A 55,129-nucleotide genomic window follows, 5' to 3' on the forward strand; every position below is an offset into this window, starting at 1 on the left:
GGACGTCGGCCTGGAAGTAGCGGTCCTTGGAGTATGAGGTCTGCTTGCCGCGGGTCTGCATCGCACCGAGCGAGCCCATGCCCCGGTACTGCTTGAACTGCTTGCCGGACTGGAAGACGATCTCACCGGGCGACTCGTCGGTACCGGCCAGGAGCGAGCCGAGCATCACGGCGTCGGCACCGGCGACCAGCGCCTTGGCGATGTCGCCCGAGTACTGCAGACCGCCGTCGGCGATGACCGGGACCCCGGCGGGACGTGCGGCGAGGGAGGCCTCGTAGACCGCGGTGACCTGGGGCACACCGACACCGGCCACGACACGCGTGGTGCAGATGGATCCGGGACCGACACCGACCTTGACCGCGTCGACGCCGGCATCGATCAGCGCCTGAGCGCCTTCACGGGTCGCGACGTTGCCGCCGATGATGTCGATGTGCTCGAACGACGAGTCGGCCTTCAGCCGGCGGACGATGTCGATGACACCCTGGGACTGGCCGTTCGCGGTGTCGACGACGAGCACGTCGACCCCTGCGTCGCGCAAGGCCTCTGCACGCTCCCAGGCGTCGCCGAAGAAGCCGATCGCCGCGCCGACGCGCAGTCGACCCTGATCGTCCTTGGTGGCGAGCGGATACTTCTCGCTCTTGTCGAAGTCCTTGATGGTGATGAGACCGGCGAGCTTGCCCTCGTCGTCGATCAGCGGCAGCTTCTCGACGCGGTGCTTCGCGAACAGCGCGATGACCTCGCCTGCAGCGACGCCGACCCGAGCCGTGACGAGGTTCTCGCTCGTCATGACGTCTTTGACGAACGTCGTCTGGCGCTCGAAGCCCGAGACGAAGCGCATGTCGCGGTTCGTGATGATGCCGACCAGCTTGCCCTCGTCATCGACGACGGGAAGACCCGAGATGCGGTACTTCGCGCAGAGGTTGTCGACCTCTTCGACCGTCGCGTCCTGCGTCGTCGTGATCGGGTCGGTGATCATGCCGGACTCGCTGCGCTTCACGCGGTCGACGTGCGCGGCCTGGTCGGCGATGGCCAGGTTGCGGTGCAGGATGCCGATGCCGCCCTCACGAGCCATCGCGATCGCCATGCGCGACTCGGTGACGGTGTCCATCGCACTCGAGAGCAGCGGAGTGGCGACCGAGATACGCCGGGTGATGCGAGAAGACGTGTCTGCTTCGCTGGGGATGACGTCGGTGTGCCCTGGGAGCAACAGCACGTCATCGTACGTCAGTCCGACGAAGCCGAAGGGATCGTGCTGTTCCATGGATTCTCCTTCTGCGCGAGTCGCGCATGTCCGAGTGCGAGGGGGTGGTCGACGTCGGCCGGTGCGGGGCCGCGGCCCGTATGAAGATTCTAAGCGAGACACGCCCGAGAACATTCCCAGAAGCCCGTCGTTACCGGACTGTTGACACGGACCGTAGGTGAATCGCCGATCGCGCATTACGCTCAAATGCGTCGTCCATCCCTGCGGTCGAACCCGACACCGCAGAGACACAGCACTCATAGTGGAGGTTGCGTGGGACCCACAACAATCGTCGTGCAGCGAAAGCGCCCCTGGGTGGTCGCGCTGCTCGCTATCCTCATGGCGCTCACCGCGTTCGTGTTCCTGCCCCCCTCATCGGCTTCGGCCGAGACGACGGACGACGGGCAGGAGGTCACAGAGTTCTACCTCGCCGGTGTCGTCACCTTCGATGATCAACCCGTCGAAGGCGTGGTCATGTCCATCGATGGCAAGGGCTTCAAGGGCGAGACCGAGACGGACGCCGAAGGTAAATGGCGTCTCTACGTGCCCGAGAAGGCGAAGTACACACTGACGGTCGACGAGTCGACCCTTCCCGACGGCGTCATCGTCGACGCGTCACTCCTGCCACCGGGGACGCAGCCGATCTCGGGCACGACGGCCTCCTTCGAGGTCGAGTTCGGTCTCACCGGAACCAAGATCATGAATCTGTTCCTCGGCGAGGGTGAGCGGGTCACCGTCTCCTTCATCGATCAGCTGCTCTCGCGGCTGGTCGGCGGGCTGAACTTCGGCCTGCTGCTGGCACTCGCCTCGATGGGTGCAGCATTGATCTACGGCACCACGCGGCTGTCGAACTTCGCGCACGCCGAGATGGTGACGTGGGGCGGATTGGTCGCCCTCGTCACGACCACCTTCTGGCACCTCCCGCTCTGGGTCGGCATCGCTGCGGCCGTGATCGGCGGCGGGCTGTTCGGCTGGGCGCTCGATGCGGGCCTCTGGCGTCCGCTGCGAAGGCGCGGCCTCGGAGTGGTGCAGCTGATGATCGTCAGCATCGGGCTCTCGCTCGCGCTGCGGTACGTGTTCCAATTCATGATCGGCGGCGGCACCTACCAGCTGCCCGGCGCCAGTCCGACGCCCATCCAGTTCGGACCGATCTCGCTGTCCTACATCGACATCATCGCCATGAGCGTGAGCATCGTCGTCATCATCGCCGTCGCCTTCTTCCTCACGCGGACCCGCATCGGTAAGGCGACCCGCGCGATCTCCGACAACCCGCAGCTCGCTGCAGCATCCGGTATCGACGTCGACAAGGTCATCCGGTACGTCTGGATCCTCGCCGGCACTCTCGCCGCGATCTCCGGTGTGCTCTGGGGCTACTTCCGCCCGGGCGTGAAGTGGGACATGGGCATGCAGATGCTGCTGCTGATCTTCGCCGCCATCACGCTCGGCGGCCTCGGCACGGCCTTCGGCGCTCTCGTCGGTTCTCTCATCGTCGGTATCGCGGTCGAGGTCTCGACGCTGTGGATCCCGTCGGACCTGAAGTACGCGAGCGCGCTCGTCGTGCTCATCGTCATCCTCCTCGTGAGACCGCAGGGTCTGCTCGGACGCAGGGAAAGGTTGGGCTGATCGCCATGGACTTCGGAAGCATCTTCTCCAACACGGCCGTCTACCTCTTCAGCCCGGTCACCATCGCCTACGCGCTCGCAGCGACCGGTCTCGCCGTGCACTTCGGATACGCCGGCCTGCTCAACTTCGGCATGGCGGCGTTCATGGCGATCGGCGGCTACGGCTACGCCATCTCGGTGCTGAGCTTCGGCCTGCCCTGGTGGATCGGCATGCTCATCGGATTGCTGGGAGGCGCGTTCTTCGCCGTCCTCCTCGGCATCCCGACGCTGCGCCTGCGCGCCGACTATCTCGCCATTGCGACGATCGCCGCCGGCGAGATCGTGAGACTGCTGTTCACGACGCAGCTCTTCGACGAGTTCACGAACTCGGCCGACGGCTTGGCGCAGTACAACGGCGGATTCCGCGACGCGAACCCCATCCCCCCGGGCACATACGGGTTCGGGCCATGGATGTACAGCGCGAACGACCTGTGGAACCGCGTGTTCGGCGTGATCGTCCTCGCTGTCGCCATCCTGCTGGTGTGGGCGCTGATGCGCAGCCCGTGGGGGCGAGTCCTCAAAGGCATCCGCGAAGACGAGGACGCCGTGCGCTCGCTCGGCAAGAACGTCTTCGCCTACAAGATGCAGGCACTCGTCGTCGGTGGTGTGATCGGCGCGGCCGGCGGGATCATCTTCGTCCTCCCCTCGGCGGTCGTCCCCGGCAGCTATTCGACGTCGCTGACGTTCTTCCTGTGGACGATCCTCCTTCTCGGTGGCGCCGCCACGGTGTTCGGGCCCACGCTCGGTGCCGTGCTCTTCTGGGTCGTGTTCGCTTTCATGGCCAACCTGCTCCCATCCCTGGCGAAAGCGGGCCTCCTGCCTATGTCCGACAGCCAGGCGTCGACGCTCGTCTTCGTCTTCGTCGGCGTCGCCCTGATGCTGCTCGTGATCTTCCGCCCGCAGGGAATCCTCGGAGACAAGAGGGAGATGACCTTTGTCAAGTGAACTGACCCCAGAATCGGTCCCCGCGTCCGACGACGCGACGGTGACCGCCGCACCCGCAACGGGAAGCATCCGACGCCCGAAGACGACCGGCCTCACGAAAGGCGAGGTGAAGCCGGGCGTCGCCAAGGTCGATCCGATCCTCATCGTCGATGCCGTCCAGCGCCGCTTCGGCGGTCTGACCGCCGTCGACGTCGACCATGTCGAAGTGCCTCGGGGTGCGATCACCGCGCTGATCGGTCCGAACGGAGCGGGAAAGACCACTCTCTTCAATCTGCTCTGCGGATTCGACAAGCCCAACAGCGGAACCTGGTCGTTCGACGGCCACAGCCTCTCCGGCGTCCCTTCCTTCAAGGTGGCCAGGATGGGGCAGGTCCGCACTTTCCAGCTGACCAAGTCGCTCTCGCTGCTCACGGTCCTCGAGAACATGAAGCTCGGCGCTCCTCACCAGCGTGGCGAAGGCTTCTGGGCCAGCCTGTTCCCGTTCCTGTGGCGGGCGCAGGACACCGAGATCGAGGGCAAGGCGCGAGAACTGCTCGCACGCTTCAAGCTCGACGCGAAGGAGAAGGACTTCGCCGCATCGCTGTCCGGCGGTCAGCGCAAACTCCTCGAGATGGCGCGAGCGCTGATGAGCGATCCGACGCTGGTGATGCTCGACGAGCCCATGGCCGGCGTCAACCCCGCCCTCACGCAGTCGCTGCTCGACCACATCCTCGACCTCAAGGAGCAGGGGATGACCGTGCTGTTCGTCGAGCACGACATGCACATGGTCCGCCACATCGCCGACTGGGTGATCGTGATGGCCGAAGGACGCGTCGTCGCGGAGGGGCCTCCCGACGAGGTCATGGAGAACCCCGCGGTCGTGGACGCCTACCTGGGCGCGCACCAGGATCTCGACCTGGGAGCCGTCACCGGGCGCATCCCGGTGCTCGAGGATGCCACCGCGATCCGCCTCCGCGAGAAGATCGAAGCAGAAGCCGAGGCCGAGCTCGAAGCGAGCGATACGGCCCCCGGCACCGACGGGAAGGGCGCCGTATGAGCGCGGAAACGCCGACGAACGCACCACAGGCCGCAACACCCGACGACATCGTGGTCGAGCTGAAGGACGTGCACGCCGGATACCTCCCGGGCGTGAACATCCTCAACGGCGCGAACCTCGTCGCCCGCCAGGGTGAGCTGATCGGCATCATCGGTCCGAACGGCGCCGGCAAGTCGACTCTGCTCAAGGCGATCTTCGGACTGGTCAACGTGCGAAGCGGCGACATCACGGTGAAAGGCGAGAGCATCGTCGGCCTGAAGGCCGACAAGCTCGTCCGGCGCGGGGTGGCCTTCGTGCCGCAGACGAACAACGTGTTCCCATCGCTCTCGATCGAGGAGAACCTGCAGATGGGGCTCTATCAGAACCCCAAGATCTACCCGGAGCGGCTCGAGTTCGTCACCGGCATCTTCGCCGAGCTGGGCAAGCGCCTCAAACAGCGCGCCGGGTCTCTCTCCGGCGGCGAGCGTCAGATGGTCGCCATGTCGCGCGCGCTGATGATGGACCCGTCGGTGCTGCTCCTCGACGAGCCGTCAGCAGGCCTCTCCCCCGTGCGTCAGGACGATGCGTTCATCCGGGTCTCCGACATCAACAAGGCCGGCGTCACGACGATCATGGTGGAGCAGAACGCCCGCCGCTGTCTGCAGATCTGCGACCGCGGCTATGTGCTCGATCAGGGCAAGGACGCCCACGAAGGCACCGGTCGGGATCTGCTGAACGACCCGAAGGTGATCGGTCTCTACCTCGGAACCCTCGGCACCGACGCGGCCTGAGCCGCGCAGCCCGCACCCACGACAAAGGCCCCGGATCAGATCCGGGGCCTTCGTCATGTGATCCTGAGATCAGTTGGTGCGGGTGATCATGTTGTCGGCACCGTACTTGTAGATACCGATCGAGGCACCCTGGGGGTCGCCTGCCTCATCGAACGTGATGTCGCCGGAGTACCCGTTGTAGTCGGCCACACCGCCGTCGTTGATGATCTTGGCGCACTCGGCGAAGGTGGTGCACTCCTTGCCGTCACCGGAGCCGCCCGACACTTCCTGCATCTTGCCTGCGATGTCCGTGCCGGTGGTGGAACCGGCCGCGAGCGAGGCGAGCGCCACGAGGATGACGGCGTCGTAGGCCTCAGCCGCGTAGGTGAAGTCCTTGACCTCGGGGTTGCCCTCACCGGTCCAGTAGGCCTGGAGCCGGTCGGTGAAGTCATCTGCGAGTGCCGGACCGGCCTTGGTTCCCTGCGCGCCTTCGAGCGAGACCGGGATCTCCGTGCCGTAGTCGGACAGGTTGCCGTCGACCATGTAGAACTTGTCGGCCGAGATGCCGGCGTTCACCAGCAGCGGCGCGATGGTCTTGAACTGGTCGAACGACACGATCGCGACAGCGTCGGGGTTCTGAGCCTTGATGGACTCGACCTGTGCGTCGAACTGCGCATCACCGACGTTGAACGAGACCGACTCGACGACCTCGCCACCGGTGCCCTCGAACGTCGACGTGATGGCGTCGTTCAGGCCGGTGCCGTAAGCGTCGTTCTGGTAGATGATCCCGAGCGTCTTGGCTCCGTCCTCGGCGATCAGGTTGCCGAGCACCTCACCCTGGAGCAGGTCGCTGGGGGCGGTACGGAAGTACAGGCCGTTGTCGTCCCACGTGGTGAAGTCGGGCGACGTGTTCGAGGCCGAGATCTGCAGGATCCCCGCACTCACGTTGCCGTCGAGGATGAGCTTGGAGACACCGGAAGCGGCGGCTCCGACGATGGCGGAGACGCCGGCACCCTGCAGCTTGGTGATCGAGGTCTCGTAGGCCTTGGTGTCTGTGTCGCCCTCGTCTTCGGCCGTCAGGTCGATGGTGACTCCGGCGGCAGCGTCGTTGACCTCCTGGACCGCGAGTCCGACACCGGACTCCATGGGCGGGCCGAGGAACGCCAGCGAACCCGTCTGCGGAAGCAGCGATCCGAGCTTGAGCGTCAGGTCGGCAGCTGGCTTGTCGCTGCCGCCGTTCTCCGAGCTCGGCGTGCTGCTGCAGCCGGCGATGACGATGGCGGATGCACTGATCAGTGCGATCCCGGCGAAGACCTTCGCTGTGCGCGAGCCCTTCAATGCGTTCATGATGCTCCCTTGCGTAACTGAACGTGGATTGTGACCACAATCGGGTGCTCTAACACTAGGCCGTGAGGTCTGCGCGCAGGGGTCGCAAGTATCTCGGTGCGTTAACGATCCGACACCGGGTTTCCGCGCTGATGAGCCTCGGGATCAGACCGCGGCGACCTGCGGGATCCTGCGCCCGCGACGCGCATTGAGCAGCAGATCGACGACGAAGACCGCGATCGCGATCCACACGATGATGAAGCCCGCCCAGCGCTCGGCCGGCATCGGCTCGTTCAAGACCAGGAGGCCGATGAGGAACTGCATCACCGGGGTGATGAACTGGATCATCCCGATCACGGTGAGGTTGATCCGGCGGGTGCCGGCTGCGAAGAGAAGAAGGGGCACGGCGGTCGCGACCCCGGCGAAGGCGAGCAGCAGGGCGTGCGTCCACCCGTTCGTTCCCATCGTGATTCCGGTGGTCTGTGCGACGACGATCAGTTGAACCACCGCGATCGGGATCAGCCAGAACGATTCGAGGGTCAGGCCGCTGACCGCGTCGACCGCGGGGCCGATCTTCTTCTTGATGAGCCCGTACACCCCGAAGGAGGCGGTCAGCGACAAGGCGATCCACGGGACGTCGCCGTACGCGACGACGATCACGACGACCGCGATCGCCGCGATCGCGATGGCCGCCCACTGCAGTCTGCGGATGCGTTCCTTCAGTACGAAGACTCCGAGCAGCACGGTCGTGATCGGGTTGATGAAGTAGCCCAGGCTCGTCTCGATCACGTTGCCGCTGAGTGTCCCGATCAGGAACACCTGCCAGTTGACGTAGATCAGGAGGCCTGCGAGCGCCGTCCACCCCAGCAGTCTCGGTTGGCGGAGGATCACCCCCAGCGCCGCCCAACCACGCATCACCGTGAGCAGCAGAAGACAGAAGACGAACGACAGCAGCACCCGCCACGCCACGACCTCCCAGGGCCCGGTCGGCAGCAGGAGGAGGAAGTAGAGGGGAAGCACACCCCAGAGGAGATAGGCGGCTCCGGCGTACGCGACTCCGGCTGTCTGGGTCGCACGGGTCGTCTCGGGAGTCACCGCACAACCCTATGCCCGCCCCGAGTGCTCGAACTTCCCGTGCGGTGGGCCCGGCGGAGTTTGGCAGAAAACGGATGGCCGCTGGCGGACGCAGAAGGGGGCTCGGATGCGATACGCATCCGAGCCCCCTTCGAGGACCATGGCCCTGACCCTTCGAGAAGGGCCGGAAGCCGGGTTCAGCAGATCAGCGGACGACGACCGCGAGGACGTCGCGAGCGGACAGGACGAGGTACTCGTCTGCGCCGAACTTCACCTCGGTGCCGCCGTACTTGCTGTACAGGACACGGTCGCCGACGGCGACGTCGATCGGAACGCGGTTGCCGTTGTCGTCGATGCGGCCGGGGCCGACAGCCACGACCTCGCCCTCCTGGGGCTTCTCCTTGGCAGTGTCGGGGATGACCAGGCCACTCGCGGTGGTCTGCTCGGCCTCGACCTGCTGGATGACGATGCGGTCCTCGAGCGGCTTGATGGAAACCGACACGGTCTACCTCTTCTTTCTTGACGCTGACACGAAAGACTTGTTCGCACTCTCAACCCGAGAGTGCTAATCCAGTCTAGGCGCTCCGCTGGCACTCATGCAATGCGAGTGCCAGTGCGCGCCTCGGTTCGACTCACCGAGCGGGGAATTAGGCTGAGGGCGTGGAGATGTCCGAGCTGCGTGCCCTGCTGACCCCCGCCGGTCTCGAGCTGCTCGATGCGGTCGGACCGATCGGATCGACCGCCGACGTCGCCAGGGCCGTCTCGCGGCTGCGCGCCGAGGGGCACTCCCCCGAACTGGTCTCCGCCGTCGTCGGGCAGGCTCATCTGCGTTCCAAAGCGGCGGCGAAGTTCGGACCGTTCGCGGCGCGGATGCTGTTCACCCGCGCGGGCCTCGAGCAGGCGACCAGGCTCGGCGTCGCCGCCCGGCATGCGCAGCGGATCCGCAGCGCGGGCCTCACCCGGGTCGCCGATCTGGGCTGCGGCATCGGGGGCGACTCCCTCGCCTTCACCGGAGCAGGACTCGACGTGCTGGCCGTCGACGCCGACGAGGTCACCGCAGCGATCGCCGCCTACAACCTGGCTCCGTTCGGGGACAGCGCGGTGGTGCGTCACGGTACCGCAGAAGACGCCCTGCCCGCATCGGAGAGCCCGAGCACCCGCGCGATCTGGATGGATCCGGCCCGACGCACATCCGGACACAGCGAGACCCGGCGCGTCTCCGCCGACGACTACTCGCCCTCGCTGGATTGGGCATTCGACGTCGCGGCCCGCCATCCGACCGGCATCAAGCTCGGACCAGCCCACGACCGCGACACGCTCCCCTCCGACGCCGAGGCACAGTGGGTCAGCGCCGACGGCAGCGTCGTCGAACTCGTCGTCTGGAGCGGTGTCCTCGCCAGAGAAGGAGTGCGCCGCTCGGCCCTCGTGATCCGCGACGACCGTTCGCACGAACTGACCGCGCCCGCAGACGCCACCGACGAACCGGTGCGCGAGCTCGGAGCCTTCCTGCACGAGCCGGACGGGGCCGTCATCCGCGCACGCCTGATCGGCGACGTGGCCAGGAGCCTCGACGCCGGGATGCTCGACGAGCACATCGCCTACCTGACATCGGACACGGCACTGACGAGCCCGTTCGTGCAGTCTTTCCGCGTGCGGGAGACCCTTCCGGCAAGCCCCAAGGCGATCAGTGCCGCACTGAAGGCGCACGGCATCGGACGCCTCGAGATCAAGAAGCGCGGGGTCGATGTGGACCCTGCGACGTTCCGCAAGAAGCTCGTGCTGCGCGGCGATGAGGAGGCGACGCTGATCCTCGCACGAGTGGGCGACAAGCGTCTGGCGATCCTCTCCGACCGGGTGCCGGCCGCAGGCTGATCAGCGCTCAGCCGCCCGTACCGCGCCCCGGTGGCTCGACCTCGATCGGATCACCGGGAGGGGCCTCCACGAGAACGGAATCCCCCGGAGTGACGCTGAGTTGCGCAGGCGCTGCGGTGACGACCAGGTACGGGGTCTGCCACCTCGTGAACCTCGCCTCGAGCATCGACGAACCGACCACCGCACCGTCGGCTACGCCGACGTCGTCGACCCGGGTCCCGATCCCGGACTCCAACGCCGCGGCGAGGGGCATGCACGTCGTCTGGTCACGGGCATCGACGATGAGGCACTTCTCGATATCGCCCTGCTCCGAGAACCGGTCGCCGATCCATACGGGCGCCGAACGGAAGTAGCCGAGGATCGCGATCGAGAAGGCGAATCCCTGGTCGGCAAGCTCTTCTGCACGAGCACGCTCCTCGCCAGCGAACTGTGAGGACGACGTGGGTGACATCGTCCATCGCTGCAGAGCGACCATGGGCTCACCCGCCGTCGAGACGAGCATCGTGGCACCCACACCCTCCATGCCGGAAGGGTCATCGTCCGAGTCGTCGCGTGCAATGGGGAACGACACGCTCAGTCCCCGCCCGACGTCACCGCCTCTGAGGCAGCTCGACTGCGATTGTTCGCCGACATCGAGGATCAGACACACGAAGGTGGCATCGTCTTTGGTGGCGTACCAGGCCAGGGCGTTCTCGTCGCGTGCGACTGCACGGAGCGAGCCGGGATCGAAGTCGGCCGCGGCGAGCACGTCACGGCGCTCCTGCTGCGCGGCCGTCAGCACGATACCGTCGGCGCGTGGCGCGAACAGCGCCCATCCGGTGATGACGCCGGTGGCGAGAAGCAGTACGGCGAGCACGGAGACGCCCACCCGATACTGCCGCAGGGCACGACGGATGGTGCTCCGTGCGTTCGACGTCGCCGGCATGGGATCAGCCGCCTGTGCGAACGCTTGCTCGTCATCCTCCCCCTGATCCGGGGCATCATCGTGCGGGGACTCCGGCCGCTCGTCTGCGGAATCCTCGCTCGACGATGGGGACTCCGCGGGCGTCGACAGCGATCGGCGCCGCTCTTCGAGTTCGCGCAGCCGCTTCATCTCGTGGTCCGCCATGAGGCCATCACGGCTGTAGGCCTTGCGCTGGAGCGCCCGCAGCTCGTCGGCGTCACTCTCTGCCAGCACCGTCGGCACCTCCCACACGCGTGACCATCAGAGAGGAGCTCCCGTTGCTCGCGGTCGGAAGCTCGAGGCGGGTGACGTCGCCGCTCTCCTCGTCGACCACGTTCAGCACCAGCGTGGCGCTCTGCTCCTGCATCGTGAGCGCGTCGGCGCAGACCCGCGGGAACTGCTCATCGGAGCCGTCGTAGATGAGGCAGGTCTGGAAGCCCTTGACCTCCATACCCGTCCACACCGGCACCTCACCGTCGTAGCCGATGACCCAGAGCGAGTTGATCTCGAACCCCTGCGCCGCGATCCGCTTCGCCTTCTCCGCCTCTTCGGCGTTCGCATACATCACACCGTTGGTGGTGCCGGGGCCGTATTCTTCCGTGCGGGCGGAGACGGCAGGTTCGCCGGATGCGGTGAACATCATCTGCACGTTGAGCTCACGTCTGACCTCGTCGCTCGATTCCAGAGTGACTGCTCCGAACAGACCCGTCTTCTCGACCGTCTCGGTGAGCTCGCAGTTGGGCAGCGCCGACGCGGATTTCGCCACGAGCAGGCACGTCCTCTCGCCGTCGTCTTTGGTCGCCGTCCAGATCACCGCTCCCTGCTCGACCGCGAGGGCGCGCAGGGATCCCTGGTCGTAGAGGTCTCCGGCAAGCAGAGCGCCCTGCCACTCCTGCTGTTGTGCGGACAGAGCGACCGGAGCAGGACCAGACCTGCCGAAGAGCATCCATCCGACCCCTGCACCGACCACCACCAACGCCGCGGCGACGAGCACGGCCGGGCGCCAGTGCGCGCGCAGCAGAGAGCGAACGGTCTCCACGGAATCGAGTGTGTCTCCCCCGGCTGTCGACGAACCGGCATCCGCGGCGGCGAACGACTCAGCGGCATCGTCCTGCCGATGCTCTGACTCAACGCCGCGGAGTTCGCCGGTCCCTTCGCCGCGCAGCCGTGCAGTGGTCGGCGACGACGCGACATCGAGCGGTGTCGCCGAGTCGAGCGGTGTCGTCGTGTCGGCGGACGCAGCGGTAGGCACGAACCGACGCCCCTCGAGGTCGTTCAGCCTGAGTGCTTCTGCCTCGGTGAGCGCCGCGTCCCGGCCATAGGCCCGCGCCTGCAGGGAGCGCAGTTCCTCGACCTCGTCGGCGCCCAGCATTCGCGTCAGCCGAGCCTCTCGAACTGCATGCCTGCCCAGACCAGCCACCCCAGGCTGTACACGGTCGCGCAGAGCCCGAGCACGAGGGCCCAGCGCGCGATCGCCCGGCTCTCGACGGGGCGACGCAGCGACATGATCGCGGCGATGACCGCGACGACGGCGACCGGGATCCCCCAGCCGACGAAGAACGAAGCTCCGAGTGCCACGATCGCGGCGAGCAGAGCCCACGGCGCGAGCCTGGTGTCATCGATCTGGGCGGCTCCCGTCGACGGCTCCCACTCGGTCTCGTCCGGAGCATCGATGTCGGGGCCGCTCGCCACCACCGGTTCGATGCCGACGGGGCCGGTCGGCAGCCTGGTGTAACCGTCGCGGCGGGCGCCGGGGAGTCGCGCCGCCCCTGCCGGGTGCTCGACCTCGCCGCTGGGGCGTTCGATGCGCGCCGACGGCGTCGTCGAGTCCTTGGCGTCGGCGAAACCTGGGGCGTCGCTCATGCCGGCACCGCCTCGGCGATCTGGATCTCGGTCACCGGGAGGGTCGAGTCCGCACCGAACGCCAGCGTCGATGGACGGCGGCCCGACGAGATCAACTCAGATGCGAGTGCCGCGATCATCGCGCCGTTGTCGGTGCACAACGACAACGGCGGGATGCGCACCGTGACACCCGCTGCTTCGGCTCGTTCGAGAGCGACCTCGCGCAGACGCCGGTTCGCGATCACTCCTCCGCCCAGCAGCAGTCGCGGGACACCGAGGTCGGCGCAGGCGGCGAGCGCCTTCGTGACGAGCACGTCGACGACGGCCTCACGGAAGCTCGCGGCGACATCCGCGACCGGGACGTCGATGCCGTCGGCCTCGCATCGCTCGACCCACCGGGCCACAGCCGTCTTCAACCCGGAGAACGAGAAGTCGTAGCGGTGCTTCGCCAGGTCTGACGCGCGGGAGAGTCCCCGCGGGAACCGGATCGCGTTCGGGTCGCCGTCAAGAGCCGCACGGTCGATCTCCGGACCCCCCGGATACGGCAGCGACAGGAGGCGGGCGACCTTGTCGAAGGCCTCTCCCGCCGCATCGTCCATCGTCTCGCCCAGCAGCTCGACGTCGGTGGTGAGGTCGCGCACGTGCAGCAGCGAAGTGTGCCCGCCCGACACGAGCAGCGCGATGGTCGGGTATTCGAGAGGAGCGGAGTCGGCGGTGAGGATGTCGGCAGCGATGTGCCCGACGAGGTGATTCACCGCGTAGAGCGGCTTGTCGATCGAGACGGCCAGTCCCTTCGCCGCTCCGACTCCGACCATCAGAGCGCCCGCGAGTCCTGGACCACTCGTGACGGCGACCGCGTCGAGGTCGTCGAGGCGCACACCGGCCTCGGCGAGCGCGGCGTCGATCGAGGGCTGCAGCGCCTCGAGATGCGCCCGAGCGGCGACCTCCGGCACGACACCGCCGTACCTTGCGTGCTCGTCCATGCTCGACGCGATGGTGTTCGAGAGCAGGGTGCGTCCGCGGACGATGCCGATGCCCGTCTCGTCGCAGCTCGTCTCGATGCCGAGGACCAGTGGTTCGCTCATGCGGTCGTCTCCTCGGCGGTTGTGGCGGATGCCGGGTGACGGCGCAGCTCCAGACGCATCACGATCGCATCGACGTCGTCCGGCTGATAGTAGTGCGGACGACGCGCGAGCTCCTCGAACCCCTCGGCGAGGTAGAGCCCCTCGGCGGAGGGATTGTCGGCTCGGACCTCGAGGAACACCTCACGCGCGCCACGCTCCACGGCTGCCGAGAGCAACGCGCGAAGAAGCGCCCTGCCCCTCCCCTGCCCCCGGTGCTCGGCGAGGAGGGCGATGGTCTGGATGTCGGCATCGGCGCTGCCGCGAAGGGCGCGCACCCCGCCGTATCCGATCACGACGCCGTCGTGCTCGTCCACGAGATATCGACCGTGCGGGCTCTGCAGCTCGGCCGACATGGTCTCGGAGCTCCAGGCATCGGTGGGGAACGACCGGGTCTCGATGGCCATGATCGCGTCGAGGTCTTCGGGCGTCGCGTCGCGGAGAGTCATGTCCCCACCTTCTTCGGCGCACCGGGAAGGGTCACATCGGGGTGGCGCATGTAGAGGGGTTCATCGCCCGTGAGCGTGCGGCCCGCAGCGAGCGCCCGTGCTCCCACCCGCGCCAGATCCGATGCGGACAGCGTCGTCACGTCGATGCGGCGGACACCGTCGAGATGCGCGTCGGCATCCACAGCCCGCACCAGGACGGTCTCGGCGACGACAACCGGGATCCCGTCCGCATCGACACCGTCGAAGACCGTGATCGCGACTTCACGGCGGCGCGCGTCGGTGACGATCGCGAACGGCGTCGTCTCGGTCTCGAGCATCGTGAGTGCTGCCGCGAAGTGGCTGGGGACGGGGACGACCGGGAGGCCGCGTCCGAGCGCGAAGGCGCGTGCCGTGGCGATGCCGATGCGCAGCCCGGTGAACGGACCGGGGCCCATGCCTGCTACCACGTGTGTGACGTCGCCGTCGCCCGCCTCCTGGAGCGCATCGACGAGCAGGTCGCCGATCACCTCGGCGTGGCCGAGGGGGTCGGCGGCGCCGACTTCGGCCCGTCGCGCCCCGTCGGCATCGATGAGGGCGACAGCCGTGCCCAGAGAAGTGTCGACGGCAAGGATCACGACTCCAGATTAGCCGTCGTCACGCTGGGAACGCGGTCAGCACCAGCCCGGGCCGCGTATCAGCCGAGCGGAGCGCGCAGGGGGTAGTCCTGGTCCTCGAGGATCACCTGCGAGGCGGCTCCCGTCGTGCGGTTGACGATCACGGGAGCCAGCAGGTTCACGCTCACACCATCGGCTCCGGGGTGGGCGACCACGAGGATCAGCGCGTCTTCGGCCGATCCGAGCGCCAATCCGCCGGCCTGCTCGTCGGTGAGGATCGGCGCGTACTCGCTCAGCACCGAGCTCGGGTCGATGAGGTACAGGCGCAGGTCGGCGTCGTCGACGGCCCGCATCGCGAACAGGCCGTCCGCACCGTCGATCGGCGCGAGGGCGAAGTCGACATGCGGCGCGAAGCCGGGCGGAGGGGCGAGGAAGGTCAGCGCGACGGTCATCGCAGGAAGTCCATGAGCGAGGGCTGGAGCACGCGCGCGTTCACGGCGAGCGCCGAGCGGTACACGAGCTCCTGCGCCTGCAGGCGCACGAGCACCTCGATCGAATCGACGTCCTCGACCGCGACTCTGCGGGATTCGAGGGACACGGAATTCTGCACTGCCGCCTCCTTGGCGCGTTCGATCTGAGATTGCCGGGTGCCGACCGAACCCTGCACTCCCAGCATGGCAGTTCGACGGCTGTCGATCTCTGCCAGCCGGGGACCGACGTTCGTGCCGGAGCGAAGATCGGCGACGATCTTGTCGACGAGGGCGAACACCGAATCGTCTCCGGTGCCATAGACGGCGGCGCCGTCGGTGTCGACACGCACCGATGCCGCGTCGGACACCCGCCGGGAGACTTCCGCCCCCGGCACACCACTGTGGCTGTAGTCGGCCGCGAACGCGGCCGTGTCAGAGGTCCCGGCGAACACCGAGCGGCCGAGCAGCCGGGTGTTGGCCTGGGAGAGCAGCTCTTTGCGGATGCCCTCGAGTTCGACGGCCAGGGCCTCTTTCGCCGTGGCATCGAGAGCGCCGTCGTTCGCGCCCTGAGCCGTCAGGTCGCGCACCCTCCCCAGCAGAGCAGTGCTCGCGGTGATGGCGCTGTCGGCCGCAGTGACCCAGGCCAGTCCGTCGTCGATGTTGCGCGCATACTGCTCGGTGCGGCGCTGCTCCGAATGCAGAGCCATGGCGGTGGCCGCGGCCGCCGGATCCTCGGAAGGGGTGGCGAAAGCACGCTGAGACGTCGCCTGCTCCTGCAGACGCGCCAGCTCGGTGAGGTTGGACTGCAGCTGGCGCATCGCCGTCTGCGTCATGGACGATGACGTCACTCGAGAGATCACGGTGCTCCTTCGATCAGCGTCCGACGAGACCCGTGCGGTTGATGAGCACGTCGAGCGCCTCATCCACCGCGGTCATCACGCGGGCTGCGGCCTGATAGGCGGTCTGGTAGGTGAGCAGGCTGATGGTCTCCTCGTCGCCGTCGACGGCGGCGACCGACTGCTGCGCCCCGACCGCGGCGACCGCGGCGGAGTCTGAGAGCTTGGCGCGCTGCACATCGGCGGCCGTAGCGACCCCGAACCTGGTGACCTGATCTGACCACAGCGCATCCGGAGAACCGGCACGACGGCCGATCTGGGAGATCAAGTCGGCGTTCGTCGCATCCAGCGCACCCGACCCGGGCGCTGCGAGTGCCAGCTCGGAGGCCGACCCGACGGCGACCGTCAAGCCGAGCGCTGCGGATCCGGTGGTGGGGAGGGTGAAGAAGTCGCCGCCGGCCTGGCCGGTGGAGGTGACGCCCGCCCGGTGCTGCGTGTTCATCGCGTCGGCCAGGGCCGTCGCCACCTTGTCGTAGGTCGCCGCGAGGCCGGCGAGCATGCCGCCATCGGCTGCGGGGGCGAGGACCGAGAGTGAAGCGCCGAGCTCGCCGCCGTCGATCGAGACGGGGAGGTCGGGTGCGGAGGCCCAGGAGAGGCTGAAGCGCTGACCGGAGTCGATCGAGGCCGGCCCCGTCAGCACGAGGTGGCGGGAATCGGAACCGGCGACCAGCGCGTTGCCGCCGAGCCGGACGGTCATCGTGCCGTCGCTCTCGATCGTCGCCGCGGCCCCGGACATCCTGGCCACGTTCTGCGCGAGGAGACTCCGCTGGTCCATCAGCTCGTTCGCCGAGCGGCCGGACGCGAGGGCATCGCGGATCTCGCCGTTGAGCACGGCGATCTGATCGGCGGTCGCATTCACCTGTGAGACGGTGCGATCGGCGGAGTCACGCGCGTTGCTCCACTGGGTGGCGACGTTGCGGTACCCGCCGGCGATGTGGGAGGCGAGCTCCTTGGCTGATTCCAGGATGCTGGACGCCGCGGCCCCCGAGTCCGGAGTGTTCGCGAGGTCCTGCCATCCGGACCAGAACTTCGACAGCCTGGCGGCCAGTCCGTTCGCGGTGGGCTCGGCGATTGAGGCCTCGATCGTGGTCGCGGCCACCGCCCGCGTGGACCAGTAGCCCGACGCACCGAGTGCGTCGCGGACCCTGGCGTCGAGCAGAGCGTCACCGAGGCGGGCCACGCCGTCGATCGAGACGCCGTGCCCCGGCAGGGCTCCGACGCTGAACCGACCGGTCTGCGCGACGGCTGAGACGGCTGAGGTCATCACGCGCTGGCGGGTGTATCCCTCGGTCTTCTGGTTGGCGATGTTCTGCCCCACCACGTCCATGCCGCGGCGAGCGGCTGCCAGTCCGCTGGCCGCCGTGTTCAATCCACTGAAGGTCGACATGATCCCCTCTCGGTCACATCTCGGTATCGATGATGCGCGCTGCGTCGTCGCGGGCGCGGTCGCCCTTGGTCGTGTATTCGCCGGTGTCGTGTCCGAGCGCGGCGATCGTCTCCTGGGTGGCGCGGAGCACTCCGCTGAGCTGCTCTGCGTTGGCGTCGCGCATCTGCTCGACCTCGGCGGCGAGCCTCGTGAGCGCGCGCATGTGGTCTGCGAACACGTCCTGCCACGCGCCTTCCGGCGCATGCTCGATCAGCTCGCGGATCGTCGCCGTCTCGGGAGCTCCCCACTCCTCGGCGACGGTCGCGACCTCGACGGTGCGGGCGAGTCCCGCGCCACGCAGCCGGTCGAGCACCTGGTCGATCTCACGCGCGGCAAACTGGATCCACTGGGATCGTCCGGCTGCGAGAAGCAGCTGCTGTTCGTCGAGCTTGAAGAGCAGCATCTCGAGCAGTTCGCGCTCGCGCCACAGCTGTATCGATAGTTCGTTGGCTCCCATGATCCCCTTTTCCCCAGTGATCGCCCCGCCTGACAACGCGGCCAAAGGTCACTATCGGCCATCGCTTGGCTAACGTTACTATGTGGAACGGCGATGGATAGTTCTCCCCATGTACAAATTACGACCTATGTGATATGTGCATCTATTCATCTCCTTGGAACTCCCGGAGTGCATCCAGAGAGGTGGATCATCCCCCATGTCGTCGCGCGCTGAGCGCAATCTGCTCGTCGAGAGCAACCTCCCCCTGGTCGGATACCTCGCCGCCGAAACCCACGCCCGTGCAACCCACATCCCCCGCGACGAGCTCGCCGCCGTCGGAGCGCTCGCGCTCGTGACGGCCGCCGATGCCTTCGACCCCGCACTGGGCGTCCCTTTCGGCGCCTACGCACGCCGCCGCATCCTCGGTGCGTTCGCCGATGAGATGCGCTCGATGGACTGGGCATCCCGCGGCATCCGCAAGCGCATCAAAGAGACGGTGGCGGTTCGCGAGACCCTCACCGCCGGACTCGGCAGAACGGCGACGGCCACCGAGGTCGCCACCGCGATGGGAGTACCCAAAGAAGTCGTCCTCGAGGCGTTCGGGGATGCCGCGCGAACCGTGACCACACTCGAGGATCCCGGCGCACGCGATGTGGCGGCCGAGATCCCGCTTCCCGAGGAGTCGGCGCTCGTGGGTGAGCGGCGCGAAGTGCTCGAGCAGGCCGTCGGCGCACTCCCCGAACGCATGCGCCGGATCGTGCAGGCGGTGTACTTCGACGAGCGACCGGTCAAGGAGATCGCCGAGGAGCTCGGTGTGACGCACTCCGCGGTGTCGCAACAGCGCTCGGAGGCTATCCGATTGCTGCGCGATGCTCTGGATCGATACTTCGCGGAAGGCGCAGCCCCCGTCACCACGACGCGCGTCTCCCCCGCAGCCCGCGATGCGTACTTCTCCCGGATCGCGGATGCGAGCAGCTCCCGGATCGCAGATGTCTTCCGGGAATCGACGCCCGCCTGACCGCTATCACCGCCCGCTCTGCTAACGGGCGCGCTCCCTCCGCCGATAGGTGTGGACGGGAGACCACGGATGGTCTCCCGCACAACAACATTCACGGAGGAGAACCCTTATGGGTATGCAGATCAGCACGAACGTGTCGGCACTCAACGCCTACCGCAACCTGTCCAACACGCAGAACGACCTGTCGAAGTCGCTCGAGAAGCTGTCCAGCGGATTCCGCATCAACCGCGCAGCCGACGACGCTGCAGGCCTCGCGATCTCCGAGGGCCTGCGTTCGCAGGTCAACGGCCTGAACGTCGCGGCCCGCAACGCCCAGGACGGCATCTCGGTCATCCAGACCGCGGAAGGCGCCCTGACCGAGGTCCACTCGATCCTGCAGCGCGTTCGCGACCTGACCGCTCAGGGTGCGAACGACTCGAACAACGCGAAGTCGCGCGACGCGATCCAGAAGGAGATCAACACCCTCGGTGATGAGCTCACCCGGATCGCCGGCAGCACGAACTTCAACGGCATCAAGCTGCTCTCGGGCGGCGACACGCTGACGTTCCAGGTCGGTGCGGGCTCCGTCGCCGCTGAGGACCAGATCTCGGTCGCCCTGACCGACTTCGCCACCCTCGGCGCCGACATCAAGACGCTCGCGGCGACCATGACGGACGCTGCGACGTACGGAACCGCGCTCGCGGGCATCGACACGCAGATCCAGGCGGTCTCGACCGCACGCGCCGGCTACGGTGCGCTGCAGAACCGCTTCGAGTCGACCATCAACAGCCTCAACGTGTCGGCGGAGAACCTCGCCGCTGCCGAGAGCCGTATCCGCGACACCGACATGGCGTCCGAGATGGTCAAGTTCACGTCGAAGAACATCCTGTCCCAGGCAGGTACGGCGATGCTGGCCCAGGCCAACCAGGCCAACCAGGGCGTGCTCCAGCTCCTGCGCTGAACCACGTCATAGGGTCCGGGCGCCCACCGGCGCCCGGACCCTGTCCGCTCCCGACTCGGAAAGGCGACCATGTCTCTCTCGCTCGACGGCCTCGTGTCCGGCCTGAAGACCACAGAGGTCATCAAGGCCCTGATGGAGGTGCACGCCATCCCCCGTTCGCTCCTCAAGGCGAAGATGGATGACAAGAACGGCATCGTCTCCCAGCTGCAGACCCTCAACACCGCGGTCCAGAACCTCGCCACCGCTGCCGAGAAGGCAGCCTCGCGCGACGGATTGGCCCGCTTCACGACCTCCTCGTCGTCGCCCACCGTCACCGTCGCCACGCGAACGGGCGCCGCTGCACTCGCAGCCGACATCGTCGTCGACAAGGTCGCCAAGAACCACACCATCGTCTCCGCCGCCTCGAAGGGCTGGCCGGTCGACCCGCCGGTGATCACCCTCCAGAATGCGAAGGGCGAGCGCGTGCAGGTCACGGCCGACTCCACCTCGATGCAGGATGTCGCCCAGGCCGTCAACGAAGCAGGCTTCGGCATCGTCGCCACCGCCGTGCCCGCCGGGCGCGACGCCGACGGCAACATGACGCACCGTCTTCAGCTGCGTGCGGCCGACTCCGGCGAGGCAGGACAGTTCCACGCCTACCGCGGCGACGTCGCCGCCGTCGAGGCCGGCACCGCATCCGACCTCGCCACCGAAGCCGGAGCGGCCGTGATCGACGTGGGCAGCAACGCCCAGCTGCGGCTGTGGGCCGGCACGAGCGCGGAGCAGGTGCTGACCTCATCGAGCAACACCTTCACCGACCTGTTCGACGGCGTCGACGTCACCGTCTCCGCTGCATCAGCCACACCCGTCACGATCGGCGTCGCCGTCGACACCGCAGCACGCACCAAGGCCTCAGCGGACTTCATCGCCGCGGTGAAGGACATCCTGACCCGCATCGACAACGGATCGAAGGCGACCGTCGCGGCGAACCAGGGCGAGAAGACGAAACTCGGCGTCTTCACCGGCGACAGTGCGATCCGGGGCCTGCGCAACGCCCTCGCCGACGCCGTGCAGCACCCGGTCGACGGGGTCTCCCCCTCCTCCATCGGCATCTCCTCCGACATGTACGGCGTGATGAGCTTCGACGAGGAGAAGTTCGCCGAAGCCCTCGCGAAGGATCCTGACGCGGTCGCCGGACTCTTCTCCGACATCGCCGCACGTGTGCAGGACACCGCCAAGGTGTACTCCGACAAATACGAGGGCCTGCTCACCACACGCATCACCGGCCAGCAGAGCGAGGTCAAGGGCCTCGGCGAGCAGATGGAGCGCTGGGATGTGCGCCTCGCACAGCGCAAGGCCTCGCTCGAGCGCACCTATGCCCGCCTCGAGGTGATGCTGTCGCAGATGCAATCGCAGTCGTCGTACCTCACCTCGCAGATCGCCGCCCTGCCGGGCTCGAGCTCAGGGAAGTGAGCATGAACGCCGCACTCCGCGCCCAGCAGCGCTACCGCGAGGATGCCGTCCTCTCGGCACCGCCCGAGCGTCTGGTGACGATGCTCTACGACCGCCTGCTGCTCGACATCGAACGCGGTGAGAACGCGCAGCGGGCCGAGGACTGGGTCGAGGCGAACGCGCAGCTGCAGCACGCGCAGGCGATCGTCTCCGAGCTGTCGTCGTCGCTGACCGACGACTGGAACGGCAGCGCCGGCCTGCGCTCCCTGTACGTGTTCCTCTCGCAGACGCTCATCGGCGCCAACATCGGTCGCGACCCCGAGCGCACGCACGCGTGCCACGAGATCATCTCCCCGCTGCGGGACGCCTGGCACGAAGCCGCACGGACCGTGGCCGAGGCGCGGTCGTGAGCGTCGCCGAATGGACCCTGATGCTCGATCGACTCGAGAGAGACGCTGAGCGGATCCTCGCCTCAGCGCCGGGCACCGCCGACATCGACGACATCGCACCGTGGATGCCGCCGGCCACATCGCTTCCGCCCGCACTCGCCGACCGGGCGCGACAGGTGGTCGAGCTCCAGCGTTCGGCGATGGAGCGCACCAGGGCCGATCTCGACGGCCTCAAGCAGCACCTCGGCGCCGTGAGTCGCATCCCGAGCACCCGGCGGCCGGAAGAGCCCGCCTACCTCGACGTCGACGGGTGAGACCGCTCTCTAACATCGCGGATCCTCCTGCCGATAGAGCAGTGAGAGCACGGATGGCTCGCAAGACTCGGCCATGGATCGGCCACACCAGCCACACACGGGGAGCCGGTTCGTGTTCGATTCTGTGACCATCAACGCGCTGACGAGTGCGCTCGACGGCCTCGCGCTGCGCCAGCGCGCGATCTCCGACAACATCGCCAACATCAACACCCCGAACTATCACGCCAAGCGCGTGCAGTTCGAAGATGCGCTCGCCCGCTCGATCGATGCGGGCGACGGGCGGGTCGGGGCGACGGTCGGCACCTCCCTCGAGCCGACGCGCCTGAACGGCAACAACGTCAACCTCGACACCGAGACCCTGTCCAGCATCGACACGATGCTGCGCTACCAGTTCGCCACGCAGGCCGTGAACGGGTCGTTCACGTCGATGCGCACCGCGATGAGGACCTCATGACCTTCGACGCGATCGGCATCGCCGGCACCGGACTGACCGTGCACCGCAAATGGCTCGACGCCATCAGCGACAACATCGCCAACATCAACACCGCCGCGCCGAGCAACGGGGCCGCGTTCCGCCAGCGGTACATCCTGGCCCAGACCAGCGACCAGTCACCCGGCGTCTACGTGGCAGGCACCGTGCAGGGCAGCGCGCAGGGACGCCTCGTGCACCAGCCCGACCACCCGCTCGCGGACGCGGACGGGTATGTGCGCTACCCCGACATCGATCTCGGCGACCAGATGAGCCAGCTCATCCTCGCCCAGCGTGGCTACCAGGCCAGTGCGGCGATCGTCGACCGCGCACGCAACTCCTACGAATCCGCACTGCAGATCGGACGCAGCTGATGACCCCCATCTCCGGCATCGAGGGCATCTCCTCGGCGTTCACCCTCGCCCCGCCGACAGGCCCCGCGAAAGCGACGGACGACACCGCCTTCGCGAACAGCGTGACCGGTGCGATCGACGAGCTGCGGTCGCTGCAGTCCGAGTCCGACAAGCTCAAGGTCGCCGCGGTCACCGGCGACCTCGACGACATCCACTCGGCGATGATCGCGTCCTCGCGCGCGTCGGTCACGCTCGAACTCGTCGCCGCCGTGCGCAACAAGGGCGTCGACGCGTTCAACGAGATCATGCGGATGCAAGCCTGATGCCCCAGGCCGTCACGAACGTGTTCCAGCGGATCGGACGCGTGATCGCGGGCTTCTCGCTCGCGCAGCGCACGATCGCGATCATCGGCGTCGCCGTGCTCGCGCTCGGGATCGTCGCTCTCTCCAGCTGGCTCAGTCGTCCCACCTACACCCCGCTGTTCTCCGGCATGAGCGCCTCCGATGCGAACGCCGTCGTCGAGCAGCTGCGGTCATCTTCGGTCCCCTACGAACTGGCCGACGGCGGGGCGACCGTGCTCGTTCCCGAGAAGGACGTCTACGACCAGCGGCTCGCGGCTGCCTCCGCAGGGCTTCCCGGCGCCAGCTCCGGCGGGTACTCGCTGCTGGACAAGATGGGCGTCACGACGAGCGAGTTCCAGCAGTCCGTGACCTTCAAGCGCGCGATCGAGGGTGAGCTCGCAGCGACCATCTCGTCGATCAAGGGTGTCACCGCGGCATCGGTGCAGCTCGCGATCCCGGAGGAGAGCGTCTTCGTCTCGGAAACGGTCGATCCCACCGCATCCGTGTTCGTCGAGACGTCCGGCAGCTCGACGCTCTCGCCGAAGCAGGTCGAGGCGATCGTGCATCTGACCTCAGCGGCGGTGAGCGGCATGAAGCCCGAGAACGTCGCCGTCGTGGATCAGAGCGGTCAGACGCTCTCGGCTGCGGGCGTCGGGACCACCGGCGGCATGGACCAGCAGGCCAGCGACTACGAGGCGCGTGTGACGGCGAGCGTGCAGCAGATGCTCGACACCGTCGTCGGGCCGGGCAACGCCAAGGTGACGGTGGTGGCCGAGATCGACCACTCGGCCAACGAGCGCGTCGAGGAGACCTACACGCCGGCCGAGGGTGCTCCCCCGCTCACCGAGCAGACCAGGACCGACCGGCAGAACGGCTCGAGCTCGAACGCCGGTGTGCTCGGTCCCGACAACATCGCGGTGCCATCGGCCGACGGCGACGGGACGTCGGAGTCCACCGAGACGTCGAAGACCAACGCGGTCAACAAGAGCACGCAGAGCACCTCCACTCCGGCTGGATCGCTGCTGCGCCAGTCGGTGTCGGTCGCGATCGACTCCGGTGCGGGCGGCGACCTGAGCACCGCGCAGCTGAGCGACCTGGTCGAGACCGCTGCCGGGATCGACAGCGATCGCGGTGATTCGATCGCGGTCGAGCTCGTCTCCTTCAACCAGACCAGCTCCGAAGCAGCGCAGACCGCACTCCAGGCGGCCAAGGAGGCCGAGGGCGCTGAGCGCCAGGCGGTCCTGCTGAACACCATCATCATCGCCGCGGCGATCGCCATCCCGCTGCTCGCAGGTCTCGCAGCCCTCATCATGCGCGCGCGGCGACGCAGCAGTGCCGCCACCGAGTTCGACCAGCTCTTCGGCGATCGTCCGCCCGCGCTCTCCGCCCTCGACGCGGGCGCGACCGCGGCGATCGATCAGTCCCCCACGACGCCCCTGGCGTTCCTCGAGACGGCGCCCGATCCGGAGCCTGAGCCTGACCCCGAGCCCGCACAGGTCAGCCTCGAGCGCCGTAGGGCGGAGATCGACTCCCTCACCCGGCAGGACCCGAAGCGCACGGCCGACCTGCTGCGCACACTCATCGACGACAGGCAGCAGGTATGACCGCACTGACCGACCGGCAGACGGCGGCCGTCGTGCTGATGAACCTCGACCGCGCCCAGGCCATCGAGGTGATGAAGCACCTCACGGAGGCGGAGGCGGAGGCCGTAGCCGCCGAGATCATCGACCTGCAGAATCTGGATGCGGCGACCACCGCCCAGGCCCTCGGACAGTTCCACCGGATCGCGTTGGGGCATCTGCCGCCGGCACGTGGCGGACGCGATATCGCCGCCGGCCTGCTGGAGGCCACCTTCGGCGCCGAGCGCGCCGCCGCCGTGCTGGGCAGAGTCGGCTCCTCCTCGATGGCTTCCTCCTTCGAGTTCCTCGGATCCGCCGATCCGGCGCAGCTGGCGACGATGCTCGACGGCGAACTCCCCCAGACGGTCGCCCTCGTGCTCGCGCACCTCCCCACCGATCGTGCCGCAGCCGTGCTCGCCGCACTCCCCGACCCCACCCGCACCGATGTCGCCCACGCCATCGCGACGATGGGGACCGCATCGCAGGAGGCGATCGCGATCGTGGCCGACGCGCTCAGATCTCGGACCGGCACCTTCGCCACCCGAGATGCACCCGAAGTGCTCGGGGGCGTCGAGCCTCTGGTGGAGATCATCGCCCGTTCCGGCGCGACCGTCGAGAAGGCGCTGCTGGCGAGCATCGAAGACCGCGACAGTGCCCTCGCGGAGGACATCCGCTCGCGCATGTTCACCTTCGCCGACATCGTCAAGCTCGACGACCGCGACACCCAGCGCGTTCTGCGGGGCATGGACATCCGTTCGCTGGCACTCGCGCTGAAGGGCGCACACCAGCCGATCGCCGACCTCATCCGTCGCAACGTCTCCGAGCGCAACCGGGAGAACCTCGACGAGGAGGCCCGCACGATCGGCCCGGTGCGCGTGTCGCAGGTGGAGGAGGCCAGAGCCGAGATCGTGCGCACGATCCGGGCTCTCGAGGCCGCAGGCGACATCACGGTGCAGCGCGCCGACGAGGACGAATATGTCTACTGACGCCTTCTCGCCGGTGCTGTTCCCGCGTCTGGACGCAGGCGGGGGCGGCGAGGAGCATGCCCGCGCTCGGATGCGCGGCTACGCCGACGGGCACGCGGAGGGCTTCCGCGCCGGTCTCGCCGAGGCCGAGTCGGCGCAGCGCCTCGCCGAAGACGAACGGAACGTGCGCGCGAGAGCTGCAGCCCACGAGCTCGAGCGCGCGATCGCGACGCTCCACGCGGCGGCTCGCTCCCTGGGCGATCGGGAGCGCGAGCTGACATCGGCAGCGCAGGAACAGGTGCTGAGCTGCGCGATCGAGCTCGCAGAGCTGATCATCGTCGGCGAACTCTCCGACGCCGGAGCCTCTGCCGCCGCTGCAGCCCGACGTGCGATCGCCGGTGTCGACCCCACCGAGATCCGCGAGGTGCGCCTGCATCCGGACGACCTCCGCACGCTTCAGGCATCCGCTGACGGGCTGGCCGCCTTCGCCCTCATCCCCGACGACACACTCGCGCGCGGCGACGCGGTTGCAACACTGGACCACGGCCACATCGATGCCCGGATCGGGAGCGCACTCGAGCGCGCCCGTCTCGCTCTGACCGAGGCCGGTGCATGAGCGCCTGGGGTGCGGTGCGCGAAGCGGTGCGACCGGAGCGGGTCGGTGCGGTCTCGCAGGTACGCGGTCTGAGCGTGCAGGTGCGCGGACTCGAAGGCGCGGTCGGTGATGTCGTGACACTCGACGGGGTCGATGCGGAGGTCGTCGCCATCGGGGAAGGGGGACTCCGATGCATGCCTCTCGGAGCGGTCGCCGGCCTCACGGTCGGAGCCCCGGTGCGCAGCCGCGGAGGTGCGCTGCGCGTGCCCACCGGACGCGCCCTGCTCGGACGCGTCTTGGACGGTCTGGGACGACCGATCGACGGCAAGGGACCGCTCACCGGCGCGATCCCGGTGACCCTGGACCACCCCACGCCCTCGATCATGGGGCGCGACCGGATCGACTCGCCGCTTCCGCTCGGAGTGCGCGCTCTCGACACGCTCGTGAGCGTCGGGCGAGGCCAGCGCGTCGGACTCTTCGCCGGCTCCGGAGTGGGAAAGTCCTCCCTGCTGTCGATGATCGCGCGGGGAACCGAAGCTGAGGTGACGGTGATCGCGCTCGTCGGCGAGCGCGGCCGTGAGGTGCGCGAGTTCATCGAGGACGACCTCGGGCCCGAGGGACTCGCCCGCTCCGTCGTGGTCGTCTCGACCTCGGACCAACCGGCCATGGCGCGCATCCGTGCGGCCTACACCGCCACGCGCATCGCCGAGGCCTTCCGCGATGACGGTGCCCACGCCATCCTGATGATGGACTCCCTCACCCGCGTGGCGATGGCGCAGCGGGAGATCGGCCTGTCCGCCGGGGAGCCTCCGGCCACCCGCGGGTATCCGCCGTCGACGTTCTCGCTCCTTGCCGGACTGCTCGAGCGCGCGGGTACCGACAAGCGCGGCTCGATCACAGGCATCTACACCGTGCTCGTCGACGGCGATGACCACAACGAGCCCATCGCCGACACCGTCAGGTCGATCCTCGACGGTCACGTCGTGCTCGATCGCGCACTCGCGCTGTCCGGGCACCATCCCGCGATCGATGTGCTCGGCTCCGTGTCGCGGGTGGCCGGCAAGGTCACCGTCCCTGAGCGCAGGGCGCACGCGGCGACGCTGCGTGCTGTGCTCGCGGCCCGGCGCCGCGCGAACGACCTCATCGACATCGGTGCCTATCAGCCCGGCGCAGACGCCCGTATCGACGCCGCGATCGCCAACGAACGGGCCATCAGCGCCTTCCTCACCCAGCCCCTCGACGAGACGAGCGAGATCGGCGAATCATGGCGGCGACTGGACGAGCTCGTCGCAGCCTTCGGAGGAGTCTCATGAAGCGGTCCTTCTCTCTGGCCGGTCTCCTGCGCGTGCGCGAGATCCAGGAGCGTGCAGCGGCGCAGCGGCTCTCCCGTGCAGTGCTCGACGCCCGACACACCGAGGCCCGCGACCGATCGCTCCGCGCGCACCTGTCAGGAGTGGGGAACGAGGCCGTCGATGTCCGCTCCCTCGCCGCCCTCGCCGCGGCCAGAGTGGCGGGCCGGACCCTGCTCGCCGACCTCACGACACTGTCTGAGCTTCAGGAGCAGACGGTCGACCAGGCTCGCAGCGAGCATGCCGAGGCAAGGAGGGCGATGCGCGGACTCGACCGCCTCGCCCAGGCGCACGCCGTGAAGGTGCGCGCTGCCGAACTGCACGCTGAGCAGTCGGAGCTCGACGAGATCGGATCGCGGACCAGCGCGGAGGGCCAGCAATGACAACTCTCGGCATCATCGACCTGCTCGACGCGCGGGGGCCGCGACTGCCCGGATCGGCGTCGTCGTCGCGGAACGTCACGCCCGGAGCCGCGGCTTTCGCCGATGTCATCCAGGATGCCTCGCGCGCCTCAGCCGAAGACACGGATGGGGGCACCTCCGGCACGACGACCGATGATGCCTCGTCTGATTCGGCGAGCACACCCCCGGCCACCGCCGCACCGGTCCTGCCGACGATGCTCCCGACACCGGGAGCCGCGCTCACCACCGGCGCGCACGGGGTCGCAGAGGCCCCCGACGACGAATCGGCAGCCATCCTGCCCGCTGTTCCGGCGGAGTCCACGGCCGAGAGCACCGGTTCGACGAACGCCGAGGGGAAACCCGCCTCGGTCATCGCCGACGCCGCGGAACTCACCGCCGCCACGGCCGGATCGACCAGCTCGCCGGCGAACGCTACGGGAGCGGCCGCAGCAGCCACCCCAGTCGGGACCACCGGCGTACAACCACCGCCGGAGCCGGCGCCGAACCGCGCCCTCGCGACGAGTGCTGCCGCGCCCGCTGGAGTCACCGCCGCCGCTGCCGCCACCGCTCGCGGTGCATCTCCGGCCACCGAAGCAGCGCCCCTCGTCGGCACGGTCGACGACGACGCAGAAACCTCCGCCGCTCCCCCGCGCCTCGCCGTCGACAGCTCGACGCTCAGCGGCGCGGTCGCATCCGGACGGCCAGGCATCCGGACGGAGACCGACCGCCCCGGAACACTCGATGCGGCGACGACCGGCACCGATGCCTCGCCGGATGCTGCCTCCACACCTCTGCCGGCCAGCACGACATCCGCTCCGGCATCCGTCTCCGCGCCGACGCAGACCGCCTCCACGGGCGGAGAGCTCACCCCGCCACCCGCCGTCGGCAGCACCGCTGCTTCGACGGCCGCGGCACCGGCAGCTCCTCCGGTCGCCGTCTCCGTCGCCCGCCCCGTGCTGCTCCCCCAGATCACCGCGCCCGTGGTCTCGCTCGCGCAGGCTCCGGACGGCGACCACAGTCTCACGCTGACCGTGTCACCGGAGAACCTCGGTCCCGTGACGGTGCGCGCACACATCTCGGGCGGCGCCATCCACATCGAGCTCCATGCCCCGAACGAGCTCGGCCGCGAAGCGCTGCGTGCGATCCTCGTCGACCTCCGGCGTGACCTCGCCGCGGCAGCACCACACGCATCGCTCCTGCTCTCGACCTCGGATGACGGCCCCGGCTCGTCGAACCCGCAGAACTCCCCGAACGGCGGTTCCGCGAACGGCACGGCGACGGGAACGGCCGGTGGCCAGCCCCACGGTGGAGCAGCCGCGGGCCGAGGGGCCACCGGCACCCATCCCGGACCGGACGGCGACCCGCCCCTCCCCGACGGGACAGCTCCCGCCCCCTTTGTCTCGCCGCACGGCGGCATCGAAGTCTTCGCCTGATCCGAGAGGAAATCCATGACCGCGGTCGAACCCATCTCCGGCACCATCCCGCCCACCGGCGTGCAGACGGGCAGCACCACGCCTCCCACCGAGCGGAAGAAGACGCTCGACTCCGAGGTCTTCCTGAAGCTGCTGGTGACGCAGTTGACCAATCAGGACCCCAGCTCGCCCATGAACACCAACGAGATGATCTCGCAGACCACGCAGCTGGCCTCCATGGAGCAGCTGACCGCGCTCACGGCGACCTCGACCGAGAGCTTCGCGCTCAGCATGCGTCAGACCGCCGCCGCGCTGATCGGCCACGAGGCGCAGTACGTCGATGAGAAGGGCGTGACGCAGAAGGGCATCGTCACGTCGGTCTCGTACGCCGGCCCCATCCCGCTCGTCACCATCGGCGAAGCATCCATCCCCCTCGATGCCGTCTCCGGCGTCTCCGTCGCTCCCCGCCCGCAGTCCTGACCAGCCCCCTTCCAGAAAGGCATCACCATGCTCCGCTCTCTGTTCGCCGGAATCTCGGGTCTGCGTTCGCACCAGACCATGCTCGACGTCACGGGCAACAACATCGCCAACGTCAACACGACCGGGTTCAAGGCCTCGGCCGTGCAGTTCCAGGACTCGCTCTCCCAGCTCGTGCGCAACTCGATGATGCCGCAGCAGGCCGCCGGCGGTCAGAACCCCGCCCAGGTCGGTCTCGGCGTGCAGGTGGCCGGCATCAGCACGAACTTCGCCTCCGGAGCTCCTCAGCCCACCGGCGTGCCGACCAACCTCATGATCTCGGGCGACGGGTTCTTCGTCGTCCGGTCGGGCGGCGAGACCCTGTACACCCGCAACGGCGGCTTCTCGTTCGACGCGAGCGGCAAGCTGGTCTCGGCAGACGGCGCTCTCGTGCAGGGTTGGACGGCGCAGAACGGCGTCATCGTTCCCGGTCAGGGCATCGGCGACATCCGGCTGCCGGTCGGCGCTCTGAGCCCCGCCACGGCCACCACCACCGCCCGAGTCACCGGCAACCTGCCTTCCGGAGCCGCCGTCGGTGAGCAGCTGGTGCGCGACATCAAGACCTACGACGCCGAGGGCACGGCCACCTCTCTCCGCCTCACCTTCACCCGCACCGCCGGGGGATGGAACGTCACCGAGCCTGGCGGCACGAACACCGCCCTCACTTTCGTCGACGGCAAGCAGGCCGGAGCCTCCTCCATCGTCTCCGGCGGCGTCGCGGTCGACCTCTCCGCAGTCACCGGGTTCGCGGATGTCAGCGACCTGGCGATCAAGGAGCAGAACGGCAAGCCCGCCGGCACCCTGAGCTCGTACGCCCTGATGAACGACGGCAGCCTCGTCGGCACGTTCAGCAACGGTGACACCGAGGTGCTCGCCCGCGTGGCGCTGGCCGGCTTCGTCAACCCTGGCGGGCTCGAGAAGGCCGGCTCCTCGCAGTTCCGCCCGAGCGGCAACTCCGGTGAGCCGACGCTCGGGCAGGCGGGCACCGACGGCCTGGGCGGCATCATCAGCGGCGCGCTCGAGATGTCGAACGTCGACCTGTCGCAGGAGTTCACCAACCTGATCGTCGCGCAGCGCGGCTTCCAGGCGAACGCCCGCATCATCACCACCAGCGACGAGGTGCTGCAGGAGCTGACGAACCTCAAGCGCTGAGTCGTCGGAGGCCGCGGGAACTCAAGCGGTGGGTGGCGGCGAAAATGCCGCCACCCACCGCTGACGTGGTCAGAACGCTCTCAAGGCGTGACGATGTTGAACGCCGGATCTCCTGCCGTGAGCACCGAGGTGAGAGTGGCGAAGGCTGAGCTGTCCCCGGTCATCTCCACGCCCGGGGTGTCCGTGTCGCCGGCGACGAGGGCGAGCAGGCGCTGCTTCGTCAGCGAGAGCGACGCCTGTGCGGTCGAGGCGTCCGCCGCCTTCTCGACGTACACCAGCACGCCGTTTCTGAGCGTGACCCGGAAGTTGCGGTCTTCGTCGGTGAGCGTGAAGTCGAGCGCGACCTCGAGATCCCAGGCACGGGGACCGTCGACCGAGATCGCAACAGAGTCGAACAGCTGCTCCGCCGAGAGCTGCGCCACGATCTCCGGTGCATTCGTCGTGGTCGGGGTACCGAAGTTGCCGGCGCGCAACTCGGTCGCTCCCGACATGTAGAAGTTCCGCCAAGTGCCGTTCTCGGCGCCGTACGCCAGCTGCTCGAGCGTCGCCGCGTAGAGCTCGCGCACGGCGGTGTTCTCCGGCTCGGTGAAGATCGCGTGGTCGAGGAGCGTCGCCGCCCACCGGAAGTCACCCTCGTCGTAGGCGCTCTGTGCGGCTTCGACGATACGGTCGATGCCGCCGGCCAATGCGACGTAGCGTTCGCCGAGCGCCTTCGGCGGGTGCGGCCAGAGGCGGGCGGGGTTGCCGTCGAACCAGCCCATATACCGCTGATAGATCGCCTTCACATTGTGGCTGACGCTGCCGTAGTAGCCGCGCGCGTGCCAGGAGTTCTCCAGGATCGGGGGGAGCTGAATCTCCTCGGCGATCTCGGCACCGGTCATGCCCTGGTTGGTCATCCGCAGCGTCTGATCGTGCAGATACGAGTACAGGTCCCGCTGCAGACCGAGGAACTCGAGGATCTCCGCGTTCCCCCAGGTCGGCCAGTGGTGGGACGTGAAGACGACATCGGCCTGGTCGCCGTAGCGCTCGATGGCCTCGGTCAGGTATCGCGACCAGACATGCGGGTCTCGCACGAGAGCACCACGGAGGGTCAGCAGGTTGTGCAGGGTGTGCGTGGCGTTCTCCGCCATGCACAGTGCCCGGTACTTCGGGAAGAGGAAGTGCATCTCCGCCGGCGCCTCGGTGCCCGGCGCCATCTGGAACTCGATGACGAGTCCGTCAACCGTGTGCGACTCTCCGGTCTGGGCGACTTCGATGGTGGGCGGGATGATGCCGGCGTGACCGGTGGACGTCGTCATGCCGAGCCCCGCCCCGAGCGCGCCCTTCGCGCTGCGCTCGAGCGCCGCGCCATACATGTACCCGGCGCGGCGGCCCATCGCCGTGCCCGCGTAGACGTTCTCCGCCACCGCTTCAGCGACGGTGCCTTCCGGGGCGATGATCTGCACCCGGCCCGACTCGACGTCATCCTTGGACACGATGCCGAAGATGCCACCGAAGTGGTCGATGTGGCTGTGTGTGAAGATGACGGCGACTACCGGACGCTCGCCGCGGTGCTGCCGGTACAGTCCGAGGGCGGCTTCTGCTGTCTCCTTCGAGATGAGCGGATCGATCACGATGACGCCGTTGTCGGATTCGATGAAACTCACGTTCGACAGGTCGAACCCGCGCACTTGGTAGACCCCCTCGACCACTTCGAACAGGCCGTGCTTGGCGACGAGGGTCGACTGACGCCACAGGCTCGGGTTGACGGTGTCGGGAGCTTCACCGGTGATGAAGTCGTAGCTGTCGGCGTCCCAGACGACGTTGCCGTCCTCGTCGTGCACGACCGCGGGACTGAGCGTTCCGAGGAACCCACGGCCAGCGGCTTCGAAGTCCCGCGCATCGCTGAACGGCAGCGCCGCCTTCAGTGCCTCCTGCTGCCGCTTGATCGCCGTCGTCGCTTCGTTGTGCGCCATCGTTGCCTCCTGAGATCGTGTCCGCGTCGCCGCGGCAGGTCGTAGGAGCAAGCCTCATACGTGGGCACTGCCGGGGCAACCACCGGTTCACCCTTCGAAGGCGATGTCGGAGGCGTTGCCCGGTTGCGGGAGCGACACGCTCTCCCCCGACAGAAGCTCCGGCTCGTCGGGAACCCGCGCCATCAGACCAGTTCGCTCACCAGCTGCTCGATGCGCGCCCTGATGTCGTCGCGGATCGGGCGCACGGCGTCTATCCCCTGGCCTGCCGGGTCGTCGAGCTTCCAGTCCTCGTAGCGCTTGCCGGGGAAGAACGGGCAGGCATCTCCGCATCCCATCGTGATGACGACGTCCGATGCCTGCACCGCTTCGGTCGTGAGCACCTTGGGCTGTTCGGCCGTGATGTCGATTCCGAGTTCACTCATGGCCTCGACGGCGGTCGGGTTGATCTGGTCGGCCGGCATCGAGCCTGCGGAGCGGACTTCGATGCGGTCTCCGGCTATGTCGCGGAGAAACCCTGCGGCCATCTGTGAGCGCCCGGCGTTGTGCACGCAGACGAAGAGGACGGAGGGTTTGGTGGTCGTGTCGGTCATGATTGCTCCTGGTCGGAGAGCGGTCAGGCGGGCGGTCAAGGAAGAAGGTCGTCGACGAGTGCGCGCACACGTCCGGCGATGTCGTCGCGGATGGCTTCCACGCCTTCACGAGAGGCGAGTGCAGGATCACCGACCGCCCAGTCGTCGTAGCGGACGCCCGGGATGATGGGGCAGACGTCGCCGCAGCCCATCGTGATGACGACGTCGGCGGCGCGGACCGCGTCGTCGGTGAGCGGCTTCGGGAACCTGTCTGCCGCCCGGTCGCCTTCGATCTCGGCGAGCAGCGAGCGCACGTGTGGGTGGATGACGTCGGCAGGAGCAGACCCTGCCGAGCGCGCGACGACCTTGCCGGCTGCGAGTTGGTTCACGAGCGCGGCGGCGAGCTGCGAGCGTCCGGCGTTGGCGACGCAGACGAAAAGCACCTGCGGCACGGAAGCATCGCGGTCGCGGGTCAGGTCTGCGAGGCGCAGACGGGCGAAACGCTCGGTGAGGGGAACGAGCGCGGAGGTGACGCGGGCGGTTCGTGCCAGTGCGGTGTAGGACTCTCGGACGGTCGTGAGGACGACGTCGGCCTCGAGCTCAGGAACTTCCACGGCCAGCTCCTCCGCGAGACGGGTTATCCGGGCGTCGAAGTCTGGCCGAAGCTGATCTTCATCGGAATCGCTCCACGGTGAGACCGTAGCCGGAGCGAATGAATCCAGCAGGGCCGTGACGGCGCTGCGACGACTCGGGTCGATTCGGTACCAGACCCAGGTTCCACGGCGCTCGGAGGTGAGGACATCGACGTCCTTGAGCACCTTGAGGTGATGCGACACCGTGGGCTGCGAGACGTCGGCGAGCTCGGCGAGGTCGCACACGCAGGACTCTCCGCGCGGGTCGGAGGCGATGGCCGACAGCATCCGCAGGCGGAGCGGATCCGACAGCGCCTTCAGCGTGGCCGCTACGGAGGTGGCAGCTTCCAGCCCGATGGCGTGGGTGGCGACGGGACTGCAGGTGTCGGTGTCGGTCGTGTCGGTGTCGGTCGTGACGGTGACGTTCATGACAGCATCCTCTCAGCGGTGTACGGGTCGGTGTGGAACCAGCGACGAGCGGCCCAGAGCGAGACATAGACGAGTCCGACCAGGACCGGGACCTCGATCAGCGGGCCGACGACTCCGGCGAGGGCCTGACCGGAAGTCGCCCCGAAGGTGCCGATGCCGACGGCGATGGCGAGCTCGAAGTTGTTCCCGGCCGCAGTGAACGCCAGCGTCGACGAACGCGCGTACCCGAGCCCGAGCGCCTTTCCGGTCAGAAGGCCGACGAACCACATGACCGCGAAGTAGACCAGCAGCGGGAGCGCGATCCGCGCAACGTCCCACGGTCGACTGGTGACCTGTTCGCCCTGGAGGGCGAACAGCAACACGATGGTGAAGAGGAGGCCGTAGAGCGCCCACGGGCCGATCTTCGGCAGGAAGCTGTCTTCGTACCAGTCGCGCCCCTTCGTCCGCTCACCGATGAGGCGCGAGGCGAAGCCGGCGACAAGCGGGATACCGAGGAAGATCAGGACATTCAACGCGATCTGCCAGACCGAGATCTCCAACCCCTGCGAGTCCAGCCCCAGCCACCCGGGGAGGACTGTCAGGTAGAACCAGCCGAGGAGTGAGAACGCGACAACCTGGAAGACCGAGTTGATGGCGACCAGGACCGCTGCGGCTTCACGGTCGCCGCAGGCGAGGTCGTTCCAGATGACGACCATCGCGATGCAACGCGCGAGCCCGACGATGATGAGGCCTGTCCGGTACTCGGGCAGGTCGGGCAGAAACACCCAGGCGAGGGCGAACATGAGCGCCGGGCCGACGAGCCAGTTGAGCACCAACGACGAGACGAGGAGCTTCCTGTCACCGGTGACCGCAGCGACCTTGTCATAGCGGACCTTCGCGAGCACCGGATACATCATCACCAGCAGGCCGAGAGCGATGGGGATCGAGATCCCACCGACCTCGAGGCGGGCCAGAAGGTCGGAAACGCCAGGGATGAAGCGACCGACGACGATGCCGCCGACCATTGCCAGACCGATCCACAGCGGCAGCCAGCGGTCGAGAGCGGACAGGCGGCGGGTGGCCGGCGCGGCGGTGGGCACGGTTGCGGTGCTCATGCGAAGGCCTTCTCGTTCTCGGTCGTCGCCACTGGTGCGGGCCCGTCAAGCGCGGCCAGGTAGTGCTGGGCATCCTGAGCTGCGGCGCATCCGGTGCCGGCTGCGGTTATCGCCTGACGGTAGGTGTGGTCGACGAGGTCGCCGGCCGCGAACACTCCTGCGAGGGTGGTCCGGGTGGAGGGGTGCTCGACGAGCACGTATCCATCGGCATCGGTGTCGACGAGCCCGGCGACGATCTCGGAGCGCGGGTCGTGACCGATGGCGACGAAGACACCGGTGGCCGCCAACTCGCGCTCATCGCCGGTGACGGTGTCACGCAGGGTGACCGCTTCGACCTTCTCGGCCCCCACGAGGCCTGCGACTTCGCTGTTCCAGGCGACTTCGATCTTCGGGTGATCGAGCACACGCCGGGCCATGATCTTCGAGGCGCGGAACTCGCCGCGGCGGTGTACGACCGTGACTTTCGATGCGAAGCGGGTGAGGAACAGTGCCTCCTCCATCGCGGAGTCCCCGCCGCCCACCACGACGATCTCCTGCTCACGGAAGAAGAAGCCGTCGCACGTCGCACACCAGGACACGCCACGACCGGTGAGTCGCTCCTCATCCGGCAGCCCGAGCTTGCGATAGGCGGAACCCATCGTGAGGATGACGGCGCGGGCGAGGATGGTCTCTCCGGCGCCGGTCTCGATGGTCTTGATCGGTCCGTCGAGGTCGACCCGAATCGCGTCGTCGAGGAGGATGCGTGCGCCGAAGCGCTCCGCCTGCGCACGCATCGACTCCATCAGCTCAGGCCCCTGGACGCCATCGACGAACCCAGGGAAGTTCTCGACCTCGGTCGTGGACATCAGTGCGCCGCCCGCGGTCACGGAACCGGCGAGCACCACGGGCGCGAGGCCGGCGCGAGCAGCGTAGACGGCTGCGGTGTATCCCGCGGGACCCGACCCGATGATCGCGAGCTCAACTTCTTGAATCGACATGTATCTATATTGACATTCATCGATACTGAGGGCAAGTGGGACAGGACATGGGATCCCCCATGGACACACAAGAGGGAGCCTGTCCGCGTCCGGCGAACAGGCTCCCGCAACATCCCTGACGACTAGTTGGCCGAGACGCGGGTGGGCTGAAGCTGCACAAGCGGGGTCGTACAGCAGCTTCCGCCGCCGCTCGTGTCGAAGTCGCCGGCTCCACCGCAGACGCCGGTGTCGGGCAGGACGAGTTGGTTGCTCTGGGCGGCGATCACGTCGCCGGCGAGATGCGCGGCGACGCTTCGCGCCTGCTCGAAGCCGGTGAGGGCGAGGAAGGTCGGAGCTCGTCCGTAGCTCTTCGCCCCGATGATGAAGAAACCCTCTTCCGGCTGGGTGAGTTCGCGCGCTCCCGTGGCACCGATGGATCCGCAGGAGTGGATATTCGGATCGATCTCAGCGGCTATCCCCGCCACCGCTTCCAGCGATGCATCCAACGCCACCCGCAGCTCGGACAGGATGCTGAGGTCGGGGCGGAAGCCGGTCAATGCGAACACGCGAGAGACTCCGGCCACCTCGCTTCCGTTCTCCGCCGCGATCGTGAGCGCGCCTCCCACATCGCGGAACTCGGACACACGGAAGCCGTCGACGACTTCCACCAGTCCGGACTCGATGACCTTCCGTGCTCGCCCGCCGAGGGCGGCACGTTCGGGGAGTTCATCCGCGGCACCGCCGCCGAACGCGTGCATCGTCGCCCCGCGGCGCATCAACCAGGTGATTCTCGTGTCAGGGTTTCGCCGAGCGAGTTCGCTCAGCCGGAGCACGGCATGGGTGGCGGAGTGCCCGGACCCGATGACGACGACGTGCTGTCCCGCACATGCAGTCACATCGTCGGGGATGCGATACGAGATCCGAGATGCTGCACGCTTCTCTCCGAGCGCGGGGAAGCCATCCGCCCCCGCAGGGTTCGGAAGCTCCCAGGTACCGCTGGCGTCGATGACGGCGCGGGCGACGAGTCGGGCCTCGTTGCCGTCGGCGTCGACGGTGTGCACGACGAACGGCTGGCTCTTGCGACCTCCATCGACGACCTTGTCGCGGCCTTGACGGGCGACCCCCGTGACGGTCGTCGCGTAGTGGACCCGCTCGCCCAGCGCATCCGCGAGCGGGGCCAGATAGCTGCTCACCCATTCCGCTCCGGTCGGATACCCCGAGGACGGCGCAGCCCATCCCGTCGGCTCGAGGAGGCGGCGCGCAGCTGTGTCGGTGAGCTCCGGCCAGGCCGAGAACAGGCGCACGTGCCCCCACTCGGAAACCGCGGCAGCAGGGCCCTGCCCGCGCTCGACGACGATCACGTTCTCGTCGCGTTCGACAAGATGCGCCGCTGCGGCGAGACCCTGCGGGCCCGCTCCGATGACGACGACAGGAAGCTCAGACATCACATCTCCTCAAATTGAAAAACATCAATGTGAAGACTGTCGTTCATCTATCGAAGATTGTCAATACGTGCCAGACTGGACCCGTGAGCTTGCCAACGACGATCGAATCGACCAGATGCTGCGTCCCGCCGATCACCCCTTCGATGACGGTCGAGGATGCCGAACGCGTCGCTCGGGTCTTCAAAGCGCTTGGTGATCCCACACGCGTCCGGTTGTTGTCGCTCATCGCCGCCGGAGCGGGCGGAGAAGCGTGCATCTGTGATCTGACCGAGCCCGTCGGCCTCTCCCAGGGCACGGTCTCCCACCACATGAAGCTCCTCGCGGAGGCAGGACTCGTCACCCGTGAGCAGCGCGGCAAGTGGGCCTACTTCGCTCTCAACGTCGACGCGATGGATGCTGCCGCCGGCGCCCTCCGCGCGGTGTGACCCCAGCCAGCACGCCGCCTTACTGGAAGCCCCTGCAAGGGGGAAAAAGCGTCGGCCGCTTCACCCGATGAAGGTGACTGACCCACGACGGACGACGAACCGTGGCCACACCATTGGCTATGGAGAAAGAAGCCCCAGCGGAGACGACTCGCACCTCTCGCGTCCTCGACATCCTCACCGTGATCCTTCTCTCGGTGACTGCGGTGTTGACGGCCTGGTGCGGATTCGAAGCGTCGAAGTGGGGCGGTGAGATGTCGATCGCGTTCAGTCAAGCTTCCAGCGCTCGGATTCAGGCAGCCTCAGCGGAGTCGACGGCCCAAGCTGCACGTCAGTACGACCTGACGCTCTACACCGAGTGGGTGCTGGCAGAGGCCAACGGGCAGGACGACCTGGTGCGCTTCGTCGAGGAACGCTTCACGGAGGAATTCGCCGTCGCATTCGACGCCTGGAACGCAGAAGGACGCGCCTCACGCGGCCCTCTCGCCATGGCGGAGTATGTGCCGCCCGGCACAGTGGAGGCTGAGGAACTCAGCGCACGCGCCGATGCGAAGTTCGATGAAGCCCTCGCCAACAATCAGCGTGGTGACGACTACTCGCTGTTGACGGTGCTCTTCGCGCTCGTCCTGTTCTTCGCCGCGATCTCGCAGCACCAATCCGCCCCGTGGCGACGCCGGGTGTTCCTCAGCCTGGCCGGCGTCATCGCCATCGGCGGGATCGCCACGTTGCTGACATTCCCCATCAAGATCTGAGCGCCACGTGGTTGCGGAACCTATCCGAACTCGCGAAGCTCCGAAGTCATCTCGCCACCGGCGTCGCCCGTGTTGACGGTGCCCTTGGGCTCGAAGAGGATCGCATGCACCTCTTCGTCGGCGCGTGGGCAGTGCTCGACGCCCTGGGGAACGACGAAGACATCGTTCGGTCCGAGCACGACATCGCGGTCGCGGAGCTGGATCGTCAGCTGCCCCTGCACCACCATGAAGAGCTCGTCGGTGTCGGGATGGGTATGCCAGACGAACTCTCCGAGCAGCTTCACGACCTTGACGTCGTAGTCGTTGACGCTCGTCAGCCGGTGCGGCTGCCAGTGCTCGGTGATGTCCGCCAGTGCCGCCTGCACGTTCCGCATGCCTTCATCCATATCGCCAGCCTACGGGCGTGACATCGAGCGTTGCGGGGCCGGTACTGTCGTCTCTGGGAGAAACGGAGCCGGTCATGAATGCGGTCGACGCTGTCGGAACCATCGCCGAGGTCCTCTCGTGGATCGGCCTCGGGGTCGGGCTCCCTCTGCTCGCCATCGTGTTGCTGGTGAAGGTGCACGACGGCGCCTGGCTGCCGCAAGAGGTCGTGGTCGTCGAGGACGAGAGCGGCCGAGCGCGCGCCCGCTGGTTCGCCGCGGGCGACTTCCGCGAACGCCCGCTCCGTGCAGACGAATCCCACCACTGGCACGGCCGCGAAGACGTCGATGCCTTCGTCAGTGAGCGGCACCCCGCCCTGATGCGATTCGAACCCCGACGGCCGCTCCTGCATGCGTTCCAGGTGCTCGGGATCACGCTGGCCGGCGTCGGTGCTGCCGCAGTCGCCCTGTCGATCGTGCTCCTGTTCGTCGGTTGACGTGTGCGGTGTCCGCGGAACGCGATCCCGGGCAGGATGGAGACATGCCTGAATCTCCGCTCGCCGCTCGTCCCTGGCTCGACTCCTATGCGGAGGGCGTCCCCGCCGAGATCGAGAATCCGTCGCAGACGTTGTCGGAGATGCTCTCGGCGAGCGTGAAAGCGTTCGGCAGGCGTCCGGCACTGGACTTCTTCGGTGCTGTCACGACCTACCGGGAACTCGGAGAGCAGGTCGAGCGCGCCGCCGAGGGTCTGCGGCGGCTCGGGGTCAGCAAGGGCGATCGCGTCGCTCTGGTGCTGCCCAACTGCCCGCAGCACGTCGTGGCCTTCTACGCGATCCTCCGACTCGGCGCGATCGTGGTCGAGCACAACCCCCTCTACACCGCCCGCGAGCTGCGGCACCAGTTCGAGGATCACGGTGCGCGCATCGCCGTCGTGTGGGACAAGGCCGTCGACACGATCGCCGGCTTCCCGGCAGACGTCAGGGTCGAGCACATCGTGAGCGTCGACATCACCACGGCGATGCCGCTTTCGAAGCGCCTCGCTCTTCGCCTGCCGGTGCCCAAGGCACGCGAGTCGCGCGCGAAGTTGACCGGCACCCCGAAGGCTCGGCATCACATCGCGTGGAAGAGCCTCGCCGATCACCGGCGGATCTCACGGCGGGTGCCGGGACCGACGCTGGACGACACCGCCTTGCTGCAGTACACCAGCGGCACCACGGGTGTCCCGAAGGGGGCGATCCTCACTCACTCGAACCTCCGCGCCAACGCGATGCAGGGACGAGCGTGGGTGCCCGGCCTCGTCGACGGCGAGGAGACGTTCTACGGCGTGCTGCCGTTGTTCCACGCCTACGGGATGACCCTGTGCCTGACCTTCGCGATGAGCATCGGGGCGAGGCTCGTGCTCTTCCCCGCGTTCGATCTGGGTCTGGTCACGGCGGCGACAGGTTCGGCTCCGCCCACCTTCCTCCCCGCCGTCCCGCCGATCTATGACGCTCTGGCTCGCGCGGCCGCCCGCGGCACGATCGACCTCTCGACGGTTCGCTTCGCGATTTCCGGAGCCATGAGCCTTCCGGTCGCCACCGTGCAGCGCTGGGAGGAGGCGACCGGAGGCCTCCTCGTCGAGGGCTACGGCATGACCGAGAGCTCACCGGTCGCGCTCGGCAACCCGATGGGACCGACGCGTCGTCCCGGCACCGTCGGCGTGCCGTTCCCGAGCACGGAGATCCGCGTCGTCGATCCCGCAGACCCGACCGTCGACAGGCCGGCCGGCGAGGCGGGCGAACTCCTCATCCGCGGACCGCAGGTCTTCCGGGGCTATTGGGGGCGTCCGGGCGAGACGGCCGATGCCCTGCTGCCTGACGGCTGGCTCCGCACCGGCGACATCGCTCAGGTCTCACCCGACGGGTTCGTGAGCATCGTCGACCGCCTGAAAGAGCTCATCATCACCGGCGGGTTCAACGTGTCGCCCAGCGAGGTGGAAGACGTGCTCGCTGCGCACCCCGATGTCATCGCCGCCGCCGTCGTCGGCCTTCCGCGACCCCATGGTGGAGAAGACGTCGCCGCCGCGGTCGTCCTCCGCGACGGTGCCGTCCTCGACGTGGAGGCACTGCGCGACTTCTGTCGCACGCGGCTCACCCCGTACAAGGTGCCCCGCCGCATCACCGCCGTCGACGACCTTCCCCGATCGCTCATCGGCAAGGTGCTGCGTCGTCAGGTGCGGGATCGACTGCTCGCCGATCGCTGAGCCGTCCCGTCGTAGGGATCCTCCACCATCCGCCTGACTAACGCCCAGCGACCTCCGGCCGACAGTCACCCCCGACAGCCCAGGACGGGCCGTCGGGTCCGTGCTCCCCGGAACGCGGACGGATCTTTCCAGGATGGAGCCCATGATCGTCCTCACGCGTCTGAACCGTTCTCGGTTCGCGGTGAATCCCGACCTGATCGAACGTGTCCAGGCGACGCCGGACACGACGCTGATCATGGTCGACGGTGCGACCTTCGTCGTCACCGAGACGATGGACGACGTGATCGCGCAGATCACCCGCTTCCGCGCCGGAGTGCTCGCCACAGCCGCCGCCATGATCAACGCGGCCGGAACGGATTCCGCGGCCCCCGCTTCTGAGGCCGGTCTCTGATGGATCCGTCTCTCATCCTCGGACTGGTCCTCGCCTTCGGCGCCCTGATCGCCATGATCAACCTCGAAGGCGCGACCATCGGATCGCTGCTGATCCCCGCCCCGATGGTGCTGGTCTTCGGAGCCACGATCGCCGTCGGCATCGCGAGCGGCACCGTGCGCGATGCCCTGCATGCGGTCAAGTCGCTCCCCCGCGCCTTCCGCGGCGAGCGCCGCACCGCGTCGAGCATGATCGACACGGTGGTCGGCTACGCCGAGAAGGCGCGCGCCGAAGGGCTCCTCGCCCTCGAGCAGGGGCTGGAGGGCGAGAAGGATCCGTTCCTGCGGCAGGCTCTGCAGAGCATCGCCGACGGCACGGATGCCGAAGACCTGCGGACCCTGCTGGAGGATGAGCTCACATCGACCGCCGCCCGCAACCGCACCGCCTCACGCTTCTACATGACGCTCGGCGGCTTCGCGCCCACGGTCGGCATCATCGGCACCGTCGTCTCCCTCACGCATGTGCTGGAGAAGCTCGACAAGCCCGACACCCTCGGTCCCATGATCGCGACGGCATTCGTGGCGACGCTGTGGGGTCTCCTGTCGGCCAACTTCATCTGGCTGCCCATCGGCGGACGCCTCCAGCGTCTCGGCGAGCTCGAGCTCGAACGCATGACCGTGCTCATGGAGGGCATGCTCGCGATCCAGGCCGGCGCCCCGCCGCAGTTCGTCGGAGAGCGCCTGCGCGCCCTCGTGTCCGAGCGCCCCTCCGCCCGCTCCGGCCGTCACGCCCGCACCCGAGCAGCCGAGGAGACGGAGCAGGCGTCATGAGCGTCCGTGCCCGTCGCCGCGTGCCCCAGGAGGAGCACAGCGGTCCGGACGAGCGGTGGATGGCGTCCTACATGGACATGGTGACCGTGCTGATGTGCATGTTCATCGTGCTGTTCGCGATGTCGACTGTCGACCAGGAGAAGTTTGAGGCCCTCAGCGCCTCCCTCGCGACCGGCTTCGGCCAGGAGCCTTCCGACGACGTCGATGTCACGACGGGTGTGGTCGTGCCTCCTGAGCTGGTCGACGAGAAGGGCGAGGACTTCGCCGACGTCGACCTCGCCGCGGCGCAGACCGAGTTCAGTGAGCTCTCCGCCCTCCGCGAGCGGTTGCGCCAGGTGCTCGCCCAGAACGGACTCGAAGCCGATGTCACCTTCACGATCGACGAGCGGGGCCTCACGATCGGACTCGTGAGCGCCGAGACGTTCTTCACCACGAACAGCACGACCCTCAGCTCCACCGCCGTCCTGGTGCTCGATGCGCTCGGGTCGGTGCTGGTCACCACCCCGAATGAGATCTCGGTCGAGGGCCATGCCGACGTCCGCGGATCGGTCGCCCCCTACCCCACCAACTGGGAGTTGTCGTCGGGCCGTTCCACCCAGGTGCTGCGGCATCTCGTCGAGGCCTCGGGACTCCCGCCTGCACACCTGAAGTCGGTCGGATTCGGCGACACCCGTCCGGTCGCCGCGGGCGACGCACCCGAGGCGCTGGCGCAGAACCGCCGGGTCGACATCGTCATCCTCTCCGATGCCAAAGAGGAGGTGCGCGCGCTCATCCCCCAGGCCCAGGCGGGAAAGCCGTCTTCCTGACCCGCTCTCCCACCTAACGCACGCCGATCACCGCCCGATAGTCCGGTTCGTGGTGATCGAGGACAGCGTGCGCTCAGATGTGCGCGCAGGGGCGGCGACGAAGACCGCCGAAGTCGAGGTATACGACTTCGGCCGCTCGGCGACCCTCTCGCGAGAGCACACCCGGTCGCTGGAACTCGCTTTCGAGACGTTCTCCCGGCAGTGGTCCGCCCAGCTCTCGGCGAAGATCCACGTACGCGCCACCATCGCCGTCGAGCACGTCGGCATGATGACCTACAGCGAATACGCCCAGTCCCTGCCGACGACCACCACCATGATCGTGTGCGCGCTGCCCGACTCCGAAGAGCGCCTCATCGTGCAGCTGCCGACCTCCGCCGCAACGGCCTGGATCGTGCAGATGGTCGGCGGGCGAGCAGCGTCCGCCTCAGAGGAACGCACGTTCACCCCGATCGAGCAGGCCCTGATCAGGTCGCTGATCGTCGACGCGATCGACCACCTCACCGGAGCGCTGGACGGCCTGCTGCCGATCGGCGTGACCGTGAGCGGCATCCAGTACAGCTCGCAGTTCGCCCAGGTGGCAGCGGCCGGCGAACCGGTCATCGTCGCGCGATTCTCGATGCGCCTCGCCGGCCGGACAGTGCCGACGAGCGTCATGCTGCCGGCCTCCGTCATCGCCGGCTTCACCGTGCGCCCCTCCGACACCGACCGTTCTGCCGCCCCCGGCCTCGTTCGCCGCCAGGTGGAGGTCACACCGGTCGAGCTCGCACTGCGACTGGCTCCGCGTGCTGTGCTGCCGCGCGAGGTGCTGGATCTGGCAGTCGGCGACATCATCGCGTTCCCGCACTCGGCCGACCGGCCGATGGTCCTCGCCGTCGACGACCAGATCGTCGCCACGGCCGCCGTCGGCAGCGCCGGGGCGCGACTGGCATGCGTCGTCACCACCACCGTTCCCGATCCCGCCTTCGCCGAGGAGCCAGCGTGACAACCACCACCACCTACGAAACCGCCGTCGCGGCCGCCTTCGCCGCGTCGCTGCCGACCGCCTCTCCTCTCGTCGCCCGCGCCTCGCAGGTCTCCGGCGACACCGGCGACGCCGTGATCGTGCAGTTCGTCGGCGAGGCGAGCGCGCAGTTGGCCGTGCAGCTGTTCGAACCCGAGATCCTCGTCGACGGCCTCGGTGGCACCCCGCTCACCGACCGGCTCCGCGATGCCCTCGACGCCTCGACGAGCGCTCTCGGATCCGGTGCCCTCGGCGACGCCACGATCGGCGATGCCTCGGCTCTCTTCGCCGACCCGGCAGCGCAGCTCTTCGACCTGCAGGACGACGCCGATCACACGATCGGGCGTCTCGCCGTGATCGTCACCCGCGCTCCGGCTGGGGCCTCGAACTCCTCACGTCGGCTGCACCGCATCGCGGGCGTCGAGATGGAGCTCACGGTGGAGATCGGACGCACCAGGATGGCGGTGCGTGACGTGCTCGATCTGGAGCCTGGGCGCATCGTCGAGCTCGACCGCTCTGCCGGCGCTCCGGCCGACATCAAGCTCAACGGACGCATCATCGCGCACGGCGAGGTCGTCGTCGTCGACCAGGACTACGCGGTGCGCATCACCCGCATCCTCGAGAACGTCGAGGCCTGACCCTGGACGACCTCATGCTCGGCCTCCGGGTCGTGCTCTCGCTCGCGGCTGTGCTCGGGGTGCTCTGGTTCCTGCAGCGCCGCATCGCACGCACGCAGGCGCGCCGTCGCGACGGTGAGGTCATCACGGTGCTCGGGCGCCAGGGCGTCGGCCCGAAGGCGCAGATCGTGGTCATCCAGACCGATGACGCCCGGTACGTCCTCGGTGTCACCGAGCACGGCGTGAGCGTCGTCGATCGACTGCCGGTCAAGGCCACCGGCTTGGACGCCGAACAGGCTCGTCCTGCGTGGTCGGCGGCCACATCGGACGCGGCCTCCGACGCCGAGGAGTTCGACCGAATCCTCGCCGCTACCGCCCTGACCGAGAAGGCGGGCACCACGTCGATGGAGCCTGCGCCTCAGCGCCGCGTGCGCCACCGCAACGATCCGCTGCGCGGCTCCATCCTCTCCCCCGAAACCTGGCGGCAGACCGCCGAGGCCATCCGGCGCACGCGATGAGCGCTCCCCGTGGGGTCGTCGACGGGCGAGCGCTGCGACGAATCGCGCTGATCCTCGCCGCCGCATTCGCGCTGGTCCTCGTGATGACGCTCCTCACGGGCACCGCGGCCCACGCCCAGGTGACGCCGGACGATCCCGGTGAGGGCGTGACTATCGACATCAACGGGGTCGACGGCGGTCCCTCAGGATCGATCCTGACCCTGCTGGGCATCACCCTGCTCTCGGTCGCCCCGGCTCTGCTTCTGATGATGTCGTCGTTCACGAAGATCTTCGTCGTGCTCGCGATGACCAGGAACGCCCTCTCGCTGCCGACCATCCCGCCGAACCAGGTGCTGGCCGGCCTCTCGCTCTTCCTGTCGCTGTTCATCATGTGGCCGGTGCTCACCGAGATCAACACGGTCGCCGTGCAGCCGTACATCGACGGCACCCTCACTTTCACGCAGGCGATCGACATCGGTCAGCTGCCGTTGCAGGAGTGGATGCTCCGCTTCACGCGCGAAGAAGATCTCGCCCTCATGACGCGGATGGCCGGTCAGCCCAACCCCGAGGACCCCTCGAGCGTTCCGATGTACACGCTCATCCCCGCGTTCATGATCTCCGAGCTGCGGGCCGCGTTCATCATCGGCTTCGTGATCTTCATCCCGTTCCTGGTCATCGACCTCGTCGTGGCCGCGGCCCTGATGTCGATGGGCATGATGATGCTCCCGCCCGTCATGATCTCGCTGCCGTTCAAGATCCTGCTGTTCATCCTCGTCGACGGCTGGGGGCTCATAATCCGTGCCCTCCTGGAGAGTTACGGAGGGGTCGGATGAGCCCGGAGGCTGTGATCGACATCGGCACCCAGGGGCTGATCATCGCGGCGAAGCTCGCCGCACCGGTCCTCGTCACCGCGCTCGTGGTCGGGTTCGCCATCTCGCTGCTGCAGTCCATCACCCAGGTGCAGGAGGTGACGCTGTCATTCGTGCCCAAGATCGTCGCGGTCGGCATCGCGCTGCTCATCTCGGGAAACTGGATGATCGCGGAGATGATCGCCTTCACGAACGAGATGTTCGCCCGCATCCCCTCGCTGCTGAGCGGATGACCGCGTGTACATCCCGATCGACTTCGCCTGGCTGGAGGCCACGATGCTCGCCGCCGTGCGCATCACGGCGTTCATCATGATCGCCCCGCCCTTCTCCTATGGGGCGATCCCGGTGCGGGTGAAGGCGATGCTCGCGATCGGTCTCTCGCTCGCCGTCGGCACGGCCGTCGCCCCCGGCTACGAGAATCTCGACACCGGCCCCTTCCTCGGCGCCCTGGTGCTGCAGCTGGTCACCGGCTCCCTCCTGGGCTTCCTCGTGCTGGTGTGCTTCTCGGCGCTCCAGGCCGCTGGCAGCCTTATCGACGTGTTCGGCGGGTTCCAGCTCGCGCAGGCCTTCGACCCGCATTCGCTCGTGAACGGCGCCCAGTTCACGCGGCTCTTCCACCTGACGGCGCTGACCCTGCTCTTCGCCTCCGGGGGCTACCAGCTGATCCTGGCCGGTCTCGCCCGCAGCTTCGAGGCGGTGCCCGTCGACGGCATGTTCGAGATCGCCGGCCCCGCCGAGCTCCTGGTCGACGGTGTGACCCAGCTGATGCTCGCCGCCGTGCAGATCGCCGGCCCTCTCGTGCTCGTGCTGTTCCTCGCCGATGTCGGTCTCGGACTGATCACGCGTGTGGCACCGGCGCTGAACGCCTTCGCCATGGGCTTCCCGGTGAAGATCCTGCTGACGCTGCTGCTCGCCGGCACCGTCTACGCCGTACTCCCCGGCATCGTCGATGCCCTCGCCGCACAGGCGCTGCGGATGATGCAGGGGGTGCACGAGTGAGTGGCACGGACAGCGGAGACCGCAGCGAGAAGGCGACCGACAAGCACCTCGGCGAAGCCAGGAAGAAGGGGCGTCTGTCGCGCAGCCAGGACCTCACGGCCTGGTTGGGGATCGGCGCAGCCGCCGTCACGATGCCCGCAGCCATCGCCCTCGGCGCATCAGCCGGCACGGAACAGCTGCTCACGCTGACCTCCCTGGTCGACGCCCCCACTCCAGAGGCGGCACTCGCAGCCCTCGGCCGGGGCCTCGCCTCAGTGCTCCCGACGCTCACGGTGATGCTGGCCGCCGTCGCCATCGTCACGCTGATCGGAGCCGTCATCCAGGGTGGCGTGCACCTGAAACCGCTCAACGGACGCTTCGAGCAGTTCAACCTCGTCAACGGGATCCGCCGGGTGTTCGGCATGCAGGCGCTCTGGGAGGGTGCCAAGGCTCTGCTGAAGACCGCCGCCATCGGCATCGCTCTCTGGTTCGTGATCGCGAGCCTGATGCCCGTGCTCACCGCCAGTGGAGCGCACTCGATCTCGCGTCTTCTCGGCACCGCGTCCGAGGGCACGATCGCGTTGCTGCAGACCGCGATCGGCGTCGGGCTCGCTCTCGCGGCGATCGACATGTTCGTCGTGATGCGCCGCAACCGCAAGCACACCCGCATGACCAAGCGCGAGATCCGCGACGAGAACAAGAACTCAGAGGGCGACCCGCTCATCCGCCAGCAGCGGCGTTCGCGTCAGCTCGCCGTCAGCCGCAACCGCATGATCGCCGCCGTCGCCGGCTCCGACGTCGTCGTGGTCAACCCGACCCACATCGCGGTCGCGCTGCGGTACGAGCCCGGCCGCGCAGCCCCCAAGGTCGTCGCGAAGGGCAGCGGCGTGATCGCGGAGCGCATCCGCGACGAGGCCGTGCGCGCCGGGGTGCCGCTCGTGCGCGAGATCACGCTCGCCCGAGCCCTGCACGCCGCGTGCCAGCTCGGCCAGGAGATCCCCGAAGACCTGTACAACGCCGTGGCCCGCGTGCTCGTGTTCGTCGACTCGCTGCGACGACGCGGAGCCGCCCGTGGAATCCACTCCCTTCCCTACCGGAGGACCGCATGAGAGCGCTGCTGACCAAGCTGATGGTGCCGATCGGAGTCGTGGGCATCATCATGCTCCTCGTCGTCCCGATCCCGCCGTTCCTGCTCGACATCCTCATCATCCTGAACATCATGTTCGCGCTCGTGATCCTGCTGACGTCGATGTTCGTGAAGAAGCCGCTCGACTTCTCGGTGTTCCCCTCGCTGCTGCTCGTGGCGACGCTGTTCCGGCTGGGGCTCAACGTCGCTTCGACTCGTCTCGTGCTCGGCGAGGCGTACGCGGGTCAGGTGATCGAGGCGTTCGGGGCGATCGCCGTCGGCGGCTCGCTCATCATCGGTGCCGTCGTGTTCCTCATCCTCGTCGTCATCCAGTTCGTCGTGGTCACGAAGGGCGCCGAAAGAGTCGCCGAGGTCGGCGCCAGGTTCACTCTCGACGCGATGCCCGGCAAGCAGATGGCGATCGACGCCGACCTCAACGCCGGGCTCATCACCGACACCGAGGCGAGGGAGCGCCGAGCCGAGGTGGCCGCTGAGGCCGACTTCTACGGCGCCATGGACGGTGCTTCCAAGTTCGTGAAGGGCGACGCGATCGCCGGGCTCGTCATCATCATCATCAACATCGTCGGCGGCATCGCGATCGGCATCGTGCAGCACGGCATGACGATCGACGAATCCGTGAGCACGTACAGCCTCCTCACGATCGGCGACGGACTCGTCACGCAGATCCCCGCACTCCTGATGGCCGTCTCGACCGGCATGATCGTCACCCGCTCCACGGCCGAGGCGGAGATGGGCACCGCTGCATCGGCCCAGCTCGGCCAGTCCCGCAACGCGCTGATCATCGCAGGATGCGCGGCGATCATCATGTCGCTCATCCCCCACATGCCGATGTTGCCGTTCGTCGCGATCGGCGCACTGCTCCTGCTGATCGCACAGCGCATCAAGGCGAACCAGAAGCGCGAGGAGGCGGATGCGGCGCAGAGCCCGACCGTCGCACCGACCGATCAGCCGGAGGAGCTGATCGAGAAGATGCGGGTGCACCCGCTCGAGATCCTGCTCTCCCCCGACATCGTCGACCTCGTGACCGGCGGTCCAGACGATCTGCTGGCACGGGTGAAGGCCCTCCGCCGCCGGATCGCACTCGATCTCGGTCTCATCACTCCGCCAGTGCGCACCCGCGACAGCATCGAGCTCTCGCAATCGACCTACGTCATCCGCATCGCCGGAGTCGAGACCGGCAGGGGCACTGCACCGGTCGGCTCGGTGCTCGCCCTGGGTCAGGGGCTCGATTCACTTCCCGGCAGCGCGACGCTCGACCCGGTGTTCGGGCTCGAAGGCAAGTGGATCCCGATGGAGATGCGTCACAGCGCCGAGTTCTCCGGCGCCACCGTGATCGACCGCGCGAGCGTGATCATCACGCACCTCTCCAGCGTGATCCACGCGCACGCCGCACGTCTGCTCAGCCGTGAAGACGTACGCCAGCTCACCGATGCCCTCAAGCAGGTCTCCCCCGCCGCGGTCGAAGAGCTCACCCCGGCGCTCCTGTCGCTGGCCGAGATCCAGCGCGTGCTTCAGGGCCTTCTCGCAGAGCGCGTGCCGATCAACGATCTCAGCCGCATCTACGAGGCGCTCGCGCTGCGGGCCAGGACCTCCACCGACCCCGAGGGCCTGATCGAGTCCGCCCGCGGCGCACTCGGACCCGCGATCGCCGCCCGGTTCGCAGAAGCCGGCACGTTGCGCGTGGTGATGATCAACCCGCTCCTCGAACAGGCGATGCTCGAGAGCCTGCGTCCCGGCGACGACGGCACCCAGATCGTCTTCGATCCGCAGCGCATGGAGGCCGTGGTCGAATCCGTGAAGCAGGCCGTCTCCTCGGTGCGCGAAGGCGGGGAGCCGGTTCTGGTCTGCGCCCCGTCGCTGCGGCCGGCCGTGCGCCGCCTGGTCTCGGCCCAGACCGACGGGCTTCCAGTGCTCTCGTACACAGAGGCGACGTCCGCAGCCCTCACGATCGAGACCGTCGGAGTGGTGCGAGACATCCCCGCGCCGGCGGTCGGCGTCGTCCCGGCAGCACTAGGCTGAACGAATGCTGGTTTTGACGAGGCGGATCGGTGAGAGCGTACGCATCGACGGCGACATCGAGATCACGCTGCTCGAGATCAAGGGCGACAGCGTGCGGATCGGTGTGAAGGCGCCGCGCGAGACGCGTATCCAACGGACCGAGATCATCGAGGCGGTCGTCGCCGAGAACGTGTCGGCTGCGGCCGAGACCGGTGCCGGTGCGGAAGACGCGATCACCGCTGCCCTCGCACGCAGCCGCGAGACCCGCACCTCTTAGTCCCAGCGCGTCTCAGACACGCGTCAGATCCGCTGCCGTGGCCCGCTTCCACTGGTCGCCGCCGGCAGCCCGTGCCCTGGCCGCCGCCCTGCCCGCAGCGGCCGCGAGCGCGTCGTAGTCGTACCCGACGACCGATGCGGTTGCCCAGCCGATACTCGCAGACGACCTGATCCCCGTCACCGTGGTCTCCCTGTCGATCACCGAGATGCGCGTCAGGATCTCACGCAGGTGGTGCCGTACCGACTCGTCGCCGCCGCGGATGACGACGATCGCGCGGCCGTCAGCGACCCGATCGGCGTCGGCCGACGCCGGGAGGGCCTCCTGGATGTCGTGATGGAACCGATCGACGATGAGGGCGAACGCCGAGCCCGTCGACGCCTCTCTGAGGTCGTCGGGGTCGTCTAGGCGGATATCGAGGATCGACCACGGAAGGTCCTTCTGCTCCTCGGCCTTGCGGAGCCGACGACGTGCCCGGTCCGCGATGTCGTCGGCGTCTTTCTTCTTCTGCTCCGACCGCACCATCAGCACCAGGGTGAAGGCCGCGCAGGTGCTCACCACCACGGTGCCGACGGCGTTCATCCCGCGCAGCGCACTCAGCTGAGCCTCGGTGCCGGCCCCACCGGATACCAGGGCGGATGCCGCGCTCACGACCGCCACCACCACGAAGCCGCATGAGGCGAGAGCCAGCGGAAGCTCGATGTCCCTGACCGTCGTCCTGTCGCGCAGCAGCTCGTAGGCCACCAGACCCGCGAAGACGGCGCTTCCGAGGAAGACGAGCTGGAACGAGGGCAGGTACCAACCGCTACCGGCCGTGGCCACCAGGAGCGTGGGGGCGATCAGGACGAACAGGATGACGGGCCACCAGCGCGCCCGCCGCCCCAGATGCATCCGCAGGCCGATCCAGACCAGTGGTTCGAAGCACAGCAGCAGCGCGGATGCCGCCCCTCGCAGCACCGGCTCCTCGGTCTGCTGGCCTGCGAGCCAGAGGTAGGCCCCCAGCATCCCCAGGCCGAAGGCCGCTCCCCAGGTCACGGTCGCCCTGCTCGGCCGCGCGAGTGTGCCGAGGCCGATCACCATGGCCGTGAGCACGGTGACGACGGCCACCATGCTCGTGGTGATGTCGACGTTGACGGGAACGAGAGGGCTCACGCGTGCACCTCCTCGGGGAAACGCGACGGAAAGCGGAGCGTCACGCGGGTGCCGACCCCGATCTCGCTGGCGACGTCGATGCTTCCCTCGTGCGCGGCGACGATCTCGCGCACGATGCCCATGCCCAACCCCGTCCCGCTGATGCCGGCACGCACGGCACTGTCCGTGCGGAAGTACGGCTCGAACACGCGTGACAGCTCCTCCGGCGTCATCCCGAACCCGTCGTCGGCGATCGTGACCTGCGCCTGACCGGTGCTGGCGGTATCGAGGCCGACGTCGATGCGCCCGCCGGCCGCGGTGTACTTGGCGGCGTTGCTGAGGAGGTTGTCGAGCACCTGTCGCAGCCGGAAGGGGTCACCGGCGATCACGAGACTCGTAGCGCCTGCGATCTCGAGCTGCTGCCTGTTGCCCAAGATGACCGGCGCATACGAGGCGGCAGCCGCTTCGACGACCTCGCGCAGATCCACAGGGGCGAACGGCTCCTGAGCGGCGCGACTCGTCTGCTGCAGGATGCTCGCGACCAGGTCCTGCATGCGCTCGCCCGCGTGCGCGATGATGTCGAGCTGCGCCGGCACGCGCCCTGGGAGGTCGTCGCGCTCACGGAGCAGTTCGACGTGGCCGATGATCGCGGTGAGGGGGTTGCGCAGCTCATGGGAGACGACGGCGTTGAAGGTGCGCCTCTCCTCGTCGACCTCGAGCAGTGCCGTCACATCATCGATCACGACGAGAGTGATGTCCTCCCCCTCTCCTACGCTCGCCATCGACTGCGTGCTCACCTCCAGCGCACGCCACTGTCCCGTGCCGTCGAACAGCCACACCCTCTCGGCATGCAGCTGCTCCCCGCCGGCGGCCCTGGCCAGCGAGGTGCGCGACGGTGGCAGAGCCGTGCCGCGCCTGGCGTCGTACTCGACCGCGGCCGAGGGCAGTGCAGCGCCGAAGCGGTCGCGTCCGTAGAGCGCCCGGTAGGCGTCGTTCATCTGGAGGATGCGTCCCCCCGCCGTGACGACCACGAGCGCGACGCTGAGAGCGTCGACGATCTGCGTTACTCGTCGCTGGTTCGCCTCGGCGCGTTCGGCTGCGCGGTTCACCTGCTCGGAACGACGCTGCAGGAGTCGGCGCGCGGCGCGGGAGCGCTGCGAGCCGATGCGGACCGTCACGCCGAGGAAGCCCAGCGTGATCACGAGGGTGAGCAGCCGCAGCAGGATGTCGGCCGGGGTGCCGCTCTGGTCGGCGAACAGCACGAGGGTCGCGCTGATGAAGGCGATCCCACCGAGAACCCACGGCATCGTGAAGTACGTGGCCAGCCAGACGACGGGGAAGACCCAGAGGAAGCCGAGCCTGAGGTCGGGGGCGTTGGTGGTGAGCCCCACCGCGAGTGCGTCCAGGAGCGGCACGACGGTCGCCGCGGTGCGCGGGAGCCGATGCCAGGGCACGGCCAGGGTCACGAGGGTGGTGACGATCACGAGACCGGCACCGGCGACGACGAGATGGTTCGCGAAGGTCTCCGGTTTGAACGCGGTGAGCATGACGACGATCGCCACGATGCTGCCGGTGAAGACGAGTTGCCAGCGCCAGATAGACACGGTGCGGACCATCAGCGCTCACCCTCTCCGTCGAACCTCAGCTTTGCCGCAAGATTACTCAAAGATCGTTCGAGCCCGCTCTTCAGGCGACCTCGCCCCCCTAGCATTCTGAGTGGGGGCCGACACTGCGACTGGGGAACAACGCAGACGCTGGGGCCACGCGAGTGGGGATTCGCAGGCAACCGGGACCGTGGTTGGGGAACCACGGTCCCGCCCCTCGGCGTTCACGGACCATCGGCCGACGTGAGTCGGTAGCCGACGCCGCGCACCGTCTCGATGTACCGAGGGTGCGTCGTGCTGTCGTCGAGTTTTCGTCGCAGGTTCGCGATGTGCGTCTCTATCGCCCGTTTGTCCGGCTCGCTCACGTAGTCGTTCGACCCCTCGGGAGCGCCACGCAGCCCGCGGGCGAGATCCGCTTTGCCGCACACCCGGAGTCCGGCCTCGAGCAGCATCGCGAGCAGATCGAACTCGGTCGGCGTGAGGTCGATCCGCCGCTGTCCGATCAGGACCATCCGCGTGTCGAGGTCGAGGCTGAGGTCCCGATGCACTCGACCTCGCCAGGTGAGGACCGTGGCTCCATCCACCGCCTGGTCGGCGTGTACCGTCGGCCGGACGGCATCTGCGACTCGCGGTCCGGCGACCTGGGTCTCGGGGAGACCGGTGCCGGGAAAGCGAGGATCCGGAAGCCGGGGGCGCCGGAGCAGAGCCTCGATGCGGGCACGGAGCTCGCGCGGCCGGAACGGCTTCACGAGGTACTCATCCGCACCCGAGGTGAGCCCGAGCACGACGTCGGACTCGTCGGACAGC

Annotated in this window: 61 protein-coding genes (2 of these 61 cut by a window edge); 37 read left to right on the forward strand and 24 right to left on the reverse strand. The window is 68.0% G+C overall.

The annotated features are described in order from the left end of the window. On the reverse strand, positions 1 to 1,261 hold the 5' portion of the coding sequence (guaB, locus tag ACIQTX_RS15760; protein WP_402973808.1) for an IMP dehydrogenase. 242 nt of this gene lie to the left of the window's left edge; 1,261 of the gene's 1,503 nt are visible here — the first part of the coding sequence; it begins with the start codon at positions 1,259 to 1,261; the stop codon falls past the left edge of the window. Between the two features lie 318 nt (positions 1,262 to 1,579). On the opposite strand from guaB, the gene ACIQTX_RS15765 reads away from it, so the two are divergent. The 4 genes from ACIQTX_RS15765 to ACIQTX_RS15780 are packed head-to-tail and all read left to right on the forward strand — an operon-like array spanning position 1,580 to position 5,652. Further along, positions 1,580 to 2,863 carry a branched-chain amino acid ABC transporter permease gene (locus tag ACIQTX_RS15765; protein ID WP_258131232.1) on the forward strand — a complete coding sequence of 428 codons (1,284 nt, stop codon included), beginning with the start codon at positions 1,580 to 1,582 and terminating at the stop codon, positions 2,861 to 2,863. A gap of 5 nt (positions 2,864 to 2,868) precedes the next feature. Beyond that, complete coding sequence (locus ACIQTX_RS15770) at positions 2,869 to 3,846, forward strand: branched-chain amino acid ABC transporter permease (protein ID WP_028502316.1); 978 nt, start codon at positions 2,869 to 2,871, stop codon at positions 3,844 to 3,846. Positions 3,847 to 3,886: 40 nt separating this feature from the next. Continuing rightward, positions 3,887 to 4,882, forward strand: a complete 996-nt coding sequence (locus ACIQTX_RS15775) for an ABC transporter ATP-binding protein (RefSeq protein ID WP_402973811.1) — start codon at positions 3,887 to 3,889, stop codon at positions 4,880 to 4,882. Beyond that, the gene (locus ACIQTX_RS15780) at positions 4,879 to 5,652 is read left to right on the forward strand and encodes an ABC transporter ATP-binding protein (protein ID WP_402973814.1); all 774 of its coding nucleotides are present in this window, start codon (positions 4,879 to 4,881) and stop codon (positions 5,650 to 5,652) included. Before ACIQTX_RS15775 ends, ACIQTX_RS15780 begins: the two co-directional genes overlap by 4 nt. 69 nt (positions 5,653 to 5,721) lie before the next feature. Here the strand turns inward: ACIQTX_RS15780 and ACIQTX_RS15785 are convergent, their stop codons facing one another. The 3 genes from ACIQTX_RS15785 to groES all read right to left on the reverse strand — a co-directional run bounded on the left by ACIQTX_RS15785 (position 5,722) and on the right by groES (position 8,533). After that, positions 5,722 to 6,978, reverse strand: a complete 1,257-nt coding sequence (locus ACIQTX_RS15785; protein ID WP_105527633.1) for an ABC transporter substrate-binding protein — start codon at positions 6,976 to 6,978, stop codon at positions 5,722 to 5,724. A gap of 144 nt (positions 6,979 to 7,122) precedes the next feature. After that, the gene (gene rarD, locus ACIQTX_RS15790; RefSeq protein WP_402973817.1) at positions 7,123 to 8,052 is read right to left on the reverse strand and encodes an EamA family transporter RarD; all 930 of its coding nucleotides are present in this window, start codon (positions 8,050 to 8,052) and stop codon (positions 7,123 to 7,125) included. A gap of 184 nt (positions 8,053 to 8,236) precedes the next feature. Then, complete coding sequence (gene groES, locus ACIQTX_RS15795; protein ID WP_028502311.1) at positions 8,237 to 8,533, reverse strand: co-chaperone GroES; 297 nt, start codon at positions 8,531 to 8,533, stop codon at positions 8,237 to 8,239. A 164-nt stretch (positions 8,534 to 8,697) separates the two neighbouring features. Between groES and ACIQTX_RS15800 the strand changes: the two genes are divergently transcribed. After that, positions 8,698 to 9,903 (forward strand): SAM-dependent methyltransferase, encoded by a 1,206-nt coding sequence (locus tag ACIQTX_RS15800; protein WP_402975562.1) that lies wholly within the window; start codon positions 8,698 to 8,700, stop codon positions 9,901 to 9,903. A gap of 7 nt (positions 9,904 to 9,910) precedes the next feature. On the opposite strand, the gene ACIQTX_RS15805 is transcribed toward ACIQTX_RS15800, so the two are convergent. Genes ACIQTX_RS15805 through ACIQTX_RS15850 form a run of 10 tightly spaced genes read right to left on the reverse strand, consistent with a single transcriptional unit; the run spans position 9,911 to position 18,100 of the window. Further along, positions 9,911 to 11,080: a hypothetical protein gene (locus tag ACIQTX_RS15805; RefSeq protein ID WP_402973821.1), complete on the reverse strand. Its 1,170-nt coding sequence runs from the start codon at positions 11,078 to 11,080 to the stop codon at positions 9,911 to 9,913. Next, positions 11,064 to 12,218 (reverse strand): hypothetical protein, encoded by a 1,155-nt coding sequence (locus ACIQTX_RS15810; RefSeq protein ID WP_402973824.1) that lies wholly within the window; start codon positions 12,216 to 12,218, stop codon positions 11,064 to 11,066. The genes ACIQTX_RS15805 and ACIQTX_RS15810 overlap by 17 nt, the downstream gene beginning before the upstream one ends. A 5-nt stretch (positions 12,219 to 12,223) precedes the next feature. Next, positions 12,224 to 12,709: a hypothetical protein gene (locus tag ACIQTX_RS15815; RefSeq protein WP_402973827.1), complete on the reverse strand. Its 486-nt coding sequence runs from the start codon at positions 12,707 to 12,709 to the stop codon at positions 12,224 to 12,226. Continuing rightward, positions 12,706 to 13,773, reverse strand: coding sequence for a tRNA (adenosine(37)-N6)-threonylcarbamoyltransferase complex transferase subunit TsaD (gene tsaD, locus ACIQTX_RS15820; protein ID WP_028502306.1), 1,068 nt, complete (start codon positions 13,771 to 13,773; stop codon positions 12,706 to 12,708). Before tsaD ends, ACIQTX_RS15815 begins: the two co-directional genes overlap by 4 nt. Beyond that, on the reverse strand, positions 13,770 to 14,258 hold the full coding sequence (gene rimI / locus ACIQTX_RS15825) for a ribosomal protein S18-alanine N-acetyltransferase (protein WP_402973831.1): 489 nt from the start codon (positions 14,256 to 14,258) through the stop codon (positions 13,770 to 13,772). Before rimI ends, tsaD begins: the two co-directional genes overlap by 4 nt. Beyond that, entirely contained in the window at positions 14,255 to 14,872 is a 618-nt protein-coding gene (gene tsaB / locus ACIQTX_RS15830) for a tRNA (adenosine(37)-N6)-threonylcarbamoyltransferase complex dimerization subunit type 1 TsaB (protein ID WP_402973834.1), read from the reverse strand. The genes rimI and tsaB overlap by 4 nt, the downstream gene beginning before the upstream one ends. 59 nt (positions 14,873 to 14,931) lie before the next feature. After that, positions 14,932 to 15,303, reverse strand: coding sequence for a flagellar assembly protein FliW (locus tag ACIQTX_RS15835; RefSeq protein WP_402973836.1), 372 nt, complete (start codon positions 15,301 to 15,303; stop codon positions 14,932 to 14,934). Next, positions 15,300 to 16,181, reverse strand: a complete 882-nt coding sequence (locus ACIQTX_RS15840; RefSeq protein WP_028502302.1) for a flagellin — start codon at positions 16,179 to 16,181, stop codon at positions 15,300 to 15,302. Before ACIQTX_RS15840 ends, ACIQTX_RS15835 begins: the two co-directional genes overlap by 4 nt. A gap of 13 nt (positions 16,182 to 16,194) precedes the next feature. Further along, a complete protein-coding gene (flgK, locus tag ACIQTX_RS15845; protein ID WP_402973839.1) occupies positions 16,195 to 17,604 on the reverse strand; it encodes a flagellar hook-associated protein FlgK in 1,410 nt (469 codons plus the stop codon). Between the two features lie 13 nt (positions 17,605 to 17,617). Beyond that, positions 17,618 to 18,100 (reverse strand): flagellar export chaperone FlgN, encoded by a 483-nt coding sequence (locus tag ACIQTX_RS15850; protein WP_028502300.1) that lies wholly within the window; start codon positions 18,098 to 18,100, stop codon positions 17,618 to 17,620. 196 nt (positions 18,101 to 18,296) lie between these two features. On the opposite strand from ACIQTX_RS15850, the gene ACIQTX_RS15855 reads away from it, so the two are divergent. The 16 genes from ACIQTX_RS15855 (at position 18,297) to ACIQTX_RS15930 (ending at position 31,343) form a co-directional block, all read left to right on the forward strand. Then, positions 18,297 to 19,097, forward strand: a complete 801-nt coding sequence (locus ACIQTX_RS15855; protein WP_402973843.1) for a sigma-70 family RNA polymerase sigma factor — start codon at positions 18,297 to 18,299, stop codon at positions 19,095 to 19,097. Between the two features lie 109 nt (positions 19,098 to 19,206). Next, the gene (locus ACIQTX_RS15860) at positions 19,207 to 20,037 is read left to right on the forward strand and encodes a flagellin (RefSeq protein WP_021198928.1); all 831 of its coding nucleotides are present in this window, start codon (positions 19,207 to 19,209) and stop codon (positions 20,035 to 20,037) included. A 69-nt stretch (positions 20,038 to 20,106) separates the two neighbouring features. Next, a complete protein-coding gene (fliD, locus tag ACIQTX_RS15865; RefSeq protein ID WP_402973847.1) occupies positions 20,107 to 21,489 on the forward strand; it encodes a flagellar filament capping protein FliD in 1,383 nt (460 codons plus the stop codon). A 2-nt stretch (positions 21,490 to 21,491) separates the two neighbouring features. Continuing rightward, positions 21,492 to 21,878, forward strand: coding sequence for a flagellar export chaperone FliS (gene fliS, locus ACIQTX_RS15870; protein WP_105527620.1), 387 nt, complete (start codon positions 21,492 to 21,494; stop codon positions 21,876 to 21,878). Further along, positions 21,875 to 22,171: a hypothetical protein gene (locus ACIQTX_RS15875; protein WP_105527619.1), complete on the forward strand. Its 297-nt coding sequence runs from the start codon at positions 21,875 to 21,877 to the stop codon at positions 22,169 to 22,171. Before fliS ends, ACIQTX_RS15875 begins: the two co-directional genes overlap by 4 nt. A 112-nt stretch (positions 22,172 to 22,283) precedes the next feature. Further along, positions 22,284 to 22,625 carry a flagellar basal body protein gene (locus ACIQTX_RS15880; protein WP_028502295.1) on the forward strand — a complete coding sequence of 114 codons (342 nt, stop codon included), beginning with the start codon at positions 22,284 to 22,286 and terminating at the stop codon, positions 22,623 to 22,625. Beyond that, complete coding sequence (locus ACIQTX_RS15885; protein ID WP_028502294.1) at positions 22,622 to 23,014, forward strand: flagellar basal body rod protein FlgC; 393 nt, start codon at positions 22,622 to 22,624, stop codon at positions 23,012 to 23,014. The genes ACIQTX_RS15880 and ACIQTX_RS15885 overlap by 4 nt, the downstream gene beginning before the upstream one ends. Continuing rightward, complete coding sequence (gene fliE, locus ACIQTX_RS15890; RefSeq protein ID WP_028502293.1) at positions 23,014 to 23,316, forward strand: flagellar hook-basal body complex protein FliE; 303 nt, start codon at positions 23,014 to 23,016, stop codon at positions 23,314 to 23,316. The genes ACIQTX_RS15885 and fliE overlap by 1 nt, the downstream gene beginning before the upstream one ends. Beyond that, entirely contained in the window at positions 23,316 to 24,938 is a 1,623-nt protein-coding gene (gene fliF, locus ACIQTX_RS15895) for a flagellar basal-body MS-ring/collar protein FliF (RefSeq protein WP_402973853.1), read from the forward strand. Before fliE ends, fliF begins: the two co-directional genes overlap by 1 nt. Further along, the gene (gene fliG / locus ACIQTX_RS15900) at positions 24,935 to 25,939 is read left to right on the forward strand and encodes a flagellar motor switch protein FliG (protein WP_402973856.1); all 1,005 of its coding nucleotides are present in this window, start codon (positions 24,935 to 24,937) and stop codon (positions 25,937 to 25,939) included. The genes fliF and fliG overlap by 4 nt, the downstream gene beginning before the upstream one ends. After that, entirely contained in the window at positions 25,929 to 26,534 is a 606-nt protein-coding gene (locus tag ACIQTX_RS15905) for a FliH/SctL family protein (RefSeq protein WP_402973858.1), read from the forward strand. Before fliG ends, ACIQTX_RS15905 begins: the two co-directional genes overlap by 11 nt. Continuing rightward, entirely contained in the window at positions 26,531 to 27,826 is a 1,296-nt protein-coding gene (locus ACIQTX_RS15910) for a FliI/YscN family ATPase (RefSeq protein ID WP_402973861.1), read from the forward strand. The genes ACIQTX_RS15905 and ACIQTX_RS15910 overlap by 4 nt, the downstream gene beginning before the upstream one ends. Then, positions 27,823 to 28,245, forward strand: a complete 423-nt coding sequence (locus tag ACIQTX_RS15915) for a hypothetical protein (RefSeq protein ID WP_028502288.1) — start codon at positions 27,823 to 27,825, stop codon at positions 28,243 to 28,245. The genes ACIQTX_RS15910 and ACIQTX_RS15915 overlap by 4 nt, the downstream gene beginning before the upstream one ends. Continuing rightward, complete coding sequence (locus tag ACIQTX_RS15920) at positions 28,242 to 29,696, forward strand: flagellar hook-length control protein FliK (RefSeq protein ID WP_402973864.1); 1,455 nt, start codon at positions 28,242 to 28,244, stop codon at positions 29,694 to 29,696. The genes ACIQTX_RS15915 and ACIQTX_RS15920 overlap by 4 nt, the downstream gene beginning before the upstream one ends. A gap of 15 nt (positions 29,697 to 29,711) precedes the next feature. Then, positions 29,712 to 30,155: a flagellar hook assembly protein FlgD gene (locus ACIQTX_RS15925; RefSeq protein WP_402973867.1), complete on the forward strand. Its 444-nt coding sequence runs from the start codon at positions 29,712 to 29,714 to the stop codon at positions 30,153 to 30,155. Positions 30,156 to 30,182: 27 nt separating this feature from the next. Beyond that, on the forward strand, positions 30,183 to 31,343 hold the full coding sequence (locus ACIQTX_RS15930; protein ID WP_402973870.1) for a flagellar hook protein FlgE: 1,161 nt from the start codon (positions 30,183 to 30,185) through the stop codon (positions 31,341 to 31,343). An 80-nt stretch (positions 31,344 to 31,423) separates the two neighbouring features. Here ACIQTX_RS15930 and ACIQTX_RS15935 read toward each other — a convergent pair whose 3' ends face one another. The 6 genes from ACIQTX_RS15935 to ACIQTX_RS15960 all read right to left on the reverse strand — a co-directional run bounded on the left by ACIQTX_RS15935 (position 31,424) and on the right by ACIQTX_RS15960 (position 38,423). Then, positions 31,424 to 33,298: an alkyl/aryl-sulfatase gene (locus ACIQTX_RS15935; protein WP_402973873.1), complete on the reverse strand. Its 1,875-nt coding sequence runs from the start codon at positions 33,296 to 33,298 to the stop codon at positions 31,424 to 31,426. Positions 33,299 to 33,480: 182 nt separating this feature from the next. Further along, positions 33,481 to 33,888, reverse strand: coding sequence for an arsenate reductase ArsC (locus ACIQTX_RS15940; RefSeq protein WP_105527283.1), 408 nt, complete (start codon positions 33,886 to 33,888; stop codon positions 33,481 to 33,483). A 35-nt stretch (positions 33,889 to 33,923) separates the two neighbouring features. Further along, on the reverse strand, positions 33,924 to 34,928 hold the full coding sequence (locus ACIQTX_RS15945) for a metalloregulator ArsR/SmtB family transcription factor (protein ID WP_402973876.1): 1,005 nt from the start codon (positions 34,926 to 34,928) through the stop codon (positions 33,924 to 33,926). Then, positions 34,925 to 36,022 (reverse strand): ACR3 family arsenite efflux transporter, encoded by a 1,098-nt coding sequence (arsB, locus tag ACIQTX_RS15950; RefSeq protein ID WP_402973878.1) that lies wholly within the window; start codon positions 36,020 to 36,022, stop codon positions 34,925 to 34,927. The genes ACIQTX_RS15945 and arsB overlap by 4 nt, the downstream gene beginning before the upstream one ends. Continuing rightward, positions 36,019 to 36,999 (reverse strand): thioredoxin-disulfide reductase, encoded by a 981-nt coding sequence (trxB, locus tag ACIQTX_RS15955; protein WP_402973881.1) that lies wholly within the window; start codon positions 36,997 to 36,999, stop codon positions 36,019 to 36,021. The genes arsB and trxB overlap by 4 nt, the downstream gene beginning before the upstream one ends. Before the next feature lie 122 nt (positions 37,000 to 37,121). After that, positions 37,122 to 38,423 carry an NAD(P)-binding domain-containing protein gene (locus tag ACIQTX_RS15960; RefSeq protein WP_402973883.1) on the reverse strand — a complete coding sequence of 434 codons (1,302 nt, stop codon included), beginning with the start codon at positions 38,421 to 38,423 and terminating at the stop codon, positions 37,122 to 37,124. 83 nt (positions 38,424 to 38,506) lie between these two features. Here ACIQTX_RS15960 and ACIQTX_RS15965 point away from each other — a divergent pair, with 83 nt between their 5' ends. Then, complete coding sequence (locus ACIQTX_RS15965) at positions 38,507 to 38,848, forward strand: metalloregulator ArsR/SmtB family transcription factor (protein ID WP_028502282.1); 342 nt, start codon at positions 38,507 to 38,509, stop codon at positions 38,846 to 38,848. Between the two features lie 119 nt (positions 38,849 to 38,967). Next, a complete protein-coding gene (locus tag ACIQTX_RS15970) occupies positions 38,968 to 39,597 on the forward strand; it encodes a hypothetical protein (protein WP_402973885.1) in 630 nt (209 codons plus the stop codon). Between the two features lie 20 nt (positions 39,598 to 39,617). Here ACIQTX_RS15970 and ACIQTX_RS15975 read toward each other — a convergent pair whose 3' ends face one another. After that, positions 39,618 to 39,983, reverse strand: a complete 366-nt coding sequence (locus ACIQTX_RS15975) for a cupin domain-containing protein (RefSeq protein ID WP_028502281.1) — start codon at positions 39,981 to 39,983, stop codon at positions 39,618 to 39,620. A 74-nt stretch (positions 39,984 to 40,057) separates the two neighbouring features. On the opposite strand from ACIQTX_RS15975, the gene ACIQTX_RS15980 reads away from it, so the two are divergent. The 14 genes from ACIQTX_RS15980 to csrA all read left to right on the forward strand — a co-directional run bounded on the left by ACIQTX_RS15980 (position 40,058) and on the right by csrA (position 51,590). Then, positions 40,058 to 40,456: a hypothetical protein gene (locus ACIQTX_RS15980; RefSeq protein WP_402973888.1), complete on the forward strand. Its 399-nt coding sequence runs from the start codon at positions 40,058 to 40,060 to the stop codon at positions 40,454 to 40,456. A gap of 44 nt (positions 40,457 to 40,500) precedes the next feature. Continuing rightward, the gene (locus tag ACIQTX_RS15985; RefSeq protein WP_402973891.1) at positions 40,501 to 42,201 is read left to right on the forward strand and encodes a long-chain-fatty-acid--CoA ligase; all 1,701 of its coding nucleotides are present in this window, start codon (positions 40,501 to 40,503) and stop codon (positions 42,199 to 42,201) included. Between the two features lie 142 nt (positions 42,202 to 42,343). After that, positions 42,344 to 42,592, forward strand: a complete 249-nt coding sequence (locus ACIQTX_RS15990) for a flagellar FlbD family protein (protein ID WP_402973894.1) — start codon at positions 42,344 to 42,346, stop codon at positions 42,590 to 42,592. Continuing rightward, positions 42,592 to 43,401: a motility protein A gene (locus ACIQTX_RS15995; protein ID WP_402973897.1), complete on the forward strand. Its 810-nt coding sequence runs from the start codon at positions 42,592 to 42,594 to the stop codon at positions 43,399 to 43,401. Before ACIQTX_RS15990 ends, ACIQTX_RS15995 begins: the two co-directional genes overlap by 1 nt. After that, complete coding sequence (locus ACIQTX_RS16000) at positions 43,398 to 44,207, forward strand: flagellar motor protein MotB (RefSeq protein ID WP_105527294.1); 810 nt, start codon at positions 43,398 to 43,400, stop codon at positions 44,205 to 44,207. The genes ACIQTX_RS15995 and ACIQTX_RS16000 overlap by 4 nt, the downstream gene beginning before the upstream one ends. 49 nt (positions 44,208 to 44,256) lie before the next feature. After that, complete coding sequence (locus tag ACIQTX_RS16005) at positions 44,257 to 45,189, forward strand: flagellar motor switch protein FliM (RefSeq protein WP_402973901.1); 933 nt, start codon at positions 44,257 to 44,259, stop codon at positions 45,187 to 45,189. Continuing rightward, positions 45,186 to 45,845 carry a flagellar motor switch protein FliN gene (gene fliN / locus ACIQTX_RS16010; protein ID WP_105527296.1) on the forward strand — a complete coding sequence of 220 codons (660 nt, stop codon included), beginning with the start codon at positions 45,186 to 45,188 and terminating at the stop codon, positions 45,843 to 45,845. The genes ACIQTX_RS16005 and fliN overlap by 4 nt, the downstream gene beginning before the upstream one ends. A gap of 14 nt (positions 45,846 to 45,859) precedes the next feature. Continuing rightward, a complete protein-coding gene (fliO, locus tag ACIQTX_RS16015) occupies positions 45,860 to 46,342 on the forward strand; it encodes a flagellar biosynthetic protein FliO (RefSeq protein WP_402973905.1) in 483 nt (160 codons plus the stop codon). Next, entirely contained in the window at positions 46,339 to 47,154 is an 816-nt protein-coding gene (fliP, locus tag ACIQTX_RS16020; RefSeq protein WP_028502272.1) for a flagellar type III secretion system pore protein FliP, read from the forward strand. The genes fliO and fliP overlap by 4 nt, the downstream gene beginning before the upstream one ends. Further along, entirely contained in the window at positions 47,151 to 47,423 is a 273-nt protein-coding gene (gene fliQ, locus ACIQTX_RS16025; protein WP_028502271.1) for a flagellar biosynthesis protein FliQ, read from the forward strand. The genes fliP and fliQ overlap by 4 nt, the downstream gene beginning before the upstream one ends. A 4-nt stretch (positions 47,424 to 47,427) precedes the next feature. Then, complete coding sequence (locus tag ACIQTX_RS16030; protein ID WP_402973909.1) at positions 47,428 to 48,189, forward strand: flagellar biosynthetic protein FliR; 762 nt, start codon at positions 47,428 to 47,430, stop codon at positions 48,187 to 48,189. Next, positions 48,186 to 49,277: a flagellar biosynthesis protein FlhB gene (locus tag ACIQTX_RS16035; protein ID WP_402973912.1), complete on the forward strand. Its 1,092-nt coding sequence runs from the start codon at positions 48,186 to 48,188 to the stop codon at positions 49,275 to 49,277. Before ACIQTX_RS16030 ends, ACIQTX_RS16035 begins: the two co-directional genes overlap by 4 nt. Beyond that, positions 49,274 to 51,334: a flagellar biosynthesis protein FlhA gene (locus tag ACIQTX_RS16040; protein ID WP_028502268.1), complete on the forward strand. Its 2,061-nt coding sequence runs from the start codon at positions 49,274 to 49,276 to the stop codon at positions 51,332 to 51,334. The genes ACIQTX_RS16035 and ACIQTX_RS16040 overlap by 4 nt, the downstream gene beginning before the upstream one ends. 4 nt (positions 51,335 to 51,338) lie before the next feature. Continuing rightward, the gene (gene csrA / locus ACIQTX_RS16045) at positions 51,339 to 51,590 is read left to right on the forward strand and encodes a carbon storage regulator CsrA (RefSeq protein WP_028502267.1); all 252 of its coding nucleotides are present in this window, start codon (positions 51,339 to 51,341) and stop codon (positions 51,588 to 51,590) included. A 12-nt stretch (positions 51,591 to 51,602) separates the two neighbouring features. Here csrA and ACIQTX_RS16050 read toward each other — a convergent pair whose 3' ends face one another. The 3 genes from ACIQTX_RS16050 to ACIQTX_RS16060 all read right to left on the reverse strand — a co-directional run. Continuing rightward, positions 51,603 to 52,739 carry a hypothetical protein gene (locus tag ACIQTX_RS16050; protein ID WP_028502266.1) on the reverse strand — a complete coding sequence of 379 codons (1,137 nt, stop codon included), beginning with the start codon at positions 52,737 to 52,739 and terminating at the stop codon, positions 51,603 to 51,605. After that, complete coding sequence (locus ACIQTX_RS16055) at positions 52,736 to 54,334, reverse strand: sensor histidine kinase (RefSeq protein ID WP_402973917.1); 1,599 nt, start codon at positions 54,332 to 54,334, stop codon at positions 52,736 to 52,738. The genes ACIQTX_RS16050 and ACIQTX_RS16055 overlap by 4 nt, the downstream gene beginning before the upstream one ends. A 212-nt stretch (positions 54,335 to 54,546) precedes the next feature. Beyond that, positions 54,547 to 55,129, reverse strand: partial view of a response regulator transcription factor gene (locus tag ACIQTX_RS16060; protein WP_402973920.1) — the 3' portion only. It continues 260 nt past the right edge of the window; 583 of the gene's 843 nt are visible here — the last part of the coding sequence; its start codon lies beyond the right edge, outside the window — the gene reads right to left on this strand; its stop codon occupies positions 54,547 to 54,549.

The organism is Microbacterium sp. NPDC090281 (assembly GCF_044769635.1).
GTDB lineage: Bacteria > Actinomycetota > Actinomycetes > Actinomycetales > Microbacteriaceae > Microbacterium.

Coding starts and splice junctions, on each gene's coding strand:
- ACIQTX_RS15765 (WP_258131232.1), top strand. CDS start 1,580: ATGGCGCTCACCGCGTTCGTGTTCCTGCCCCCCTCATCGGCTTCGGCC.
- ACIQTX_RS15770 (WP_028502316.1), top strand. CDS start 2,869: ATGGACTTCGGAAGCATCTTCTCCAACACGGCCGTCTACCTCTTCAGC.
- ACIQTX_RS15780 (WP_402973814.1), top strand. CDS start 4,879: ATGAGCGCGGAAACGCCGACGAACGCACCACAGGCCGCAACACCCGAC.
- ACIQTX_RS15785 (WP_105527633.1), bottom strand. CDS start 6,978: ATGAACGCATTGAAGGGCTCGCGCACAGCGAAGGTCTTCGCCGGGATC.
- ACIQTX_RS15800 (WP_402975562.1), top strand. CDS start 8,698: ATGTCCGAGCTGCGTGCCCTGCTGACCCCCGCCGGTCTCGAGCTGCTC.
- ACIQTX_RS15810 (WP_402973824.1), bottom strand. CDS start 12,218: ATGCTGGGCGCCGACGAGGTCGAGGAACTGCGCTCCCTGCAGGCGCGG.
- ACIQTX_RS15815 (WP_402973827.1), bottom strand. CDS start 12,709: ATGAGCGACGCCCCAGGTTTCGCCGACGCCAAGGACTCGACGACGCCG.
- tsaD (WP_028502306.1), bottom strand. CDS start 13,773: ATGAGCGAACCACTGGTCCTCGGCATCGAGACGAGCTGCGACGAGACG.
- rimI (WP_402973831.1), bottom strand. CDS start 14,258: ATGACTCTCCGCGACGCGACGCCCGAAGACCTCGACGCGATCATGGCC.
- ACIQTX_RS15835 (WP_402973836.1), bottom strand. CDS start 15,303: ATGACCGTCGCGCTGACCTTCCTCGCCCCTCCGCCCGGCTTCGCGCCG.
- flgK (WP_402973839.1), bottom strand. CDS start 17,604: ATGTCGACCTTCAGTGGATTGAACACGGCGGCCAGCGGACTGGCAGCC.
- ACIQTX_RS15850 (WP_028502300.1), bottom strand. CDS start 18,100: ATGGGAGCCAACGAACTATCGATACAGCTGTGGCGCGAGCGCGAACTG.
- ACIQTX_RS15855 (WP_402973843.1), top strand. CDS start 18,297: ATGTCGTCGCGCGCTGAGCGCAATCTGCTCGTCGAGAGCAACCTCCCC.
- ACIQTX_RS15860 (WP_021198928.1), top strand. CDS start 19,207: ATGGGTATGCAGATCAGCACGAACGTGTCGGCACTCAACGCCTACCGC.
- fliD (WP_402973847.1), top strand. CDS start 20,107: ATGTCTCTCTCGCTCGACGGCCTCGTGTCCGGCCTGAAGACCACAGAG.
- fliS (WP_105527620.1), top strand. CDS start 21,492: ATGAACGCCGCACTCCGCGCCCAGCAGCGCTACCGCGAGGATGCCGTC.
- ACIQTX_RS15885 (WP_028502294.1), top strand. CDS start 22,622: ATGACCTTCGACGCGATCGGCATCGCCGGCACCGGACTGACCGTGCAC.
- fliE (WP_028502293.1), top strand. CDS start 23,014: ATGACCCCCATCTCCGGCATCGAGGGCATCTCCTCGGCGTTCACCCTC.
- fliF (WP_402973853.1), top strand. CDS start 23,316: ATGCCCCAGGCCGTCACGAACGTGTTCCAGCGGATCGGACGCGTGATC.
- fliG (WP_402973856.1), top strand. CDS start 24,935: ATGACCGCACTGACCGACCGGCAGACGGCGGCCGTCGTGCTGATGAAC.
- ACIQTX_RS15905 (WP_402973858.1), top strand. CDS start 25,929: ATGTCTACTGACGCCTTCTCGCCGGTGCTGTTCCCGCGTCTGGACGCA.
- ACIQTX_RS15910 (WP_402973861.1), top strand. CDS start 26,531: ATGAGCGCCTGGGGTGCGGTGCGCGAAGCGGTGCGACCGGAGCGGGTC.
- ACIQTX_RS15915 (WP_028502288.1), top strand. CDS start 27,823: ATGAAGCGGTCCTTCTCTCTGGCCGGTCTCCTGCGCGTGCGCGAGATC.
- ACIQTX_RS15920 (WP_402973864.1), top strand. CDS start 28,242: ATGACAACTCTCGGCATCATCGACCTGCTCGACGCGCGGGGGCCGCGA.
- ACIQTX_RS15925 (WP_402973867.1), top strand. CDS start 29,712: ATGACCGCGGTCGAACCCATCTCCGGCACCATCCCGCCCACCGGCGTG.
- ACIQTX_RS15930 (WP_402973870.1), top strand. CDS start 30,183: ATGCTCCGCTCTCTGTTCGCCGGAATCTCGGGTCTGCGTTCGCACCAG.
- ACIQTX_RS15935 (WP_402973873.1), bottom strand. CDS start 33,298: ATGGCGCACAACGAAGCGACGACGGCGATCAAGCGGCAGCAGGAGGCA.
- ACIQTX_RS15940 (WP_105527283.1), bottom strand. CDS start 33,888: ATGACCGACACGACCACCAAACCCTCCGTCCTCTTCGTCTGCGTGCAC.
- ACIQTX_RS15945 (WP_402973876.1), bottom strand. CDS start 34,928: ATGAACGTCACCGTCACGACCGACACCGACACGACCGACACCGACACC.
- arsB (WP_402973878.1), bottom strand. CDS start 36,022: ATGAGCACCGCAACCGTGCCCACCGCCGCGCCGGCCACCCGCCGCCTG.
- trxB (WP_402973881.1), bottom strand. CDS start 36,999: ATGTCGATTCAAGAAGTTGAGCTCGCGATCATCGGGTCGGGTCCCGCG.
- ACIQTX_RS15960 (WP_402973883.1), bottom strand. CDS start 38,423: ATGTCTGAGCTTCCTGTCGTCGTCATCGGAGCGGGCCCGCAGGGTCTC.
- ACIQTX_RS15970 (WP_402973885.1), top strand. CDS start 38,968: ATGGAGAAAGAAGCCCCAGCGGAGACGACTCGCACCTCTCGCGTCCTC.
- ACIQTX_RS15975 (WP_028502281.1), bottom strand. CDS start 39,983: ATGGATGAAGGCATGCGGAACGTGCAGGCGGCACTGGCGGACATCACC.
- ACIQTX_RS15980 (WP_402973888.1), top strand. CDS start 40,058: ATGAATGCGGTCGACGCTGTCGGAACCATCGCCGAGGTCCTCTCGTGG.
- ACIQTX_RS15985 (WP_402973891.1), top strand. CDS start 40,501: ATGCCTGAATCTCCGCTCGCCGCTCGTCCCTGGCTCGACTCCTATGCG.
- ACIQTX_RS15990 (WP_402973894.1), top strand. CDS start 42,344: ATGATCGTCCTCACGCGTCTGAACCGTTCTCGGTTCGCGGTGAATCCC.
- ACIQTX_RS15995 (WP_402973897.1), top strand. CDS start 42,592: ATGGATCCGTCTCTCATCCTCGGACTGGTCCTCGCCTTCGGCGCCCTG.
- ACIQTX_RS16000 (WP_105527294.1), top strand. CDS start 43,398: ATGAGCGTCCGTGCCCGTCGCCGCGTGCCCCAGGAGGAGCACAGCGGT.
- fliO (WP_402973905.1), top strand. CDS start 45,860: ATGCTCGGCCTCCGGGTCGTGCTCTCGCTCGCGGCTGTGCTCGGGGTG.
- fliP (WP_028502272.1), top strand. CDS start 46,339: ATGAGCGCTCCCCGTGGGGTCGTCGACGGGCGAGCGCTGCGACGAATC.
- fliQ (WP_028502271.1), top strand. CDS start 47,151: ATGAGCCCGGAGGCTGTGATCGACATCGGCACCCAGGGGCTGATCATC.
- ACIQTX_RS16040 (WP_028502268.1), top strand. CDS start 49,274: ATGAGAGCGCTGCTGACCAAGCTGATGGTGCCGATCGGAGTCGTGGGC.
- csrA (WP_028502267.1), top strand. CDS start 51,339: ATGCTGGTTTTGACGAGGCGGATCGGTGAGAGCGTACGCATCGACGGC.
- ACIQTX_RS16055 (WP_402973917.1), bottom strand. CDS start 54,334: ATGGTCCGCACCGTGTCTATCTGGCGCTGGCAACTCGTCTTCACCGGC.